The organism is Laspinema palackyanum D2c (genome assembly GCF_025370875.1).
GTDB lineage: Bacteria > Cyanobacteriota > Cyanobacteriia > Cyanobacteriales > Laspinemataceae > Laspinema > Laspinema palackyanum.
Genome location: NZ_JAMXFD010000002.1, coordinates 537,232 through 591,008 on the forward strand (window position 1 = coordinate 537,232; position 53,777 = coordinate 591,008).

The 53,777-nt window shown below is 48.2% G+C and carries 40 protein-coding genes; 23 read left to right on the top strand and 17 right to left on the bottom strand.

Going from position 1 to position 53,777, the window contains the following annotated elements; all coding sequences use genetic code 11:
- Positions 1–175: 175 nt before the first annotated feature.
- Together NG795_RS04960 and NG795_RS04965 are read right to left on the bottom strand one after the other, a co-directional pair.
- The gene (locus NG795_RS04960) at positions 176–1,318 is read right to left on the bottom strand and encodes a glycosyltransferase (RefSeq protein ID WP_367287602.1); all 1,143 of its coding nucleotides are present in this window, start codon (positions 1,316–1,318) and stop codon (positions 176–178) included.
- 84 nt (positions 1,319–1,402) lie between these two features.
- Positions 1,403–2,509 carry a TRAP transporter substrate-binding protein gene (locus NG795_RS04965; RefSeq protein ID WP_367287553.1) on the bottom strand — a complete coding sequence of 369 codons (1,107 nt, stop codon included), beginning with the start codon at positions 2,507–2,509 and terminating at the stop codon, positions 1,403–1,405.
- A gap of 126 nt (positions 2,510–2,635) precedes the next feature.
- Between NG795_RS04965 and NG795_RS04970 the strand changes: the two genes are divergently transcribed.
- From NG795_RS04970 to NG795_RS04985, 4 genes are all read left to right on the top strand, one after another.
- A complete protein-coding gene (locus NG795_RS04970) occupies positions 2,636–3,499 on the top strand; it encodes an EamA family transporter (RefSeq protein WP_367287554.1) in 864 nt (287 codons plus the stop codon).
- 244 nt (positions 3,500–3,743) lie between these two features.
- Complete coding sequence (locus NG795_RS04975; protein WP_261205088.1) at positions 3,744–4,142, top strand: response regulator; 399 nt, start codon at positions 3,744–3,746, stop codon at positions 4,140–4,142.
- A 495-nt stretch (positions 4,143–4,637) separates the two neighbouring features.
- Entirely contained in the window at positions 4,638–5,843 is a 1,206-nt protein-coding gene (locus NG795_RS04980; RefSeq protein ID WP_367287555.1) for an argininosuccinate synthase, read from the top strand.
- 585 nt (positions 5,844–6,428) lie between these two features.
- Positions 6,429–6,800: an STAS domain-containing protein gene (locus NG795_RS04985; protein ID WP_367287556.1), complete on the top strand. Its 372-nt coding sequence runs from the start codon at positions 6,429–6,431 to the stop codon at positions 6,798–6,800.
- Positions 6,801–6,866: 66 nt separating this feature from the next.
- Here the strand turns inward: NG795_RS04985 and NG795_RS04990 are convergent, their stop codons facing one another.
- Positions 6,867–7,643 carry a hypothetical protein gene (locus tag NG795_RS04990; RefSeq protein WP_367287557.1) on the bottom strand — a complete coding sequence of 259 codons (777 nt, stop codon included), beginning with the start codon at positions 7,641–7,643 and terminating at the stop codon, positions 6,867–6,869.
- Positions 7,567–8,127 (bottom strand): Npun_F5560 family protein, encoded by a 561-nt coding sequence (locus NG795_RS04995; RefSeq protein WP_367287558.1) that lies wholly within the window; start codon positions 8,125–8,127, stop codon positions 7,567–7,569. Before NG795_RS04995 ends, NG795_RS04990 begins: the two co-directional genes overlap by 77 nt.
- A gap of 704 nt (positions 8,128–8,831) precedes the next feature.
- On the opposite strand from NG795_RS04995, the gene NG795_RS05000 reads away from it, so the two are divergent.
- On the top strand, positions 8,832–9,605 hold the full coding sequence (locus NG795_RS05000; RefSeq protein ID WP_367287559.1) for an RNA polymerase sigma factor SigF: 774 nt from the start codon (positions 8,832–8,834) through the stop codon (positions 9,603–9,605).
- Between the two features lie 71 nt (positions 9,606–9,676).
- Here the strand turns inward: NG795_RS05000 and NG795_RS05005 are convergent, their stop codons facing one another.
- Positions 9,677–9,802, bottom strand: coding sequence for a hypothetical protein (locus NG795_RS05005; RefSeq protein WP_367287560.1), 126 nt, complete (start codon positions 9,800–9,802; stop codon positions 9,677–9,679).
- Between the two features lie 6 nt (positions 9,803–9,808).
- Positions 9,809–10,270, bottom strand: coding sequence for a pentapeptide repeat-containing protein (locus NG795_RS05010; protein WP_367287561.1), 462 nt, complete (start codon positions 10,268–10,270; stop codon positions 9,809–9,811).
- A gap of 283 nt (positions 10,271–10,553) precedes the next feature.
- On the opposite strand from NG795_RS05010, the gene NG795_RS05015 reads away from it, so the two are divergent.
- Together NG795_RS05015 and NG795_RS05020 are read left to right on the top strand one after the other, a co-directional pair.
- Positions 10,554–11,408: a hypothetical protein gene (locus tag NG795_RS05015; RefSeq protein ID WP_367287562.1), complete on the top strand. Its 855-nt coding sequence runs from the start codon at positions 10,554–10,556 to the stop codon at positions 11,406–11,408.
- A gap of 107 nt (positions 11,409–11,515) precedes the next feature.
- A complete protein-coding gene (locus tag NG795_RS05020; protein ID WP_367287563.1) occupies positions 11,516–12,040 on the top strand; it encodes a hypothetical protein in 525 nt (174 codons plus the stop codon).
- Positions 12,041–12,204: 164 nt separating this feature from the next.
- Here NG795_RS05020 and NG795_RS05025 read toward each other — a convergent pair whose 3' ends face one another.
- Positions 12,205–13,899, bottom strand: a complete 1,695-nt coding sequence (locus NG795_RS05025) for an ABC-F family ATP-binding cassette domain-containing protein (RefSeq protein ID WP_367287564.1) — start codon at positions 13,897–13,899, stop codon at positions 12,205–12,207.
- Positions 13,900–14,116: 217 nt separating this feature from the next.
- Here NG795_RS05025 and NG795_RS05030 point away from each other — a divergent pair, with 217 nt between their 5' ends.
- The 4 genes from NG795_RS05030 to NG795_RS05045 all read left to right on the top strand — a co-directional run bounded on the left by NG795_RS05030 (position 14,117) and on the right by NG795_RS05045 (position 19,338).
- Positions 14,117–15,379, top strand: coding sequence for a glycoside hydrolase family 10-like protein (locus NG795_RS05030; protein ID WP_367287565.1), 1,263 nt, complete (start codon positions 14,117–14,119; stop codon positions 15,377–15,379).
- 261 nt (positions 15,380–15,640) lie between these two features.
- Positions 15,641–16,894: a glycoside hydrolase family 10-like protein gene (locus NG795_RS05035; RefSeq protein WP_367287566.1), complete on the top strand. Its 1,254-nt coding sequence runs from the start codon at positions 15,641–15,643 to the stop codon at positions 16,892–16,894.
- Positions 16,895–16,913: 19 nt separating this feature from the next.
- Positions 16,914–17,546 carry a hypothetical protein gene (locus tag NG795_RS05040; protein WP_367287567.1) on the top strand — a complete coding sequence of 211 codons (633 nt, stop codon included), beginning with the start codon at positions 16,914–16,916 and terminating at the stop codon, positions 17,544–17,546.
- An 853-nt stretch (positions 17,547–18,399) separates the two neighbouring features.
- The gene (locus NG795_RS05045) at positions 18,400–19,338 is read left to right on the top strand and encodes a glycosyltransferase family 2 protein (protein WP_367287568.1); all 939 of its coding nucleotides are present in this window, start codon (positions 18,400–18,402) and stop codon (positions 19,336–19,338) included.
- A 38-nt stretch (positions 19,339–19,376) separates the two neighbouring features.
- Here NG795_RS05045 and NG795_RS05050 read toward each other — a convergent pair whose 3' ends face one another.
- The 3 genes from NG795_RS05050 to NG795_RS05060 form a co-directional block, all read right to left on the bottom strand.
- A complete protein-coding gene (locus NG795_RS05050; protein WP_367287569.1) occupies positions 19,377–19,979 on the bottom strand; it encodes a PEP-CTERM sorting domain-containing protein in 603 nt (200 codons plus the stop codon).
- Between the two features lie 108 nt (positions 19,980–20,087).
- On the bottom strand, positions 20,088–20,729 hold the full coding sequence (locus NG795_RS05055; protein WP_367287570.1) for a PEP-CTERM sorting domain-containing protein: 642 nt from the start codon (positions 20,727–20,729) through the stop codon (positions 20,088–20,090).
- A 107-nt stretch (positions 20,730–20,836) separates the two neighbouring features.
- Positions 20,837–21,451 (bottom strand): PEP-CTERM sorting domain-containing protein, encoded by a 615-nt coding sequence (locus NG795_RS05060; RefSeq protein ID WP_367287571.1) that lies wholly within the window; start codon positions 21,449–21,451, stop codon positions 20,837–20,839.
- An 832-nt stretch (positions 21,452–22,283) separates the two neighbouring features.
- Between NG795_RS05060 and rpsB the strand changes: the two genes are divergently transcribed.
- The 4 genes from rpsB (at position 22,284) to recG (ending at position 27,543) form a co-directional block, all read left to right on the top strand.
- Complete coding sequence (rpsB, locus tag NG795_RS05065) at positions 22,284–23,090, top strand: 30S ribosomal protein S2 (RefSeq protein WP_367287572.1); 807 nt, start codon at positions 22,284–22,286, stop codon at positions 23,088–23,090.
- Between the two features lie 226 nt (positions 23,091–23,316).
- The gene (gene tsf / locus NG795_RS05070) at positions 23,317–23,976 is read left to right on the top strand and encodes a translation elongation factor Ts (RefSeq protein WP_367287573.1); all 660 of its coding nucleotides are present in this window, start codon (positions 23,317–23,319) and stop codon (positions 23,974–23,976) included.
- Positions 23,977–24,147: 171 nt separating this feature from the next.
- Positions 24,148–25,014 (top strand): hypothetical protein, encoded by an 867-nt coding sequence (locus NG795_RS05075; protein ID WP_367287574.1) that lies wholly within the window; start codon positions 24,148–24,150, stop codon positions 25,012–25,014.
- A gap of 18 nt (positions 25,015–25,032) precedes the next feature.
- Complete coding sequence (recG, locus tag NG795_RS05080) at positions 25,033–27,543, top strand: ATP-dependent DNA helicase RecG (RefSeq protein WP_367287575.1); 2,511 nt, start codon at positions 25,033–25,035, stop codon at positions 27,541–27,543.
- Positions 27,544–27,648: 105 nt separating this feature from the next.
- Here recG and NG795_RS05085 read toward each other — a convergent pair whose 3' ends face one another.
- From NG795_RS05085 to NG795_RS05110, 6 genes are all read right to left on the bottom strand, one after another.
- Positions 27,649–28,251 (bottom strand): hypothetical protein, encoded by a 603-nt coding sequence (locus tag NG795_RS05085; RefSeq protein ID WP_367287576.1) that lies wholly within the window; start codon positions 28,249–28,251, stop codon positions 27,649–27,651.
- A gap of 82 nt (positions 28,252–28,333) precedes the next feature.
- Complete coding sequence (locus NG795_RS05090; protein WP_367287577.1) at positions 28,334–33,160, bottom strand: WD40 domain-containing protein; 4,827 nt, start codon at positions 33,158–33,160, stop codon at positions 28,334–28,336.
- Positions 33,161–33,177: 17 nt separating this feature from the next.
- Positions 33,178–34,563 (bottom strand): P-loop NTPase family protein, encoded by a 1,386-nt coding sequence (locus tag NG795_RS05095; RefSeq protein ID WP_367287578.1) that lies wholly within the window; start codon positions 34,561–34,563, stop codon positions 33,178–33,180.
- 469 nt (positions 34,564–35,032) lie between these two features.
- Positions 35,033–35,794, bottom strand: coding sequence for a phycobilisome rod-core linker polypeptide (locus tag NG795_RS05100; RefSeq protein ID WP_367287579.1), 762 nt, complete (start codon positions 35,792–35,794; stop codon positions 35,033–35,035).
- A gap of 266 nt (positions 35,795–36,060) precedes the next feature.
- The gene (locus tag NG795_RS05105) at positions 36,061–36,717 is read right to left on the bottom strand and encodes a hypothetical protein (RefSeq protein WP_367287580.1); all 657 of its coding nucleotides are present in this window, start codon (positions 36,715–36,717) and stop codon (positions 36,061–36,063) included.
- Positions 36,674–37,285: a phycobiliprotein lyase gene (locus tag NG795_RS05110; protein WP_367287581.1), complete on the bottom strand. Its 612-nt coding sequence runs from the start codon at positions 37,283–37,285 to the stop codon at positions 36,674–36,676. Before NG795_RS05110 ends, NG795_RS05105 begins: the two co-directional genes overlap by 44 nt.
- 229 nt (positions 37,286–37,514) lie before the next feature.
- Between NG795_RS05110 and NG795_RS05115 the strand changes: the two genes are divergently transcribed.
- From NG795_RS05115 to NG795_RS05135, 5 genes are all read left to right on the top strand, one after another.
- Positions 37,515–37,685: an NblA/ycf18 family protein gene (locus NG795_RS05115; RefSeq protein WP_015147507.1), complete on the top strand. Its 171-nt coding sequence runs from the start codon at positions 37,515–37,517 to the stop codon at positions 37,683–37,685.
- A 407-nt stretch (positions 37,686–38,092) separates the two neighbouring features.
- Positions 38,093–39,160 (top strand): biotin synthase BioB, encoded by a 1,068-nt coding sequence (gene bioB, locus NG795_RS05120; RefSeq protein WP_367287603.1) that lies wholly within the window; start codon positions 38,093–38,095, stop codon positions 39,158–39,160.
- Between the two features lie 284 nt (positions 39,161–39,444).
- Positions 39,445–40,014 carry a biotin transporter BioY gene (locus tag NG795_RS05125; protein WP_367287582.1) on the top strand — a complete coding sequence of 190 codons (570 nt, stop codon included), beginning with the start codon at positions 39,445–39,447 and terminating at the stop codon, positions 40,012–40,014.
- Between the two features lie 96 nt (positions 40,015–40,110).
- Complete coding sequence (lspA, locus tag NG795_RS05130) at positions 40,111–40,596, top strand: signal peptidase II (RefSeq protein ID WP_367287583.1); 486 nt, start codon at positions 40,111–40,113, stop codon at positions 40,594–40,596.
- Positions 40,597–40,929: 333 nt separating this feature from the next.
- On the top strand, positions 40,930–43,185 hold the full coding sequence (locus NG795_RS05135) for a transglycosylase domain-containing protein (RefSeq protein ID WP_367287584.1): 2,256 nt from the start codon (positions 40,930–40,932) through the stop codon (positions 43,183–43,185).
- A 301-nt stretch (positions 43,186–43,486) separates the two neighbouring features.
- Here NG795_RS05135 and NG795_RS05140 read toward each other — a convergent pair whose 3' ends face one another.
- Entirely contained in the window at positions 43,487–44,014 is a 528-nt protein-coding gene (locus NG795_RS05140) for a DUF937 domain-containing protein (protein ID WP_367287585.1), read from the bottom strand.
- Positions 44,015–44,300: 286 nt separating this feature from the next.
- Between NG795_RS05140 and NG795_RS05145 the strand changes: the two genes are divergently transcribed.
- The 3 genes from NG795_RS05145 (at position 44,301) to NG795_RS05155 (ending at position 53,283) form a co-directional block, all read left to right on the top strand.
- Positions 44,301–47,258 carry a two-partner secretion domain-containing protein gene (locus NG795_RS05145; protein WP_367287586.1) on the top strand — a complete coding sequence of 986 codons (2,958 nt, stop codon included), beginning with the start codon at positions 44,301–44,303 and terminating at the stop codon, positions 47,256–47,258.
- A 259-nt stretch (positions 47,259–47,517) separates the two neighbouring features.
- Positions 47,518–50,379, top strand: coding sequence for a two-partner secretion domain-containing protein (locus tag NG795_RS05150; RefSeq protein WP_367287587.1), 2,862 nt, complete (start codon positions 47,518–47,520; stop codon positions 50,377–50,379).
- A 255-nt stretch (positions 50,380–50,634) separates the two neighbouring features.
- Entirely contained in the window at positions 50,635–53,283 is a 2,649-nt protein-coding gene (locus NG795_RS05155; protein WP_367287588.1) for a CHAT domain-containing protein, read from the top strand.
- The last annotated feature ends 494 nt before the right edge of the window (positions 53,284–53,777 follow it).

Consider the following 53,777-nt stretch of genomic DNA (forward strand, 5'->3'; position numbering starts at 1 on the left):
TCAGCCGAGTTGATTACACCCTCATCGCCTCAATCCTTGCAACTAGCCGATGATTGTTACAGGGGATGGAAAGAAAGCAAAAGCAGATTTTTTGGCTGATTTGGTGGTGCGATCGCCCAACTTAAAGGGTCCCAGCAAGTCTTGTTTACCCATATATCATAAAATCGACTTTTTATCAAGCTTTTGTCAGAAATTTCTGATAACACTCATCGATAAAATGGCGGTAACGCGCCTGAAACACCTGGGGAGTGAACAGGGCCGCTTGCTCGGGCCCCGCCTGGGGATTAAACTGCGATCGCAACCCTTCAAAGCTCTCCACCACCTCCATTAATGACCCTTCGGTTTGCTGACTAAAAAATAATCCAGTCCCCTTAGAAGGATGGTTGCGGATATCCAAAACCGTCTCTAACGCCCCACCCGCCCCATAAGCAATCACCGGAGTCCCACAAGCTTGAGCCTCCACTAAGGCAATGCCAAAATCTTCACAGGCAGCATACACAAACGCCTTCGCTCGTGCCATATAGTCCTCCACCACCGCATCCGGTTGTTCCCCCAGGACCTCCACATTGGGTCCGGCGATCGCCCGAATTTCTGCCAACTCCGGACCCGTTCCAATCACCACCAACCGTTTTCCCAACTGATTAAACCCCCGCACAATCGTCCCCACCTTCTTATAAGGCACCAACCGCGCCACAGTTAAATAAAAATCCTCCTTCTGCGGTTCAAACCGAAACCGATCCACATTCACCGGGGGATAAATCACCTCCGCTTCCCGCCGATAACAGCGCCAAATCCGCCGCGCCGTATGCTGGGAATTGGCAATAAAATAATCCACCCGATTCGCCGCAATCACATCCCACTGTCGCAATCGATGGAGCAAATACCGCGTCAAAATACCCGGCAATCCTCGTCCCGCAGCACTGTTTTGGAGATAATCAAAGGTTAAATCCCAGGCATACCTCATCGGCGTATGGCAGTAACAGACGTGCATCTGATGCGGTGCCGCCAGCACCCCCTTCGCCACCGCATGAGATGAGGATAAAATCACCGGATACTCGCGCAAATCTAACTGTTCAATCGCCAGAGGTAACAACGGCAAATACTTTTGCACACCCTTTTTCGCCATCGGAAACTGTTGCAAAAAGGTTGAACCAATCTGCCGTTTAAATAAATAACTCTCGGAATTTGTAGATTCAAAATCAATCAACGCATACAGATCCGCATCCACTGCATTGAGAATTTCTTTAACTACCAGTTCTGAACCCCCGGTTGCATAAGGCGTCAGCCATTCATGCACCAGAGCATAATTTTTTACCATCAAATCCGCCGGATCTACAAAATCTCTTCTCATTCCCAGGCTCTGCCTGGGAATGCCAAATCAGAGGCTCTGCCTCCTACCTCCTTAAGGTTTGGGAATCACAAAATTGCTATAACTCAACTCCGTAATTGCCGTCCATTGATACATTTCCTCGCGAAATGTATTCCATTGTTCATAAATCCCGCGAAAGGTTGCATCTTGTCGCGCACTGTCTGCATACAAGTCAAAGGTGACTTTCTTCGCCGCGTCGATAATTTCTTGACTGTAGGGAAGTAACTGAGTCCCCCCAGCTTTTAAGGTCGCTAGAGCTTCGCGATTGAGCACTTCATACTGGGCTAACATATTCAAATTGGCCTCATACGCTGCCGTTTTGAAGATTTCTTGATAATCCTTGGGCAGTTGGTTCCACTGGGCCTGATTTACCAACACATCCAAGGTCGGTCCTGGTTCCCACCAGCCAGGATAATAGTAAAATTGTGCCGCTTTATTTAATCCCAACTTGAGGTCATCATAAGGACCAACCCATTCTGCTGCATCGATCGCCCCCCGTTCCAAGGCTAGAAAAATCTCCCCTCCAGGCAACACCTGGACATTGACCCCCAATTTTTCCATCACCTGTCCCCCCAGTCCCGGAATCCGCATTTTCAACCCATTCAGGTCCCGGACGCTGTTGATTTGACGCTTGAACCAGCCCCCCATCTGCACCCCGGTATTGCCTGCGGGAAAATTAATAATATTGAAATCGCTATACAGTCGCTGCATGGCCTCTAATCCCCCGCCATGATACAGCCACGCATTCTGCTGTTGAGCATTTAATCCGAAGGGAACGGAGGTGGCAAAGGCTAAAGCTGGATTTTTGCCAATGTAATAATAGCTGGCAGTATGTCCGCATTGGACGGTTCCACCTTGCACGGCATCAAGGACCTGTAATCCCGGGACCAGTTCTCCCGCAGGATAGGGGCGAATCTCGAAGCGGTTATCGGTCATCTCAGCGACCCGTCGGGCGATGGTTTGCGCGCCCCCATAGATGGTATCCAGGGAAGCGGGCCAACTGGTGGCCATATTCCAGCGAATTCTGGGCAAGCTATCCCGAGAGGCGTCAGGACCTCTGGCGGCAGGACTACAAGCAGTGGCGGCAGCCGCACTCAGGGCACCGATGGCCCCATGACCGATGAGTTTTCTACGTTTCATAGTGTCTTTTTACCTTGCAGGAGGGTTGAGGGTTTTGCGGTGGCAAACACCGGATGATCTGCGTCCGAAGGTTTGTCCGGGATACTGATTTTATCACCCATTTAAACTCTAAACTCTAAACTCCCCATGCTCTGGTTTTTTTTAGCAATTTCGACGGCCTTTTTTACGTCGCTCAAAGATGTTTTAGGTAAAAGAACCCTAAAAAATATCAATGCAACGATTGTGGCTTGGTCTTGGTCATTTTTTACGGCGTTGGTGTTACTGCCGGTGCAAGTTTTGGCGGGAATTCCTGATTTGGGCAGTCAATTTTGGGTCGCCCTGGCGGTGGGCAGTGTGCTGAATGCGATCGCCTTTTTGTTCTATATCCAGGCAATTAGTACCTCGGATTTATCCCTCTGTTTGCCCCTGATTGCCTTTTCGCCCCTGTTTATGGCAATTACTTCTCCGATTATTGTGGGGGAATGGCTCAGTTGGGCGGATGGGTTAGGAATTGGGTTGATTGTCGCTGGGTCTTATTTATTAAATCTCCAGGACCGCAGGCGGGGATATTTTGCGCCGTTTCGGGCTCTGGTGAGAGAACCAGGGCCGAAGTTAATGTTGGGGGTGGCGTTTCTGTGGAGTATTACGGCGAATGTGGATAAGGTGGGGGTCCAAAATTCTTCGCCGCTATTTTGGAGTTTTGCGGTGTTTTCGGCGATCGCCTTGTTGCAATTGCCCTTAATATTCTGCCAGTCTAAGAATCCGGGAGGTCAGATTGTCAAACATTGGCTGGGGTTGAGTCTGATGGGATTCTGTACGGCGATCGCTGTTTTGTTTCAAATGCAGGCATTGAAATTAACTCTGGTGGTTCAGGTGATTGCCATTAAACGCACCAGTGTTCTCTTCGGGGTGTTGTGGGGTAAGTTCCTGTTTCACGAGTCCGGGATTCGCGATCGCTTCTGGGGCGCAACAACGATGCTGTTGGGGGTTGTCTTGATGTCGGTGTTTTAACCCCTTTGATCTGCGTCCCTGGGCAATCTCAGAGGGGATCGGGTTTTTCAGTCCCTTCTCAACTGGGGGACATTCCCCGGTAAAATAAGAACAATAAGAAGATAGACCCGTAGTGCTATTCTGAGATGCCAAGGGGAGGGTGCTGCACTCAATCTGTGGTCTCTCGTTCGCGATCGGTTCCGCGAGACTTCCAAGGAATCCGAATAAAATGGGAAAGTAGAGATGGCTGGAGCAACTTTAATCTATGTCTAAACTTAGACTCATGGTAGTGGATGATGAGCGAGACAACCTGGATCTACTGTACAGGACGTTTCGCCGCGACTTTCAGGTACACAGAGCAGAAAGCCCTCTCGATGCGATCGCCCTGCTGGATACAGAAGGGGAAATGGCGGTGATTATTACGGATCAGAGTATGCCGGAAATGACGGGTTTGGAATTGTTGAGCAAGGCAAGAGTCCGTTTCCCCCATACCATCGGCATTCTGTTAACCGGGTACAGTGAGGATGCCCTAGAAGCCTCGGAAGATATGATGAATAAAGCGAATGTTTTTAAATGCATCAGTAAGCCCTTTGATACTCAGGACCTCAAGGCACTGGTTCAAACGGCGGCTGAAATCTACCAAACTAACAAGCAAAGCGCGTAATTTTAAGAAAGCAACTCTTTTCCCCCATTCAGCGTGAATGGGGATTCCCCGATGAGTGGGTTGTCCCTAAAACACCGATGAGCCAGATCTATAGGGATGGGTCGGATCACTCCCCAGGAGAAGCTGAGGCGATCGCCTTTCCCCCCCATCCCAGATAATTACCCTTTCCCTCAGACTAGGACTGACGGGGCAAACGGGCGGGTTGTTGCTACTTTTGTCCCGTTTCTCTACAAGGCGATCGCCGCGCTTCCTGCAATTCCCGGCTCAGTCTCCTCCAAACCCTCTCCCCTGGAAATTCAACCCCTTGAGACATCGGCTCTCCAAACCCTCTCAAGCGCTTTTATAAAACTTAAACCCTAAACCCTAAACTCTCCCTCTAAAACTCCAAATCCCTCCAACACAAATCTCGGCAATCCCTGACAAAAAAGCTATGAAATCCGGAGAACTTGGTTAATAATGAACAGTTGATCGGTATTGCAGTAGAGGCAAAAAGTAATGGGTCGCGCTACCAAAGTCGTCCTGGCATATTCTGGAGGAGTTGATACCTCCGTTTGCATTCCCTACTTAAAAGAAGAGTGGGGCGTTGAAGACGTGATTACCCTAGCGGCAGATTTGGGACAAGGTGAAGAACTTGGCCCCATTAAGGAAAAGGCTCTAACCTCCGGTGCCAGTATCTCCCTGGTGGAAGACGTGACGGAAATCTTTGTCAAAGATTATGCTTTTCCCGCCATTCAAGCCAATGCTTTGTATGAAAACCGTTATCCCCTGGGAACAGCCCTAGCTAGACCCCTAATCGCCAAAATCCTGGTGGAGGCGGCGGAAAAATATGGGGCCGATGCGGTGGCCCACGGCTGTACTGGCAAGGGCAATGACCAAGTGCGGTTCGATGTGTCGATCGCCGCTCTTAATCCCAATATCAAGGTCCTCGCACCGGCCCGGGAATGGGGTATGAGTCGGGAAGAAACCATTGCTTATGGTGAAAAGTTTGGCATCCCCACTCCCGTTAAAAAGTCCTCTCCCTACAGTATTGACCGCAATCTGTTGGGACGGAGTGTGGAAGCGGGACCCCTGGAAGACCCCTGGACTGAACCGGAAGAAGAAATCTATGTGATGACGAAGGCGATCGCCGATACTCCGAATGAACCGGAATATGTGGAAATCACTTTTGAGCAAGGTCTCCCCACCCATGTCAATGGCAAGGCCCTCTCTCCCGTCGCCCTGATTACAGAGTTGAATGAGGTGGTGGGTCGTCATGGGGTCGGACGCATCGATATGATCGAAAATCGTCTGGTGGGGATTAAATCTCGGGAAATCTACGAGTCCCCGGCCCTCCTCGTCCTGATTCAAGCTCACCGAGATATCGAAAGTCTCACCCTCACCAAAGATGTCACCCAATACAAGCGCGGCATCGAAGAAACCTACAGCCAAATGGTTTACAACGGTCAGTGGTACAGTCCCCTGAAGATGGCCCTTGATGCGTTCATTCAAAAGACCCAAGAGCGAGTCTCGGGCACGGTCCGCATTAAACTGTTCAAGGGAACGGCGAATATTGTCGGGCGCAAGTCGAATGAGTCTCTCTATGCGCCGGATCTGGCGACTTATGGGGCGGATGATACCTTCGACCATAAAGCAGCAGAAGGGTTTATCTATGTCTGGGGTCTGCCCACTCGGATTTGGTCTGAGAAGGTTAGAGGCAACTAATCTCACCCTTTAATCAATGGTAAGAAGGCAAAAGAATCGCGTTATCTTTTGCCTTTTGCCATCGGTTTTATCTATTTATTCTGTAATTGAATATTTGGTTATTCAATATATAGTGCGTTTACAGGGATTGGACAATTCCTTTAAGACTTACCCATTACCCCTAAATAATGTAGAGGCGATTCGCTTGCTCGCCTCTACATCAAGTCTATTGTTAGACTGCTACAGGACCGGCTATATAGGAGGGGATTCCCGCTATAAGCGCTCTCATGCCGATCGCCATCCCTACAGGTGATTCTGGTCAATGTGCGATGTTGTTAAGTTATCAAAACACAGGTTAATTATATTAAATTTTAAAAGAGTGTACTAGGCTACCTACTCTGACTGAGTAGAACGCTTACAATCGGACTGATATGAGCCAGTATCGGTCACTTTCCCGTTCGGGGTGATTGAATTCACAACTCAGCGGTGATGGGTGACAACCCTCAGGGGACAAATTGGATGGATGCTGGAACAAATAGCGTGCTGCTTTCTTCAGTGCGTGTTTATTATCAAGTCCTGATTAAGATATTTTTTGAGGTAAACATAATGACGTCCTCTCAAGCCATCCGTCAGCCGATCGTCTTTCAGCCCCAAGCCTGTTTAGATGAGGCAACCCTGGCGACTATCGAACAAGCTGTCGCTCAGTGCGATCGCCCGACGTTCTTCGCGATCGACATGAGTCAGGTGGAGATGATTGACAGTCCTGGATTATTTACCCTGGTTTCGGCCCTGAGAACCGCTAGAGAACATGGGTCCCGCCTCGCCATCTACCATCTCAAAAGTCCGGTTCGGGTGATTTTTGAAATTACTCAGCTCGATCGCATTTTTGAAATTTTTGACAGCCAGGAAGCAGTGATGGCGGCGATCGCCCCAGAGTTGTCCTCCGCTAGTCCCAATTCTGACCTCGCTGCCGCTTAACTCGTTCTGCTGCTAACCATCTGGGTGTTATCTAAATCAATCATTCCAATACTCACCTAAGTTGCCTCACTTCCGAACCGGAACGATAGTGAGGTCATAAATCGGCTGTCCGGTCAAACAGTACCAATGACAGGTGAACAAATCCGGGTCTTGAACGCCCAAACTGGCTAGGGCGGGAATGCCTGGAAAAGGCCAGAGGCGATCAAACCATAGACCCTGCTCATCCCATCCAAACTGAATTAAATAGGTTGCCGGGGGCGCTTCTAGCCACTGGAGCAGCCGTCGTCCCAAGGCATAAATCGGTTGTCGCCAAAGGTCGGGCAAATGCACTGGCTGGATGTACTGGACTATCTCTTCACAGCCCGGTTGTTGCTCGTCCGCCAGTCCGATCGCCTCCCCATAAATCGGACCTTTGTCCGTCAGTACGACCGGCAGCCACAGGTTACCTGTTCCCGTTGCCACCTGCCACTGTTCGGCTACCACGGTTCGCAATCCTTCTACATCCTGACAAGCCCGATAGAGGGGGGGTTGAAGTGATCCGATTACCGAGTTAGGGATATTCAGACTCAAGGGACAAAACAGTACCTCACTATCTGGCAGAGAAAGGGCTTTTAAGTGAGAAAAGGGGGTGACTTTTACCTCACAACCTGGATGGGTTTGAGCGATCGCCCTTTGGAGGGCTTCTACCATCCGGGCGATCGCCTGGGAGTCAGCACTGGGGAACCCCATTGCTGACGCCTCATCCTCAACAATAATCCAGACCTGACTAGGCATTACCCAAGGACGGTAGACTGATATCGCCACCATCGCCACCGGAAATGCTCGGTAACTCCAGATGTCCATTCTTGCGCTTGCTTCTAACCGCCAAGCGATAGCTGACACTTTGGAGTTCGGCATGGAGTTGACGGTTTTCCCGTTGTAGGCGTTCCACCTTGTCTTTGACCTCTTCCATGCGATCGGCGAACTTCTGCCGATAAATTTCTGGGAGTTCCTGGACCACCTGTTCCAGCATCCGGGCGCGATCGGTCAATTCCTGAACCGATTGGCGCAGATGATAAATTTCCCCATCTTTTTGAGTCATCTGCTCTTGGTAAAAGGTCACCTGTTCCTCAACCCCTTGCAGTTGTTCGCGCAAGGACCGCATTTGAGCCAGGTATTCCTCGGGGACATCTTGAGATGTCGGTAGCAAGGAGTTATTGCCCTTGACTAACCGAAAGAGTTCTTGGGAGAGTTGTTCAACAAGCTGGTCCCGCATCTGCAACTCTTCGCGCAGTTGAGACACTTCCGCCTGGAGGGAATGTAGGTTGGGGGCTTCTGATTGGCTCACGATCGTTCGCAGCTCCTTAATGAACTAAATATCGGTTTATGTAATTTTTAGCGGAAGCGGGGGCGATCGTCATCCTCCCCCAATCGGTGTTCTGTGTTAATTTACCATTTCGGTTCGAGATTGGCACTAATTTTAAACATTCTGTTAAGAAACTTCAGCATTTCATCAAAACTTGGGTGGCCCCAGGCTCCTAAAAAGCCGGAGGCCCTAGCCGCCCATCCCGAGTCCGAGGGAAGGAGCCTCAAGCACTCCCTCCATAAATCTTTACAGAATTTTTCCCCGAGCTTGACCGATTGATTAGGGATAGTTATGATTGTAGCTATTGCTCTGAAGCAAAAAAAAGTTAAAATAGCTTGTAGCCGGAAACAAAAACAGCAGCAGTCCAGTTGTCGAACACGGGTCCTCACGGACTCCCTGAGTAAAATTGCCCGATCGCCGGGTCTAAATGGATGTAGAAAATGCTGAATGTTGGATAACTACCTCTAAGGGGAATTATCAATCCATCCTCAGTTCTTCCTCCTACGGAAAACCCCCTGATTCCTTCCCGACCAACCCTACGGATTTTCCGAGGTGGCGGTATAACTAAGGGGGAGGCAAGACCAGGCAAGGTCATCCATTCGGTAAAAACTCTGTGTTAGAGATCACTGCGGCTACCACCAACCTGTAAGATACTAGGCTAGGGAGCAACCTACCGGGGTGTCAAAATGCTTACAACAGTCAACAAAGAACTCAAGAGTGAGAGTTTGGAACTCCTACGTGAATACCAAACCTCTCCCACGACCCATCTGCGGAATCGAATTGTCCAGCTGAATATTGGGCTAGTTCGTAAAGAGGTCCATCACTGGATGCAACAGTGTACGGAAACTTATGACGATCTCCTGCAAGTGGGCTGTTTGGGCTTGATTCGGGCGATCGAACGGTTTGATATGTCGAAGGGACACGCATTCAGTTCCTTTGCGGTTCCCTACATTCGTGGGGAAATTCAACATTATCTGCGGGATAAAAGTCCATCAGTGCGGATTCCGCGCCATTGGTTAACCCTGCAACGGCAGGCAAGCAAGGAAATCCTGAAACTGCAACAAACGCTCAATCGCCATCCCTCCGATGTGGAAGTGGCATCTGCCTTAAAGGTTTCTGTTACAGAATGGCAAGAAATCAAACTCGCCTGTCGCAACCGAGCTCCCCTGAGTTTGGATGCTCCAGTGCAGGATGATGACGAAGGCGCAGCATCCCTTGGGGAATTAGTGCCGGATGCCGGGTATCGCAGTTTCCAGTTAGCGCAGGAAGACCAAATTCGCCTACAATTGGCCCTAGGCAAACTAGAGGATGGGACTCGCAAGGTCCTAGAGTTTGTATTTCTCCATGATTTGACCCAGAAAGAAACAGCGGAACGGATGGGGATTAGTTCTGTAACCGTTTCTCGTCGGGTTAAGAAAGGTCTAACTTCCCTCAAGAAATTGATGGGAGGGGCTGAATAGCTCAAAAACTGCTTATTGTGTTGAGAAATATAGAATAATACATAAAAGTCGTGTAAAGCGCGATCGCCATCTCAGCGGCGATCGCGCAATGTCTGTTGAAATTCGGCATTCGGTGGAGAGGGGGGTGCGAAGAACTGCGGTAAGGGGAGCATTTGAAGCGACAAACCGCAGCTATTCTTGAGGTCTATTACCATCATTCCCATTTATTGAACTAATCCTAACATCTCTTTGGGCATGACCGTATCTTGGAGATTGGCCCCTATTAAATTAATATTGGCCAAATTGGCAGCACTTAAGTTGGCATCGGATAAATCGGCAAAGGAGAGATTGGCATCGGTGAGATTGACTCCTTCGAGATTGGTTCGGGTTAAGGTGGCGCTGTTGATATAGGCCCCTTTAAGATTGGCCCCTTGCAAATTTGCGCCGGTTAAGTCGGCACCTTCGAGGTTGACATCTTGGAGATTGGCACCCGAGAGGTCCGCATTTCGCAAGTCGGCACCAATCAGATGGGCCCCGCTTAAGTCTGCACCGGCAAGATCGCAGGCGGCACCTTCGAGGTTGGTTTCGATTAATTGGTTGATGTGGGTGGGATTTTGGGCAAAGGCAGGGGTGGCAGATAATAGGGTGATTGAGAGTGCAGCGATTTTTAAAAGGGTGGCTTTCATTGGAGTTTTCTCCTTTAATGCTATATTTATATTTTCGCTGGTTTGGGGACATAATGCAGCGATCGCTCACCCCAAATGGGAGTGAGATATTTGTAATATTTAGGCGATCGGCGTCCTTGCAAAAAATCCCCACTCTGGTATAATTAGCAAAGATATTTCGCGGGTTACGGGGAATTAAGGCGGGGGGATGAGGTGTTTCACCCCTCACTTAGGTTTAAAACTGGGTAAATTGGGGGAGATTTAGGTATAATTTACGGGGAAAACTGCGATTGAGGTCAAGAACATGAGTCCCATGACCCCGGATGAATCGGAGAAAATTGCCCAGTTAATCGCGAGTTTACCCAGCGATCGCCTGTTAGAACAGTGCCAAACCCTACAACAACAGGCAGAATGGCATAACTCTAGGACCAATCAGCAGATGATTGCCGACTGTTGGCGGGCGAAATTTATGGAAAACTTCAGCGACCCCATTGCCGATGCTTTAGAACAAGGCAAAATTTCCCAACATAAACATGACTTAATTAACTCCAGAGTCAATCTCTATAAAGAACAATGGCAACTGATTAAAATTGCTCATCCCTCTCTACAAACATGGCATCAGGCAATTTATCAACAGACTCAGAACCATCCCAAATTCTTCCAAGTTTTACCCTTCTGGCATAAATTGTTCTCCCCCGGGTTTAAAGCGCCCTATCCCTTCGTCACCCCCTGGGAATTGTTTTCAAAAACCCTGGAAGAAGAAGTTAATGCACCCATTGAATGGTCATTAGAACCTTATTATGTCGTTCCGGTGAAGAAATGGCGAACCGCAACTGGACTGCTAAAAAAGCAATTTGAGAATTTGAACGAAGATGGCAGTTATCCAGAACAGAAACCCTCGACAGGGGATAAACTCAAAAATCAGATTGGTTATGACAAAGTGACCTTTTCCTGGTTTGGGTTCACCCTATTTGTCTGCCAATTTGTCGCTGTCAAAAACCCCGCAATTCGGCAGCACTACACCGCCTTTATTCGCGCCCTTGTCGAATATTACAAAATGGGTATCCGTGCCAGTCGTTCCGTGGGCGGGTTTGCTTGGCACAAGGGAGAGCAAGTACAGAGTACCCAATATGGGGGAACATATCGTAAATCGGGCTAAAACACAAGTTTTTTTAATAAAAGTTCACATCAGGTCAAAAAAAATCCGCCTCCCCGAGAACTCCAATAGGGTGAACCTATCAACTTTGGTGTTCTCGGAGGATGATTGTGAGATTAAATTCATTAAAATCCCTTGGCGTTTTTTCCAGTTTGGGATTCCTGTTTGTTGCCGGTATCATGAGTGCAGATGCCCGAGATTTGGGGATGAAACCCTTGCTGCGACAGCAGTCAATCCAAATCAGCCAAAACAATCTAGGTCCTGTGAGTGGACAATGGAGACTTGCCATTGAGGTGACTGCACATACGGACTTAAGTGTGAGTACCCAACCCAATTATTCGATGGTGACATCTCTGCAACAAAGCGGGATAGAATTATCGGGGCGAATTCTTAATGTGAATCCAAATGCTTGTTCCGATGCGGAAATATTAGGGAAAGTTGAGGGAAATCGAGTCACCTGGACGATGTATTATACGGGGACTTGTTGTCAAGGTGGGATGATGAAATTTGAGGGGGAAATGGTTTCACCGGGACGGATTGAAGGGACTTTAGTTCCTGCGGGGAGTTCACCTCAAAATTGTACGTTATGGTCGGGGAATGTGGTGGCTACTCAAGGGCATTATTATAATAAATGAGGGGTGGGGATTTTAACCACTGATTTCAGGGATTTTCACTGAATAAGATTTCGCGCAGAATGAGATGGATTTTAGCCCGCGCAGGCGGGCTTTGTCCGTGTAGCCCCACCCTTTCCTTACGGAACGCTACGCGAACAGGGTGCGGGCGAGTGGGGCCACAAAAACTACTTGCCTTTTGCAGTAGCTTTGGACTGTTTGGCTGCTTTTTTAGCGGCTTTTTCAGCAGCTATTTTCGCTTGACGTTCCTGCTCTTTTTCTTCGGCTATTTTATCCAGGTAGTAATGATAGTCGCCGAGGTAGGGTCGGAATTCGCCGTCGCGGATTTCGACTATTTTATTGGCGACTTTGGAGATAAAATAACGGTCATGGGAGACAATAATAACCGTGCCATCGTAGTTTTGCAGGGCTTCTTCTAGCATCTCTTTGGCGGGGATGTCTAGATGGTTTGTAGGTTCGTCTAGGAGTAGCAAGTTGGCGGGACGTAGGAGCATTTTTGCTAGGGCTAAACGGGCTTTTTCTCCTCCACTGAGGGCTTCTACGGGTTTGAATACGGTGTCTCCACTGAAGAGAAATCGTCCGAGTAAGGTGCGAACTTCTTCGTTTTTCCACTCGGGTACTTCGTCATGAATGGTGTCCATGACGCTTTTTGTTAGTTCTAAGGCTTCGGCTTGATTTTGCTCGAAGTAGCCGGGAATGACGTTATGTTGTCCGAGTTGGATGCTGCCTTCGTTGGCTTTTTCCATTCCCATGATCATTCGCAGCAGGGTGGATTTGCCGCAACCGTTGGGTCCTAAGAAGGCGATGCGATCGCCTCGTTCGACGAACAAATCGGTGCCTAAAAAGAGGATTTTGTCGTCGTAGGTATGGACTAGGTTTTTGATGTCTACGACTTCTCGTCCACTGCGAGGGGCTGGGGGAAATTGGAAACGAAGGGTTTTTAAGGTGCCTTCAGGGGCTTCGATGCGTTCGATTTTGTCGAGTTGTTTTTCCCGGCTTTTGGCTTGGGTACTGCGGGTGGCACTCGCCCGGAAGCGCTCAACGAAGACTTGCTGTTTCTCGATTTCTTTCTGTTGGCGTTCGTAGGCGCTCAGTTGCGCTTCGCGGTTGAAGGCTTTTTGCTCTAAATACGAGGAATAGTTGCCGAGGTAGGTGGTGGAGACGCCTCTTTCGGTTTCGACGATTTGGGTGCAGAGGCGATCGAGGAATTCCCGGTCATGGGAAACGATAACCATTGGGGTGATTAATCCCTTGAGGTAGGTTTCCAACCATTCGATAGTTTCTAGGTCTAGGTGGTTTGTCGGTTCATCCAGCAGCAATAAGTCAGGACTCTGTAACAAAATTTTGCCTAAACTCATCCGCATCTGCCAACCGCCACTGAACGCGCTGACGAGGCGATCGCCATCTTCGGCGACGAATCCCATTTCCGGCAGGATTTTCTCGATTTGCGCTTCTAGGGTATAACCATCTAAGGCGTCAAATTTGCGATGGAGTTTGTCCAGTTTGTGGATGAGTTTGTCCAGTTCTGCCTCGGAAGCACTTTCCATCGCGTGTTGGACGTCCAACAAGTCATGCTGGACTTGGTTTGCTTCGGTAAACACTGTCCAAAATTCTTCCCGGACTGTACGGGTGGGGTCTACCTCGAATTCTTGGGTGAGGTAGGCGATATGGAGGTTGGACGGACGGATAATTTCTCCGGCAGTGGGTTCGATTTCCCCAGCAACGATTTTGAGTTGGGTAGATTTTCCGGCCCCGTTGACGCCGACTAAACCAATGCGATCGCCCGGTTTGACTTCCCAGTTAATATCTTTGAGAACTTCGCCAGTCGGGTAAATTTTACTAATATGTTCGAGTCGTAGCATCCAATATCTCCAAGGCAGAGGGAACAAAGGCAAGTTCAGCGACGGATCCGGAAAAAACAGACGCGATCGGGGCATCTGGGGGCCGCACTATCCGTCCGGTGTAGGCTGTGTTGGGTTAATCTTAACAAAAATTAACGACTAGAGATCGTAGTTAGATGGGTGTTTTCATAAAGTTTGGCTGGGTAGGTCCATATCAACGGTTAAGTGTGGCTACGAAATGAACCGCAACGTTCGCAGATTCTTAAATGTCGCCTTGGGTTTACTGATGGCAGTCGCCTGGTCGATAGGTTTTATCCCTGATATGGCTACATCTGAAACTCCAGCGCGGGAAGAAATTCGTGGGGTCTGGTTGACCAATGTGGGGAGTGATGTCTTGTTTGTGCCTGGGGCGGTTCATCATGCCTTGCAGGAACTCTCCGACCTTAATTTTAATACAGTTTATCCCGTGGTTTGGAATCGGGGACAGACTTTTTATCCGAGTGTAGCCTCTAAGCAGGTAACTGGGCGATCGCAGGATTGGTTGCTCTCCCTGATGCGGGGCAGTAACGATGTCCTCGGGGAAATTATCGCCGATGGTCAGTCTCTGGGGTTGCGGGTGGTGCCCTGGTTTGAGTATGGGTTCATGGCACCCGCCAATTCAGAATTAGTGAAACGCCACCCAGACTGGGTAACTCGACACCAGGATAACAGTGAGAATCTGCGAGAGGAAGAATTAGCCCCAATTTTTAACGAAAATCCCTTAACGATTCAGCAGGTTTGGTTAAATCCCCTCCATCCCGAGGTGCAAAATTTTCTCCTGCGGTTAATTGTGGAAGTGGTAGCCAATTATCCCATTGATGCGATTCAATTTGATGATAATTTTGGTTTGCCGGTTGAGTTAGGATATGACCCTTATACCATCGCCCTCTATCAAGCAGAACATTGGGGAGATACTCCCCCCAGTAATCCCTATAATGCTCAGTGGGTACGTTGGCGGGCGGACAAGATTAATGATTTTATGGAACGCATCTACCAAGCGGTGCAATTTGTCAATCCTCATTGTTCGATTTCCCTGGCAGCCAATTCTCAAAGTTTTGCCTATAGTTACTATTTGCAAGATTGGTTAACTTGGGTGGAATCGGGATGGATTGATGAGTTATTTTTACAGGTGTATCATTCAGAATTAAGTCGATTTGAGACCGAGTTAGATATTTCCACGGTATGGTATGCCCGGAATTTAACTCGGGTGGGAGTAGGGATTTTAACGGGAACAATGAAACGTCCGATTTCCTTTGCCGAGATAGAAGATCGGGTTAAAGTTGCGCGCGATCGCCAATTTGCAGGATTCGCCTTTTTCTATTGGGAAAGCCTGTGGGGAAAAGTAGCATCAGAATCTCCAGAAGATCGGCGCAATAGTTTTCAAGCCCTATTTTCAGAACCGGCTATTTCCCCCGTCCCGGTGCGATCGCAACCCAAGAAACAGGACAATCCTCAAACTTAACTCCCCCCTATCCTAAACCCCGAACCTCGTTCCCAGGCTCTGCCTGGGAATGCCAAATCGGAGGCTCTGCCTCCTACTAATCGCAACATCCTAATAGAAATAAAAATAACTTACCCCAATCCATCTAAAATTACCTCTACCCCAAGACTCATAAAATATTGTCCAAAACTCCCTCAACTTTACAGAGATTTCATAAAAACCAGGCTATTTCATGATATAGTTATCCCTTGGCTAATCTGAAATCGGGTATCCTTGAGATTGATGCGCGAACAAACTTGGATCCGATGGGCATACGGAGTAATTCTAGGCGTACTAATTTCCTGGTTCCTATTTCCTTCCTTGTCCTTAGAAGCAACCCAACCCGAAACACCCGCCTCTACAGAAATTAGAGGCGTGTGGTTAACCAATGTTGCCAGTGGGGTACTCTTTACCCCCTGGGGAGTGCATCTCGCCATGCACCAACTTGGAGAACAAAATTTTAATACCCTGTATCCAGTCGTCTGGAATCGAGGCAACACCTTTTATGAAAGTGCCGTTGCTAAACGAGAAACTGGAAGGTCTCAAGCACCCTTCTTGCGGCTGTTTCATTTAGGTGCAGATGTCCTGGATGAACTCATTCAATTAGGCGATCGCCATCACATCCGAATCATCCCTTGGTTTGAATATGGATTCATGACCCCCCGCAACTCCAACTTAGCTACATTGCACCCCCAATGGCTAAGTGCAACCCAACAAGGTCAGCAAACGCCAACTGAAATCCCCGATGAACTCAATCCCGCTGATATTCCCAACCCTCCCGCTTCAAGACAAACCTGGCAACAATTTCTCGTCCCTGAAAATGTTTGGCTAAACCCCTTGCATCCTGGTGTCCAAGACTTCATCCTAGAACTAATTGTCGAATTAGTCAGCCACTATAATATCGATGGCATCCAACTCGATGACCATTTCGGAATGCCTGTCGAATCGGGTTATGATAGTTTTACCGTGGAATTATATCGCCAAGAACATCAAGGTTCACCCCCACCGGATAACCCCTACGATGCCGAATGGATGCGCTGGCGTGCAAATAAAATTTCCACCTTTATGGAAACCCTCTATCAAGCCATTAAATCCGTCAATCCCGATTGCATTGTCTCCCTTTCTCCCAACTCCCAAGACTTTGCCTATCGTAAATATCTGCAAGATTGGGGAACCTGGGTAGAACGCGGTTGGGTGGATGAATTGCTGGTTCAGGTCTATCGCAATGATTTAGATGTCTTTAAATCTGAGTTAGCCCAACCGGCAATCCAGGCAGCCCAACAGAAAATTCCCGTCGGCATCGGCATCCTCACCGGCACGTTGGTCCGTTCAGTCCCCATGAAACAAATCCAGGAACAGGTTAAAATTGTGCGCGATCGCCGCTTAAATGGAGTATCCTTTTTCTATTGGGAAACCCTCTGGAGTTATCTCACCCCAGAGTCACCCCCAGAACGGCGCAAAGCATTCCGGGAGCTATTTTCTCAACCCACCCCCTAAGCGTTCCCCGTCTCAATTCATGACGCCCCTTCTCCCTATCTCTCAACCGCTTAACCTGTCTCGGACTCCTGAGATTCCTATCCTGTTTGGATGGAGTTTTTGGGTTCAATGGGTGTTAGCCACAGGGCTAGGTTTTCTGCTCAGTTTGCTGTTTGTAGAAATCGGCGTCAGACCCCATCTCGGGGCAATTTCCGGGGCAGTGGGCAGCAGTTTCATTGCGATCGCCCAATGGTTCGTTCTCCGGCAACGTCTCTCCCACATTTCCTGGTGGATCATTGCCACCATCACCGCTTGGGTCCTGATTGGCAGTAGCAGTCTCGGTGCCCTAGGCTGGATCGCACCCCGCACCGAACTGATCACCCTCCGCCTCCTCTATGGCTTCATCGATGGCGCGATCGTCGGCATCGTCCTCGGTTTAGGCCAATGGTTTGTCCTGAATCGCTACTTCCCCAACGCCGCCTGGTGGTTACCCATCTCCTCTGTTAGTTGGGCAGTCGCCTTAGCCTCCGGATGGGTAGTCGGCGGCATCCTCCGCTCTATCACCGGCCTATTTTTTGCCGAAGTCATCGGTTTAACCATCACCTGGCTGGCGATCGCCGCACTCTCCGGTTTCGGATTCCTCCGCCTCATCCATCACAATGGCATCCAATAGCAACAGCACCCCGTAACGACTTCAGTCGCTATCCCTCATAAGTTCGTAGTAACGACTTCAGTCGTTCTCCCCTCCAATGTTCGTAGTAACGACTTCAGTCGTTCTCCCCTCCAATGTTCGTAGTAACGAACCTCCCAAGTCTTAATGCTGTTGTTAACATACAATCGCAAATCTCAACATAGTAACTCAACAACCCCCCCACAATCTGCCGAAATCTTACCCCAATTGCCTAAATGCACCGGAGAAACTCCTAAGTTTTAATGCTGTTGTTAACATACAATCGCAAATCTCAACATGGCAATACTGAAATCTTACCCCAATTGCCTAAATACACCGGAGAAACTCCCAAGTTTTAATGCTGTTGTTAACATACAATCGCAAATCTAAAAATTGCAACTCAGTGACTGCCTCCCCATCGGGCGAAAGATTAGCCAAATCGCGTAAACTCCTGTAAAAATATTAAATCTTTAAATAAAAAACCCTGAATTTCCCTAAAAATTGCCAAAATTGAGCAACGCAGTGACAAGGGTTATAGGCTATAATCAGAGGTGGAAACCAAGGGATTATTGTGTCTAATTTCAGCAAGACACCTTTCGCAACAGCCAAAACCCTTGACAAATCGTTGTCCAATCCTCGGCAACCGCAAAAATTCCACTCCCTGCCATCACCCTGCTTGCACCAGTTTTTTGAACGGTGCAAATCCCCCTGTTGACAAATCCCCCGAACTATGATATGGGAAGACCCTCTAACCCGGGATAACCCTTTCCAGGGAGAAGACAGCACTCTAAAATAGAGGGGATTAGCGCATCGTAGCGATCGCGGCTAGTCGAGACTTGTTGTTTGAGGGGAACCCGTGTTTTTTAGCATCATTATTCCAACCTATAATCGCCGACCGATTTTAGAGAAATGCCTGCGAGCATTAGAACAGCAGAAACTCAGAACCCAGACTGAAATTAGCGGCTATGAAGTCATCGTCATCGATGATGGTTCCACCGATGGAACCTTAGAATGGTTAGCCGAAAATCGGGAAGACTTTCCTCATGTGGGGTGGTTGGAACAAGCGCATCAAGGACCGGCAACGGCGAGAAACCGAGGGATAGAAGTAGCCCAAGGGGAGATAATTATTTTTATTGATAGTGATTTAGTGGTGACTGAGAATTTCATCCAAGGTCATGCCGATGGGTTGAGGGAGGGAGAGGAGAGAATAGGAAGCGATCGCCTGTTTACTTATGGTCATGTGATTAATACCTGCAACTTTGAGAATCCTACGGCAGAACCGTATAAAATCACTGATTTTTCTGCTGCTTATTTTGCCACAGGTAACGTGGCGATCGCCCGAAAATGGTTGGAAAAAGCCGGAGGATTTGACCCATCTTTTTCCCTGTATGGGTGGGAAGACTTAGAACTGGGAGTTCGCCTAAAAAAATTAGATTTAAAACTGATAAAATGTCCTCAAGCTGCTGGATACCATTGGCATCCGCCCTTTACCTTGGATGATTTACCTCGGGCGATTAACCGAGAAATTGAACGAGGAAAAATGGGAGTAGTCTTTTACAAAAAACATCCGACTTTGGAAGTACGGATGATGATTCAGATGACGGTATTGCATCGAATTTTGTGGGGAATCTTATCCCTAGGCGGTAGATTAAATGAACGAACAATGGCAGGATTTTTACAATGGTTGATAGACCAAGGAAAATCTCAGATTGCCTTAGAAGTTGCCCGAATTTTCTTGAACTGGTACAATGTTAAAGCAGTTTATGCGGCGGCGAATGGAGAGGGGAAAGAGTAAGGGAGTGAAGAGGCGATCGCCTGTCTTCGTTTACCAAATTATTCCATTGCCTTTACCCGCTTTTTCCGCAAGAGTCCAGCGAGACCTACAACTGAGAATGCACCGAGGATGCTGGGTTCAGGAACGGATATGGGTTTTTCTTCGACTCGGGAAAAATCAACGGACCAAGAACTATAGAGATTGGTTTTTTTGTCTTCAAATTCAGTCCAAACCGCTTCTATTCTATAGCTTCCCCCGCTAAACCGAAAGTCCTCCGTGGCCCAATCTAAAATCTTACCAATTTCCTCATGATTTGCATAGTCCATCCGGAATGAAATCGGTGACAGGGCATCAGCTTGCGTGTAAACGCGATCTAGGAAAGAAAACTCTATAAAATCCACCTCATATTGTTGACGCTCATAGATCCATACGCCCCATTGTGGAACACCTTCCCCCTCATATTCATAAACGAACCTATTTTGTGTGGCCTCACCATAGCTCAACCGCCCTGTTAAGGGGGCATATCCGTCGGGACCGTAGATATTGACTGAGAAATCATAAGTAATCCGGGCGGCAGAAGCGGGATTAATGGCGATCGCGCCTAAACTGAAGACTGCCCCAGTGATAGCCAAAGTGGAACGGTTCAAAAGATTTAAAGTCATAATGTCCTCCAGGAATTAGTAAATATTGTTTTAAGAATGCAATCGGCAAAACGCTAATTTTAACCCCTGTCAAAAAAACAGCGATCGCATTCTCCTAAAAACTTATTTCTACTCAACTGATTGCGCTTTTCTGCGTTTTTTCCCCAAGAGTCCGGCGAGACCTAATACGGACAATCCACCCAGGAGGGTCGGTTCGGGAACTGAAATAGGTTCTTCTTTCACGCGGGAAAACTCGACAGGGAGACCTGTCCAATGGGGGCCTGCGGAGTAAAAGGAAGTCCACCTTTCCAAATTATACCTGTCACCCTTAAACAGGAAATCTTCCGTTGCCCAATATAAAAAACTTCCGATAGGATCATTCTCTCCCTTTAGATAGTCAATCGTCCAATAAATGGGATATATAGCATCGGATTGGGTATAGACTTTATCCAAAAAATAAAATTCTATAAAATCTACTTCATATTGTTTAACTTCAACTTCATATCGTTGAATTTCCCAGGTATGGGACCCCCAAGGTCCTATTCTTATTGGGTCTTCAAACACAGAAAAGGTATTCACTTCAGTGGCCTCATCATAGCTGAACCGCCCGGTTAAGGGGATGGGGCCATATCCACCAGGACCCTCGTAGGTGTACCCAGAGAAATCATAAGTAATGCGTGCGGCAGAAGCGGGATTAATGGCAACTGTGCCTACACTCAAGAGGGTCCCAGTCATTGCTAAAGTGGTTCGGGTGAACAGATTTAAACTCATATTATGCTCCAGGAAGTAGTAAATATTGGGTCAGGAAGGGAATCGGCAAAAAGCTAATTTAAACGGCAGTCAAAAAACAGCGATCGCCTTCCCATAAAAACTTATTTTTAATCAACCGATTGTGCTTTTCTGCGTTTTTTCCCCAAGAGTCCGGCGAGACCTAATATCGACAATCCGCCCAGGAGAGTTGGTTCGGGAACTGGAGTCGGTTGTTCTTCTACTTGGGAAAAACGAAACATCCCTTCGGAATCATAACGAGGACCATCATTTCCATGACTGTAGAATACCGTTGAACCTCGCTCTCGATCGTAGAGTCCCCGAAATGTAAAATCTTCAGTTACCCACGATAAAACTTGGATTGAGGGTCCCCAACCTTCTGGACCATCTAAAAAAGAAGCGGTGTGCCACTGAATCGGTGAGAGAGAATCGGCTTCAGTATAAACTCTATCTTGGAATACAAACTCGATAGAATCAACCTCATATTTTTGGTCAACTACCGGCCAGGGATAACCCATAACATCGGTCTGGACTACCTTAATTTCGGTTGCCTCATCATAGCTGAACCTTCCCGTTAAGGGGCCAGATAGATTAGGATCTGGGATGTCAAAGAAGAAATCATAAGTAATGCGGGCGGCAGCAGCGGGATTAATGGCGATCGCGCCTAAAGTAAAGACGGCCCCAGTGATAGCCAAAGTGGATCGCGTTAAAAGATTTATACTCATGATTTTCTCCCTAAATTTGGAAATCGGTGTTATGTCTTAAGAACCCGCAAACAAAATTATTTAAAGGCAACTCTGTCAAGGAGGGATGATTTCCGGGGTCACCCTTATCAATCAAAAGACAGCAACGGTCTGGATTGAATGACCCAGTTGCATCGTATGGGGAAATTTTAAAATTTACCGATTCATCTGCCCAGTGTTTTTACTGAACTTTACCAAAGCAACATCATTTAAAATTTCAGCTTTTTGACTCTGAATAGGCTGAAACAAAGACAGCTAGAGAAGTTTGTCTCAGTATAATTCCTGACTTGACTGTGAATTTTTGATAAAGATGGGGTTGCTAAATTGGGAGATAATCTCCTCGCTTCTTAACAGCCTTCAGTCCAAATTATTGGGGCAAAAGCTACAAATAATCTGTCTTTAGAATGATTAAAAATAAAACAAAATAAATCTTTAGATGGAGGCATTTAAAATTAACTTTTTATTCTCTCTATCTATAGATAGAGAAACAGAGAAAATCCAGGATGGGCAACAGTAACGAAGAGACCCTACGGTGACAAATAGAAGGAGACCAACCTAGGGAACTCCTGAGTGGGGGCCTCCAAACGGTGAAAACCGGGAGCAGTCAGGGCAGGAACCGGGAGACCAAGGGGGGAGAGGGCCCAGAGACAGACCCAGCAGAAGGGTAAAAATTAAAGCGTTAGAAGTAACGCAGTCGTGTTATTCTAGTAAAGTTGTCTAATCTCGCACATCCGGGGTTTCGGGTGTTTCCAGGGCGCGATCGCGACCTAGAAATCCGCTCGGATGGAGGATTAACCCGAATCAGGAGAAAAAAATGGCAGTAGTTTCGCTGGCTCAACTGTTAGAGTCAGGGGTTCACTTTGGGCATCAGACCCGACGCTGGAACCCCAAAATGTCGCCGTATATCTTTACTGAACGCAACGGCGTCCATATCATTGACTTGGTGCAGACTGCACAGTTAATGGAAGAAGCCTACGACTACATGAGATCCGCCTCAGAGCGTGGGGAAAAAGTTTTATTCGTCGGAACCAAGCGCCAAGCTGCTGGAATTATTGCTCAAGAAGCATCCCGCTGTGGGGCTTACTACGTCAACCAACGGTGGTTGGGCGGAATGTTGACCAACTGGACGACGATCAAGACCCGCGCCGATCGCCTCAAAGAACTAGAACGGATGGAAGACACCGGCGCAATGGACCGGCGTCCGAAAAAAGAAGCTTCCATGTTGCGGCGCGAACTGAGCAAGCTGCAAAAATATCTGGGCGGCATCAAAAACATGAGAAAGATCCCCGACATCGTAGTGATCGTGGATCAGCGCCGAGAATATAACGCAGTCCAGGAATGCCAAAAACTGGATATTCCCATCGTGTCCCTGTTGGATACCAACTGCGACCCCGATTTCACCGATATTCCGATTCCCGGTAACGATGATGCCATTCGGTCGATTAAATTAATCGTCGGAAAATTGGCTGATGCCATCTACGAAGGCCGTCATGGAGAAGTTGATTCCAGTGGTCAAGACGAAGAATACGACTACGACGGCGTAGAGGGCGAGTATGAGTATGACGAAGAAGGGGAAGAAGCCTATCAACCCGATGGCGACGAAGAAAGCGACGAAGCATAAAGGCGATCGCCCGGAACAACTCCACTAAGTAAGCAGCAACTTCATCGATAGACTCAAGAGTAAACAAAGGAACATTAACCCGCAATACTCTCCTATCGATGAAGTTGCACAAAAAACTGAAAAGAAAGTGTTTCGGCGACACTTCAATCGTCTATTCTTAGGCTAAAGGCAGATGGCGAAACCCCAGAATTCTGGGACAGTGTAAATCGAGAAAAACGAAGAGAAAATGGCGGACATATCTGCAAAAGTGGTCAAAGAACTGCGCGAAAAAACCGGCGCAGGCATGATGGACTGCAAAAAAGCGCTCAAAGAAAACGATGGGGACATGAACAAAGCCGTAGAATGGCTACGGCAAAAAGGGATCACCTCTGCGGAGAAAAAAGCAGGACGCTTGGCAGCCGAGGGACTCGTGGATAGCTACATTCACACCGGAGGTCGAATCGGCGTCCTGGTAGAAGTCAACTGCGAAACCGACTTCGTAGCCCGTCGTGAAGAATTCCACGCTCTGGTTCGCAATATTGCCATGCAAATTGCCGCCTGTCCCAACGTCGAATACGTCAGCGTAGAAGACATCCCCCAAAGCTTAGTCGAAAGCGAAACCGCGATCGAAATGGGACGGGACGATTTAGGCAACAAGCCGGATAATATCAAAGAAAAAATCGTTCAAGGACGGATTGACAAGCGTCTGAAAGAACTGACCCTGCTGGATCAGCCCTACATTCGCGATCAGAACATCACCGTCGCCGAGTTAATCAAGCAAGTGATCGCCCAATTGGGTGAAAACATTCGGGTTCGTCGCTTTACCCGCTTTGTGTTGGGTGAAGGGATTGAAAAAGAAGAAACCAACTTTGCCGACGAAGTAGCGGCGCAAACCGGGGCAAAATAGACCCGGTTTAGAGTGGGGGTGGTATGCCCTCATTCGGGGTTTCTCCCGAGAGTTGGAAAAGACTGCTAGAACCAGAGGCAGGTCAAACCATAGCATGACCTGCCTTCTGTTTTTCTAGCCGCTATTGTTAGAAAAGACCTTAATATTGCTATCGGATCCAAATTAGAGGCTATGGCAAGACCCCTCGAACTGATTGACCAGGACATTGCAGAGTTAGAACAGGCAGCACAAGACCTCGCCGGACAATTTCAAAAGAGCTACAGCCATTATTTGACGGCCTTGGGACAAGCGGTGCGACAGCAACTCATTTTAGCTGGATATCATATTTGCACCCAAGGATATCCCGAACATTTTTTAGACTTATCCTTATCTCAGAAACAACAACTGCAATCCCAACTGAGGTCCATCGTCACGAAAGCTGAAGCCGAGGCGATCGCCCTCGTGGAAGACCCTAACCCCGAAGACAGCCCAGTTGTCCTGATCGTGGAAGGTCTTTCCGAAGCAGGAACCCCTCCCGAAGACATTAGCCTAGTCGAAGAGGAACAGGAACTCACTCCCCTCGAAGAAATTGCTGACCCCGAAAATTTATCCAATTGGCAAGATCGGATAGAATCGGGAATTGTCAAACTCTTGCAACAAGTCTCCCATGACACGAATCAGGTCCTGCACGCTGCGGGAATTGGGTCCAAAAACCTGCCCGCCATGTTGCTAGAAGCTGCGGAAAAACTGCCCAATAACGAGGCGATCGGAGGGCCACCGAATCTAGTTACCCTGACCCTAGAAGCGCAAGGGACTGAGGATTTACCCCAAATGCCCGGTTTAGCCTCCCTACTCAAAGGGCCAGTTCACATCATGGCGGTTCATTTAAGATTAACCGATTTGGAATTTGCCGACTCCCGTCTGAGTGCATCCCGAGGACAAATTCGCAACCTCTCGGGACGGCTAAATTCACTCAAACGAGACTATCATCAAAAACAACGAGAACGAGCGATCGCCCAAGCAGAATCTGCATGGCGTGCAAGCTGGTTTGAAGACTAATCAGGTAGGGGGGAAACCGTGAACGCAGAATCACTAGATTGGGGTCGATTGCAAAAAGCTTTGTCTGTCGAAGCACAACGCGGATTTACCGATGTTGTCGGCAGTCAATATCGCTTTAGCGAATTTCTTCAAATTAGTTTAAAAGACTCCCCTGCCAATCTCGTATCGGCAGATCTGCGCCGTTGGCAAAGCATAGCCGCAGAATTTGGACGATATCCAGAACTGAACTTAGAAAAGCGACAAGCCTTAGTGTCAGATACCCGCCGGTTTCTTCTGGATATGGAACGAATTTGTACCAAAACTCCACCCCCCCAAAACGGCACTGCTAACCCATCCCGACTAGCCGAACCAACCTCCAGATCGGCGATGCGATCGCCCAGTATCTCCCCAAGAGAAACCCTTCCCACTGCCACCCGTTCCACTACCCCAGTCACCCTCAACCAAGCCTTAAGTCAAGTTAGTGGGATTGGAACACGCAACGCCGACAAGTTAGCCAAATTAGGGCTTTATACTATCTACGACCTCCTCTACAACTTCCCTCGGGACCATGTTGATTATGCCCGCCAGGTGAATATCAAAGAACTCGAAGCGGGAGAAACGGTCACCATTATTGGCACCGTCAAACGCTGTGATTGCTTTAGCAGTCCGCGCAATCCGAAATTAACCATTTTAAATCTGGTTATTAAAGATAGTACCGGGCAAATCAAACTCAGTCGATTTTTTGCTGGACGCCAAAGCAATCGCGGGTGGCAAGAAATTCAAAAGCGAATGTATCCCACAGGTGCAGTGGTTGCCGCATCCGGGTTAGTCAAAAGCAGTAAATATGGCGTATCCTTAGATAATCCCCAAATTGAAGTGCTCGATGAAAGCGGCACCATTGAATCCCTGAACGTTGGACGAGTTGTGCCGATTTATCCCTTAACCGAAGGGGTCACCGCCGATATTGTGAGGAAAGGGGTACAGAGTGTGATAGCCCATGTGGGTTTACTGAATGACCCTCTGCCGGATAGCCTGCGATCGCGCTATCAACTCATGGGATTGCAGGATGCGGTTTCTCAAATCCACTTTCCGCGCGATCGGGACATCCTCGAAGAAGCCCGTCGCCGCCTCGTCTTCGATGAATTCTTCTACCTCCAACTCGGACTCCTCCATCGTCGCCAAGGACTGCGAGAAACCCAAACCGGCGCAGTCTTATCCGGCAAAGGCAAACTCATCAATCAATTTTATAAACTCCTCCCCTTTAAACTCACCAATGCTCAACAGCGAGTCATTGCCGAAATCCTCGAAGACTTGCAAAAACCCAAACCCATGAATCGCCTCGTTCAAGGGGATGTAGGTGCCGGTAAAACCGTCGTTGCTGTCGTTGCCATCTTAGCTGCCATTCAAGCCGGATATCAAGCCGCATTCATGGCACCTACGGAAGTATTAGCCGAACAACATTATAAAAAATTAGTCAGTTGGTTTAACCTCCTGCATCTCCCCGTCGAACTGCTCACCGGGTCCACAAAAGCCGCCAAACGCAAACAAATCCTCCCCCAATTAGAAACCGGAGAACTCCCCGTTTTAGTCGGAACCCATGCCTTAATTCAAGACCCCGTAAACTTCCACAAACTCGGCTTAATTGTCATTGATGAACAGCATCGATTTGGCGTCGGACAACGGGCAAAACTGCAACAAAAAGGCGAAGACCCCCATGTTTTAACCATGACGGCAACCCCCATTCCCCGCACTCTAGCCCTCACCTTACATGGGGATTTAGATGTCAGTCAAATCGATGAATTGCCACCGGGAAGACAAGCGATTCAAACCACAATTTTCTCGGGGAAAGAACGCACCCATGCTTATGATTTAATGAAACGGGAAGTGGTTCAAGGACGGCAAGTTTATGTAGTGTTGCCATTAGTCGAAGAATCGGAGAAATTAGATTTAAAATCGGCAATAGAAGAGTATCAAAGACTGCAAGAAGTCATTTTCCCGGAATTTCAGGTGGGATTGCTACATGGGAGAATGTCCTCAGCAGAAAAAGAAGAGGCGATCGGGCTGTTTCGCGATGGACATACCCAAATTTTAGTCTCCACCACCGTAGTTGAGGTGGGGGTTGATGTTCCCAATGCCAGCGTCATGTTAATTGAAAATGCCGAACGATTTGGATTATCTCAATTGCATCAATTGAGAGGAAGAGTCGGACGGGGTGCAGAGAAATCCTATTGTATCTTAATGACCCATCCCAAAGCCACTACAGATGCGCGTGAACGCCTCAATGTCATGGAACAATCACAAGATGGGTTTTTCATTGCCGAAATGGACATGAGATTGCGCGGACCTGGGGAAGTCATGGGAACGAAACAATCGGGACTCCCTGATTTTGTCTTAGCGAGTTTAGTTGAGGATAAAGAGATATTAATTTTAGCTAGGGATGCAGCAGAAAAAGTTATTAAGAAAGACCCGACTTTGGAGAGATGGCCGGTGTTAAAGAGTGAGTTAGATAAGCGGTATGAGAAGTTGTTGGGTGGGGCGATTTTGACTTAATCGAAAGAGGGGAAGAGTGCGATTAAGTTCTCCTCCTCCCTTAATTATCGGAACCCTCGAACCCAATATTATTTCTCAGTTTCAACGGTCTTGAATTGCAACTTTTTAGGGTTTTGGGGTAGGGAAAGGTGGTGTATCTAGCGGATCCGGCGAGGGGGGACCATCAATCACGTCCATCAGCAGAAAGCCTTCCCGTTGTGAATCCTTAATTACATCTTGTGAAGGAGGACCATCAATCGGATCGCCCATCAACATAACCTCCTCTGAGTTCCGCATCATAATAGTATCGATTTCCGGACCAGATCCGGAGTGCGGAATAATAATTTGGGGCTGTAATAAAACAGGGCAATCGATTGGATCTGGGCATTGTTTCGACGGATAAATATGTAATTGAAATGTCGATTCCCCTTCCACTAGATCTAATGATTCGTGTGGTACTTCACCTAATTTATATAGGAATCCTTGGGGTCCTATAATTTTTACGGTGTTCATGCCTGAAATTACAGTTAGGGAGAAATCTTGCAGACCATCAATACTGTCAGAAGAGTCTTCCAGATTGCGACTGAATTTCTCCAAAATTCTGTTTTTTACCTCTTCATCGATGATCTCATCTTCTAATAAGTCTTTAAGTAGGGCAATGGCTGCCATCTGGCTGATATAATTTGGGGGTTGAATAGTTTCAACTGACGGATTAGATGAATCAGGCATGATTTTAGTCCTTATTTTTATGAGAGTGTGAACGGAACTGACAATCGAAATGGAAATTATCTTCTGTTACTTCTATTCGGTTCTACTTCATGATTTTCCGGATACTAGAACAGAGATTTTGGTCTTCTGTCATAACCGAGGGGTTATACTGTAAATAGTCGTGTAGTTCTGCACAGCCGGACTCAATTAACGTAGAGAGAGTTGCGGACTCCACTCTCTGCCAATTCCACAGAATTACCGTCCTGTCTTGACTGGCTGATGCCAGGGTCTGACCGTCACCACTGAAACTTAAGCTATAAACACTTTCTTCATGCTTGGCAAGAATTTGGTACGGATCCTCTTCCCACTTCTCTGAGTCCAATTCGCGGCGCCATAATGTGATCGTACCATCCTGGTGAGCTGAGACTAGAGTGTGATCGCCAGGACTAAAGATAGCATCATGTACCGCCCCATTCGTAGTATTTAAAGTTTGAATCAATGTACCATCTCGCCGCCAAAGTTTAATGCTTGTGTCTGCACTAGCTGTCGCAATCCACTGACCATCATGGCTAAAACTGATGTTATTAATTTTTTGACTATGCTCATCAAGTATTGCCAGTCGCTTGCCATCCAGTTGCCAAAGGCTAACCTCATTTCCACTACCGACGGCTAGGATCTTACTATCGGGACTGAAATTCACGACGGAAACAACCTCACTAAAATCCTTTAAGGTGAAGATCTCGGTACCGTCCCTTTGCCAAATTTTTACAGTTTTATCATGACCAGCAGAGGCGATTCGTTGACCGTCAGGACTGAAACTAACACTCTGGATTACTCCTTTATGGCCTTTTAATGTTTTAATTAGCGTCCCATCTTGCTTCCATAATTTTATCATTTCATCATAACTGGCAGACGCAATCATTTCGTTGTCAGGACTGAAACTGACGCTAGAAATTTCTTTATTATGAGCAGGAATTTTTAGCTGAGAATTGGCATTGAGGTCCCAAATCTGGAGGGTTTTGTCATAACTACCAGAAGCAAGTAACGTACTATCAGGACTAAAACTAACACTGGTCACTCCATTAGTATGTCCGCTCAGTATTTGTAACCAAGGACTGTCCAGTCGCCAAAGTTTGATAGTGCGATCGTTACTAGCAGAAGCAAGGGTTTTTCCATCTGGACTGAAACGGACATCCCACACAAACCCCTCATGTGCTTTTAAACTTGAGCGGACGGCACTAAATTTTATATTCCATAGATTAACAGTTCGGTCATTACTGGCAGAGGCAAGGGTTTTTCCATCTGGACTAAAGCTGATACTACTGACTCTATCTTGATGGCCTGCCAGCGTCGTGATCGGTGTCCCATCAGACTTCCAAATCTTAATTGTTCGATCCATACTGGCGGAAGCTATTTGCTGACCATCTGGACTAAATAGTATCCGATAAATGCGATCATTATGCCCTTGGAAAGTTTTAAGTAAAGTTCCATCTACTCGCCAAAGTTTAATTACCCCGTTATAATCCGCAGACACTAAAGTTTGTCTATCAGGGCTGAAACTACTATCCGTGACCCAATTTTCATGTCCATTGAGGGTGCGAATTAAAGTACCATCATCCGTTCTCCAGAGTTTAATTTGATTAGTAAATGAGGTCGTTGCTGCAACTATCTGGCTGTTGGGACTAAAACTCACACTGTTAAATACCTCCTTTTCTCCGGTTATCGAATTTAATAACGTTCCATCGGGTTCCCAGAGTTTGATTGTTCCATCAAAGCTGGCAGAGGCAATTTGTTTACCATTAGGACTAAAACTAACATCAGTGACTACATTGGTGTGTCCTCTGAGGGTACTAACTATAGTCCCATCCAGTCTCCACAGGTTGATAGTTTTATCAATACTTGCCGAAGCCAAAATCTGGCCGTCAGGACTGAAACTGATCCGTCTAACTCCATCCTTATGTTTTACTAAAGTATTTCCTAATTGAATGTCAGTCAAAACTATTTTTTGAAGTTGCTGAAAGATTTCTTTTTTAAAACTATCTGGCAAGGCTTTTGTTTGTAAAACTATTTGACTTGCATTGATGCTTGCTATTAATGCTTTCACCCGATTATTTGATAGCAACAGTGCTTTTGACTCAGAATTAAGAGCCTGAATTGAGGCCTCTTTGGCTTGTTTCATGACTTCCCATAACACAGTTCCGGCCCCTAGGGATATAAGTGCAAATCCAACTAGCCCTAATCGAACAATTCGTCTTGCCTTACTTTGGGCTTCTGCTAATATTTTATTTGCCTCTTGCAAAATTAGCAAACGTTCTTCGCTTTGCTTTCTTTTTGTCCGCTCCTCTTCTAGTTCTTTCTTAGCTTGCTGGCCTTGTTTTTCCCGGATAAAAGCTACAACATAATCATGCACAAGTTGATAGCGATTATTCGGCATTTCGGGCAATAGTAATACCAACCCAGAATTCACCAAAACATAAAGAACTAAATCAACTCGCTCAGGTTGATGAACTAAATCAGTGACTAAAACTTTTAAGTCTGATTCTAAATCACTGCGAGTTTTCAGAGGCCGGGTATTATTCTCATCGGTGAGTAAATACAAAATAAATTCGGCGAGATCTTTATTTTGAGGGCCACAATCAGCGACAACTTCTTCTATATAAGCATGAACCAATTGTTCTTTCGGGTTCGGTCCGAGTTGCTGATACTCAGCAAGAGTGGTTATATCATCGGTTTGCAGTTGTGCGCCGACAATTTGCAACTCAATGGGACGGACTGCGTTTAAATTCTCGGCTAAATCTTTGACTACTGCCTCAATTAATCCCGGTTCTAAGGGAAAATGCGCCCGATCGCTCAAACTCCGAATGATATCCGCTGCATCTGCGGGTAAAAAATTTCCCACTGCATACAGTGTATTTTTACTCAGAATATCAGAGTCGATCGCCCTGAATTCCGGCAGAGAATTATAGGCTAACAAATAATGGATATAATCCTCTCGCAGAGACAGGACGACCTTTACACAAGGAAGTTGAAAACATTTCCCTAAAAATTCAAAGAATTTCAGGCGTTTTTCCGGTTCTTTACAAACGAAGAAAAACTCTTCAAATTGGTCAAAAATTAGCACGGTCACTAAATGATGCGCTTCATTTTGACGCAATTGTTGCAGAAGCATTTCTACAGAATTGAGACTGAGATTAACAGGAATTCCCTGTTCTCCTAATGCCTCATTCAGTAATTGACCTAACGTTTTGGCCCAATCTGTATAGAGGCGTTGAGAAACGGGTAATATATCCCGATCGCCTATCAGGGTTTTTTTGAGCGCCGGAAGTAATCCGGCTTGCACCAAGGAACTTTTCCCTACCCCTGACTGACCGTGAATTACGGTGAGTTTATATTTGGTACTCCGAATCCGTTCAATTAACCGTTCTACATCTTTTTGTCGTCCTGAAGCCAAAATTTCCCGGGCTACACTGCCCTGAGATTCTGTTGATATCGGCTGCGATCGCGCTTGTCGTTGGGATTCCAACCGTCCCGCGCCAATAAACGCCCGCAATCCAAATTGCTGCTCAATCGATAGTCGTTCTTGTTTGCGGTCAAACGCTTTCACATACTGCGATTGCTCATAGTATAGCGATCGCAGCTCCTCCAAAATCTCAATATATAACTGCGGATTATCCTCCGGTTCCCCTTTCGCTGCCTCTTCCAGGCGATCTCCTGCTTCCTCTTGTTTCCCGAGTTGTCGCAAACTCCGAGCCAACAGTAGCAAATATAATCCCTGATGTTGTTTCTGCTCAGGATGCGTGGCCAAAATTTCTAGTGCCTGTTCTGCCAATTCCTTGGCGTGGTCCCATTCTTGTTGGTATAGGGCCACTTCTGCTAAAAATCCATAATCTCGGGCCAACTGCACCGTATTCCCGGATTGTTCATGTAATTTAATCGCCACATGAGCCAGGTCCTGCAAGCTGGAATAGTCGTTCAATTGCAGGAAGACTTCCCCAAGCTGACCGATAAATTGGGCCACCAAGTCGGGTCTTTCCGCTGCTTCAAAGGAATCCAGGCAACGCTGAAACTCAGATTGGGCTTGTTTCCAGTGCGCCTCACTCTGACTTTGATCCAGTTGCGCCCTGCGAGCGTGACATAATCCAATATGATAAATCACTGCTGCCGTACATTCCCCAACCCCTTCGGCATCCTGTTCTTGCCACAATTTTAAACTGTGGTGATAGTAATCTAATGCCTCCTCAATGCGATCGCCCGTATAAGCCTCTCGCCCCCATACAAAAGGCAAAGCGGCTTCTAACTCAGGAGTTAAAGGCTGACCCGCCTTTTCCAAATCCTGTAAGGCTAATATCATTTCAAACGGATAGCGCTTGCCAAAAATCTCTTGATTGGTGATAAAGCGCTGATTTCCCGTGGCGAAAATCTCCGCAAACAGGTGGTCCTGCTCCTCTTTTAGGGCCGAAAGTAAGTCGGTTGGGGCGATCGCAAAATGAGTCAAACTCGCCCAACTCTCAAAGTCGGGTGCTAACCGCGTCAACTTTACTGACACCTCATCATTGATCCAAAATATGACCGGAAAGGGGCAGCTTTTTCTAAATTCCTCTCGCACTTGGTTCAGGGAAGTTAGCACCGCATCCAAAGCAATCACAGACTCTAACCCAAACACCATCAACGCATCTGGAGTTTCGTCACCTAGGCGATCGCCCAGGGTAGAATACACCTGTTTGACGGTGGGTTCTAGGACGATTTCCCGAATGTTTAAGGAACATTCTTGTTGGAGTTGTTGCACCAGGTTATCGCGCAATGTAAGATAATTGCACCGCACTAACATCAGCTTAAATTGTCCCTGGGACATTTCAATCGCCCAGATCAGTTCTGCCAAGGCCCGCTGATTCTGATTGATGGCATCCGCATCAGATATATTCTCACTCATGAGTTCCACTCCTGTGCTTATGCCAACAAAATCGGGTTAATATCGAACCAAGAGCCTGCCGCATCGCGATATTCGTACACGAACATACTGCGAATCAGGATGTGATCGTCTTGTTTTTTCGGCAGTTGTTTTCTTTCGGTAACTCGCCGTAGTAATTCCCACTCTTCATCACTTATGGCTAAAGTGCGTTCGTTGCGATAGGCGCGAATCACATCTTCTAGGGTTTGACGAGCGATCGGGAGTCCGGTTTGTCTTTTAATCCCATCATTCAGGATTCGGATCACATAGCGAATATGACCCCCACTGATCTGACACAATCGATCAAGGGTCTGAGCATCTTCAAAGAGAGTAGTAATTTTTTCCAGGCGCTTTTCTGGCTCCAACTGAGGAAAAGCTCGGGCGAGTACCATTTGACGGAGGAGGTCCATACCTTCAGTGTTCTCACTCCCATCTCGGCAGAGGACCGGGACCATCGGCAACACCTGGGGTTCGCTGATAAAGCGCTCGATCAGGGTGCTGAAGTCGTTGGAGAATCGCAATGCCAGAGGCATGGTATAAACGACGTGACAGTGCAGCGATCGCAACTGTTCACCGCGATCGACAAAGAGGTACTCTTGTTGAGGACGTCCCCAAGGTTTCGGTGAACTATCTACTCTGTCCAGATTATCGACGATCGCCACGAGTCCTTTTTTGCCATGCTGCTTCAGCTTGGCGATCGCTGGTTCGAGGATTTCTTTATTAATCGCATCGATAATTCCATTAGTTTGGGGTTCGAGATATCCTCTTAATTTGCTGCGCAGATCGGGACTGTGTTTCACCTTGGCAGTAATTTTAGCAATTCCCATTGCTACAACCGTAATCCCTTCTTTACCTGCACTGAATTGATTGCCCAAGGCATCAACCGTTATCCCTTCTTTGCTGGCGGTGACTTTATTGCCCAAGGCTTCTATTTCAAAGTTGTCAAACTCAAGTTCGGTTTGTAAAAGTTTGGCTGCGCCTTGGAGAATACTTTTTAGTCGCTTGGGTTCTTCTAGGGTGAGGCGATCGAGACTTTCACTCACTCGTTTGGCGATCGCCAGCAAAATATCTCCCACATCCACATCGCCCATTTCCAAGTCTTTGGACGACTCGAAATAGACCACATGAAAGCCTTCCCGTTCTAACTCTGCTTTGAGACGCAGTAATTCCGTAGACTTCCCGCAGCCAATATGTCCTGTCAACAGTTGACAAGTGGGCTGTTCTGGGGACCAAAGGGTAATGTTATTCTTTAAATCCTCAATAATTTTGCCCCCGCGCACGGAGGAAAAATCAATATAATATTTCCGGTCTAGTTCAGAATCTCCGACAGATAGTGTCTTACTCGGATCTGTAGCCTTAAAGAATTCCTTAAAATCAACCATCATAATGCTTACCCTGTTACTGAGGTATGAAACGCGCCTGATTGGGGTTAGGGGCGAGATGCCGACCTGATGGTTATTTTCAGACTGATATCTAAGTCTTCGGGACAGTTTAAAAGTTATTAATTTAAACTGTTTTCTGTTTCTTTCTTACTCGATTTACACTTAAATTGTCAAGAGATAAATTAATAAGTTTTAATAAAGATAACCGGATTAAATGCTGTTATAAAAAGCAACTTTTAGACTAGAGTTATAAAAAATCCAGACAGGGTAAAGGTTTTGAGACGAGGTACCCGAACAACTGCATGAATTGAAATGTGAAGAATGGGTAAAGCCGTGAAAAGGGTCTCCTCAGCCCTAAAACAGTTAGGGGCCAAAGACTAAGAATTATGGTTTAGATTGCCACAACTTCCCAGACTCTAGCCCCTAACTTGAGGGTTGAGGGAATTACATTGCTCCACAGAGCAAAATGCAATTACTTCTTACGGGGAACCAACGCTTCGTAATTCATACTGAACGTAGAAACGCGGGTGGGGGGGTTACCTTTCCCGTTGTTGAGGTTACGCGCCATATCCATATAGAGGGAGGGGTCGCCTGCACGAGCCACCTTGTCTTGGGGAACGTAGCGGCGCACTTGGGTTTGCCAGATGATTTGTGGGAAGCCCAACTGAGCGCGATGGTATTCGCCATAACGCGGGGTTTTCAGGTTAAAGGGAGTTTCACCTTTAGCCTGTTGGGGTAGAATCCGCCGACGCTGATAGGGAACCGTATTGTAGCCAAAGCTGTTCAGGTACTCTTCGCTATCGAGGACAGCATCGATAAACCCTTGGACACCCTTGGTGGCGATGACGATAGACCATGCAATTTTTTCGCGTTCGTTGTAAACGTCGCGGCCTAAAATGCGCTGGACGCAAATTTCGGCGAAACGGTAGTTGCTGTTGGTCTCGTAGTTGAGCCGAACGAAGGCATCCGAAGTGGCCAAAGCGCGAATGAAATCACGAACGGTGATTTGACCATATCTCAGTTGAGATTCCGCGAAGGTTTGGCGGTTGCTCTTGAGGGTTTGGTGTTCGCTGAAGATTTGGCGGTAGCTGGCCCAAATCACCTCATCCATCTCCGAAGGAGAGGGAAGGTTTTCGGTGGTATAGATTTTGGGTTGCTCGTCGCTTCCCACTTCATATCCAGCAACCCGCTGGTTTTGGCTCTTAGGAGCGTACTGTAACAAAGGTAATGCCACGTCAGAATCTCCGTAAGTTCAAATTTTAACTTCTGCTTTCAGTGGCAGATGCAGCGAATTGGCCCTTAAGGTATGGGAACCTCCTAGTCCAGACAAATTGGGTCTGTTCTAGGGATGGCTTGAACCCGTAGCGCTCAACGGTCACTGCTACCGACTGACTGCCGATTTCAATAAATAGACATCCTTCAGATTACGGGATGACGGTCAGATCAGTTTCATTTTTCTCACCGAACGCAACAATCTGTAATATTTCGCCACAAAAAGTATTATCCGTTACCCTGCCAGAAGGCCAAGGGTTCAGGGGTGGCGTTACAGTGTGGCCAATTTCTTAACATCTGATCCATTGCCCTCTCATCCATGCCTGTGGCGTTGGGGGGTTCGAGTCCCAGTCCCAAACACAGATGGGTGAGGACCTCTAGCAGTCGGGCGTCATGTCCTGGGGACCTCAAATAGGCATGAGCATATTCATGAACAACAATGCTTAACCAGTCCTGGGGTGCAGTCCGACCCACATCGATGACGATCGCCACCGGATCTACCAGGATATTGCAAAGGGCATCAATCCCATAGTCCGGGGCGATCGGGGCGGCAAAAATGACTATGTTTCGCCGTTCAGACGCGGGAAAACACTGATGGCAGGCTTCCAGATACTCCCGCAATTCCTGGTTGATGGTTTCGATATGCTCTCCAATCCAAGTACAGATGCGGATCCGCTCGATAATGTCTTCCCCTGACCAAATGGTACTGGGGTCGATCGCAATCTGACGCACTGCATTGAGATAATCGGACCCCCGGACTAGGGGGTCCGACATGATGGGGGGGATGGGGGAGATAGGGGGGATGGGGGAGTTTTCGGGACTCCCCTGGTCTTCCTTTTGATTACCAGCCGAAGGCGGAATGGAATTGGGGGGTGGTTCTGGCATTCTCTTCCGAGTCAGAGGGGGAATCACTGCTACCTGAGTTAGATTCGACCTGGATCCGGCTTTCGCTACAGAATGAAGCCGTACTAAATCCCCCAAACCGGGTGACGGTACTCGTGCGCAGTCGCAGATCCGGGCTGGCAAACCAGAATCGTTCTACGACACTCATCGTTTCATATTCCGTCACTAGAATCAGACCCTCTTCCTCATCCATTTCATACAAACCCGCCACGGGGACAATTTCGGCATAACCCCGTTCTCTGAGGAGTTTTCCGGCTTTGGGGTTATCTTCTTCTGGGACCAAGGCAAAGACAGTGGAACCCGAGTGATTTTCATCATTCTGGTCCCACTCCATTGAACCCGCCCAGGAGACAAAGGCTCCCCCGACTGCACGCTGGGGATCGATTTGATGTAACTCGCAGATACCTACGACTTGGGGATGATCTTTGTCTAACGTTTCCACCTGGATTTGTGAATCTCCTAGTTCCGCTCGTCGGAAAGCAAGGTGATGGGTCGTGCGCTGCGATCGCCACTTCCCTGCACTCCGGCGAAAAAACTCCATTGCGTCCATTAGGCTTATCTCCGTTGGCTGATGTTTCGGCGCTTTTTCCCTTTTATAATAAGGCTTACAGGGCTTTGATAAACTTTTGTAGCCAAAATAAATCTAAAAATGTACGTTTTGGACATTTTGTCAAGCAAACTTAATGATACTTTACAATTAACGGAACCAAACTAAACGGATCACCCGTCTATTCCTGTAGTAAATAAAAATAACCAACGAAACCACGAGGAGCAAAGCAATGGATATGCCAACGAATTTAAGCTTGGAACAAGAATTTAAACTCCAACTCTTGAAAGAACAAGTTAGGGGCCTAACTCAAGAGCAAGCCCAGGAATATTTACTCGAAGTCCTGCGGCAAAATATGGTCAAGGACAATATGTTCAAATACCTGCTCAAAAAGTCAGCATAGTGCAGAGCATCAGTGGGGAAAGTCCCCTTATCACCGATGTTCTGACTATTTCAGGGTCTAATTCATCGTTCATTTTGCCGACAACACCCGGGTGATCGCCAATTTCAACATTTTTAACCATTAAACATTGAGAATTTCCCTAGGGAGGTGAGGTTGCACTTCATGATTTTTTCTTCCACACCGCTTGTCCCCAGGCCGTAATTTATCTTGATTTGTCATGGGTTATGGTTACCACCTTAATCGTTAATTGCTCACCCCTAAAAATAGTGCCTTAACCCATCATTACCAAAATCCACTCGAAAACGGTAAAGCCCCGATGGTAAAATGCCAGAACTTCAGGAACTGTCATAGAAGGGCTGAAAGTGGTTCAAGCACCCGTATCCAAAATTTCCCATCAATCCGCACAAGTGGCTGAGAATGACGCCGCCAGAGGGACAACCGAAACCCTGGGCGAGTCCCTCAAGCAACTGGCCGATCGCATTATTGCTGGGCATCGCCTCACCCGAGAAGAAGCGATCGCCCTGACCCAAATTGAAGGTCAAGACTCCATCCTGCTGCTGTGCGAAGCAGCCGATGCCGTCCGTCAAGCCTGCTGCGGCAATACCGTTGATTTATGTAGCATTATCAACGTCAAATCTGGCAATTGCTCTGAAAACTGTGGCTTTTGCTCCCAATCCGTGCATCATCCTGGCACGGATTCGCCTATTTATGGACTCAAACCCCGGGACGAAATTCTCGCCCAAGCCAAAGCTGCTGAATCCGCTGGTGCCAGCCGCTTTTGCTTAGTGTCCCAAGGCAGAGGACCGAAATACAGCAGTCCCAAATCCAAGGAATTTGAAGAGATTCTGGCAACAGTGCGCCAGATTATTGAAGAGACCAATGTTAAACCCTGCTGTGCCTTGGGTGAAGTCACTCCAGAACAAGCTCAAGCCTTAGCCGAAGCCGGGGTGACGCGCTACAACCATAACTTAGAGTCATCGGAAAACTTTTACCCCGAAATTGTTACGACCCATACTTGGGGCGATCGCGTCGCTACCATCAAAAATCTCAAAGCCGCAGGCATCCAAGCCTGTAGCGGAGGGATTATTGGCCTGGGAGAAAGCTGGGAGGACCGGATTGATTTAGCCTTGGCTGCGCGGGAATTGGAAGTGGAATCCGTCCCCCTCAACCTGCTCAATCCCCGGTCCGATACCCCTTTGGGGAATCGCCCGAAACTGGATCCCTACGAAGCCTTAAAAGCGATCGCCATCTTCCGTCTAATCCTCCCCCAGCAAATTATTCGCTATGCTGGAGGACGAGAATCCGTCATGGGCGAACTCCAACATTTAGGACTCAAAGCTGGCATCAACGCCATGTTAATCGGTCACTACCTGACCACCCTGGGTCAACCCCCGGACCAAGACCGTGCCATGCTCGAACAACTGGGACTACAAGGCAATGAAGCCCCTGTCCCCAAGGGAAAGGCTAACGGTTAGGGAGGATGTTCGTAGTAACGACTTCAGTCGTTTCCGCCAGAAGAAAGCGATCGCTTTCTTTTCGCCCCTTATGAGGCTTAAAATCCAGTCCCCAAAGAGGCGGTTAATCCTCTCATAGTAAGTGTCATGGCTTCAGCCATGACACTAGAGCAACGACTGAAGTCGTTACTACGAACAACGACTGAAGTCGTTACTACGAACAACGACTGAAGTCGTTACTACGAACATTGCCCCCAACAAATGACCAATGACAAACGACCAATGACCAATGACCAATGACCACCGTGTCTGCTCCACTTGAACTGATATGGGCTTTGATTGGCCTATTGCTGACCATTGGTGGCACTTTTTTAGAAGCCTCAATTGCTAGTCCTTCTTGGAATGGAATTCAGGCGGGAATTCCGATCCATTCCCTAGGTGTCACCTATCAAATTGGAGCCGTGCTCCTGGTGGGATGTCTCGGGGGTAAAAATGCTGGTGCCTTGTCTCAAATTGCTTATGTGGCCCTGGGATTGATGTGGCTGCCGGTGTTTACCGAAGGCGGTGGACTGGACTACATCAAGCAGCCGACTTTTGGCTATTTACTGGGATTTATTCCCGGGGCTTGGATTTGTGGTTGGCTGGCCTTTAAAATGACCCTGCGGCTGGAAAGTTTGGCCTTTAGCTGTGTCTGTGGTTTACTCAGCGTTCATGCGATCGGGCTGATTTACCTGGCGATTAACTTACACTCAGATGCTAAAACCCTGATCGATGGAGTGTTCAAATATTCCGTCTATCCCTTACCTGGACAATTAGCGGTGGTTTGTGCCGTCACTGTCTTGGGGTTCATCCTGCGAAGACTCATGTTTTATTGAATGGTCAGTTGTTAGCTGTCCCTGACTTTTAGCAGAAAGCACAGAAGATGGGTAACGCTTGTGTAACGACCTCCTCTTGACTCTCCATTGTTGGTAATGAAATTCAAAAACAACTCGCTATTCTGGATTGCTAGTGCTATTAGTGTCATTTTCGACCAACTGACTAAATATTGGGTGGTACAAAATTTTGAGTTTAGAGAATCTTGGCCCTTATGGGAAGGAGTCTTTCATTTTACTTATGTGACGAATACGGGAGCAGCTTTTAGCTTGTTTAGCAATAATGGAGCTTGGTTGCGCTGGCTGTCCCTAGCCGTCAGTCTGGGTTTAATCGCATTAGCCTGGTTTGGCCCCAGGATGAACCGATGGGAAGAGGTTGGGTTTGGCTTGATTTTAGGCGGTGCCGTCGGAAATGGGATTGACCGATTTCTGTTAGGTGAAGTGACGGATTTTCTGGATTTTCGCTTAATTAATTTCCCCGTTTTTAATATAGCGGATGTCTCCATTAATATTGGGATTATTTGTCTGTTCATTGTGATGTTGCGACCCTCTCCCCCTCGGAATGAGGGGCCTACCAGCCCTTGAGTGAGGGATTCGGGGGAAGGGGCGGTTGATGGACCTCCGATCGGGCACAGAAAACTTAGAATAGAAAGAAGATGATTTTTCCCAGACAGGGGTCTAACTGGGTAGTCGGACCCTTGGGGCCGATCGCCCCCAAGGTTCGGGAAAAGCCAGTCCCTGAGTTGTAGTTGCCTTCACATTCCCTCCGCCGTGGGTACAGTAACAGGAAGAAAAACCGGCTTTCTTTACTCAATCTCTGTTCGCTTTGCAACAAATTAACCACAGAAACCCGGTAACAGTTCTATTTTTTATTCAATATTGTCCTTGGTTATCGAGTAAGCGCGCCAGCATAGCATAATGAGTCCACCGCAGCCCCCCCAACAGCCTAAAACTCTCCTGGGTACGATTACCCAAGTCACCCAGACGGTTTTAGCAAAGGTTCATTTTTCCCGACTGGCCCTCAAACCCAATGCCCGAGTGCCAGAACTTTGGGTTCAAGATGCGGGTAGCCCAAAACCGGAGGTTTATCCCCTGTTGGGCGATCGCTATATCATTGGGCGATCGTCCAAAACTAGCGATATTGTGGTCCGCAATCCCGTGGTGAGTCAGACTCATGCCTCCCTCTCCCGGGATACCAATCGTCGCAATACTCCCTTCTATCTCAAAGACGAAAACTCCACCAACGGCATCTTTCGCGGCAAGCGTCGCATTACCTCCACCCCCATCCGTCACCGTCAAACCTTTACCCTGGGACCCCCGGAACTCGCCGATTGCGTTCAGGTCCAGTACATTGACCCGCCCCCCTGGTATGTCCGCGCTGCAAGATGGAGCTTTTATACCAGCAGTGGGGTGGCGGGATTAGTTGCAGTCTTTCTTGGGGTGGAATGGCAGAAATTTCAAGTGCGCCCCTTCCCCATTTCTATGCAGGGTCCCGTGGTCGTCTATGCCCGGGATGGAGCCACCCCCCTACGTCCGCCCTTTAATAACGCTCACCGGGAACTGAATCAGTTATCCGAATTTTCCCCTTATTTGTCTAATGCCCTCGTTGCTTCAGAAGATAGTCGTTATTATTGGCATTTTGGGGTTGACCCAATTGGGACCCTGCGGGCTCTGAGTGTGAATTTACGCGGAGGCAGTCTCCAAGGGGGCAGCACCCTCACCCAACAACTCGCCCGCAGTTTGTTTCGGGATTATGTCGGAACGGAAGACTCGGCGGGTCGCAAGATTCGCGAGGCGATCGTCTCTTTAAAATTAGAAACGTTTTATAACAAAGATGAGCTGCTGTTAACTTACTTAAACCGGGTCTATTTAGGCATTGACCTCTATGGATTTGAAGATGCGGCCCAATTTTATTTTGCTAAGTCTGCTGCGGATTTGACCTTATCGGAAGCGGCAACTTTGGTGGGGATTTTGCCTGCACCCAATGCCTTTAATCCGGTGCAAAATTATCAACTCGCGGTCAAATACCGCGATGGGGTGATCTATCGGATGCGGCGGTTGGGGATGGTGTCTCAGGAAGAGGCCGATCGCGCAAGGCGATCTCGCATTGAGGTTAACCCCCGCGCCGTCGAAATTCTCGGCAGTACGATCGCCCCCTATTTCTACAGTCATGTTTTTGCTGAACTCGAAGAATTATTAGGGGAACAACTGGCGCGAGAAGGGAATTTTATTGTCGAAACCTCCCTAGACCCGGCGATTCAAACCGAGTCCGAAAAGGCGTTACAAAATACGGTGCAGACGAACGGTTCTCAATTTGGATTCTCCCAAGGCGCAGTCGTTACCCTGGATTCCCGAACTGGAGAAATTTTAGCCCTGACTGGGGGGGTCGATTATCGCCAAAGTCAGTTTAATCGCGCTACTCAAGCGTTACGTCAACCGGGTTCGACCTTTAAAGTGTTTGCTTATGGTGCGGCCCTCGATCGCGGCATCTCCCCGGGTCAGACTTTTTCCTGTGAACCGTTCAGTTGGTCGGGTCAATCTTATAGTGGATGCGAACGCAGTAGCGGTTCGATTGATATGTATCAAGGCATGGCGCAATCGGAAAATTCCGTTGCTTTGCGAATTGCCCGAGATGCGGGGTTAGATCAGGTGGTACAAATGGCCCGTCGTCTGGGGATTCAGTCCGAACTTAAGGCGGTTCCCGGGTTGGTACTCGGTCAGAGTGAGGTGACGGTCCTGGAGTTGACCGGCGCTTTTGGGGCGATCGCCAATCGCGGAGTTCGCAATCGTCCTCATGCGATTCAGCGGATTTTTGATACCAGTGATTGCAGCGATCGCGATGACTTGAGTACCTGTCGGGTCATTTACGATTATCAAAGCGATCGCAGCGCTAATCAGGATGTTCTCTCTGGAGAAGTCTCCGATACCCTCACCGTTTTATTGCAAGGAGTGATTCGCGGCGGGACCGGCAACAGTGCCTCCCTCGGTTTGGATGAAGCGGGGAAAACCGGGACGACTAACGATAATGTAGACCTGTGGTTTGTCGGGTATGTCCCCTCAGCAGAATTAGTGACGGGAGTTTGGTTGGGAAATGATGATAATACTCCCACTTCCGCAAGTAGCGCTCAAGCGGCCCAGCTTTGGCGGGATTATATGCGTCAAATCGTTCCTTAGTTGAGGTTTTCGGGGGGGTTCACTCACCCACCTGAAATGGTCAAATCAGGCCGCCGCCAAAATTTTTTCTTTTTTTCGATAAAAATCACTTAATTCATGTTATTATATGAGATAATGGAACTATATTTGCTAGTTTTAAAATTGCAAATATTCCCATTATAAAATAATTTTAACAAAAGTCAAGAGAAAGCGCAAGACCTTTGAAAAAAAAAGTTGCCAAAATTTCAAATTGCAATTTAGAAATTTTGGCCGGACTGTTAACCAAGGAGGTTCCCCGCAGGGAACCTCATCAAACAGAAGACTAAGGATTCGTTAAAAAACGACTGGCTAATTGGATAGCATCACCGAGATTCACATCCCCATCATTATTGGCATCTAAAAATTGATTGAGAACCGGGTTAGAACCCGTTTGGGGATTGTCAGAACTAGCCCCGGTTTGTAATAATTGGAGAACCACGGGGATTAATAAGGGTAGCATCGATTGAATTTGTTGAGGATCTAAGCCTGTGCGGGACGCGATCGCGGAAATCATTGCATTGAGTTGAGGGATAGAAAACAAGGCAGCGATCGCCGCAGAATTAGCAGTCGTCCCACTAAACTGATTTACCAAAGACTGAACCGAATTATTCCCGCCAGTTGCCCGTTTCTCCTGTAAAGAAGACCGAACAAAATGGCTGACAATTGATAGCATCGATTGAGTCGTTCCGGGGTCGGTATGGTAAGTCTGACTCAGTTGTTGTACCGCATTGATCACACTGCCAATTTGATTGGTACTGGCTTGTTGGGTAGGATTACTGATCGCACTAACGATTTGGTTAAATAGTTCCATGAATGATGACTCCAAAAGAATTGTCAAAAAAATCGAGAACCCAATGGCAGCAATCCGCCAGGTAGGTCACTCTACTATTACGATAGTCGAAATCAGGCAGATTGGCTGGCAGAGGAAAAAGGGCCTTTGAGAAGATGGGGGCGTCCCCAGTGAAGGAACGTAGACAAAACTAGGATGGGGAGTCAAAGGTGCGATCGCCACCAAGGGGAAAAAATGAGAGAAAATTCCCTTGTTCCAATTCCAATTCCAAGTGCTACATTGGAGAGAATCACTATTCGTAAGAGACATGAATTATTTCTTAAAGCAAGTAAATCCTCCAAAACTTTCTGATGTTTTGATGAGTAAATTCTGCCTAAATCGGCGAAATGGGTTGAGAATTTGGGTGGCGATCGCCTTGGGAAGTTTTTTCTATCCTCTTAGCAATCCAGCCCAGGCACAAATCTTTCCTGATGGAACACTTCCCAGTCCAAGCGTGGTAACAAATGAAGGGACTATTCAGAGGATTACGGGAGGGACAGAAATGGGAGGAAGCCTCTTCCATAGCTTCCAAGAATTTTCTGTGATGACCGGGAATACCGCCGTTTTTGAAAATTCATTAACCGTAGAAAATATCCTGACTCGAATTACGGGAGTAAACAGTTCCCTGATTGATGGAATCATCCGCGCTAATGGCAGCGCCAATCTCTATTTAATCAATCCCAACGGGATTGTTTTCGGTCCCAATGCTCAACTGAGTATTGGGGGTTCATTTTTTGCCAGTACCGCCGAGAGTATAGTCCTAGGGGATGGGAGTTTATTTAGTGCGATCGACCCAGAAGCCCCCCCGTTGCTGACCGTCAACGTGCCGGTGGGGTTACAATTTGGGGCAAATCCGGGCAACATTGGGGTCCAGTCCCAAGGGAGAGACAGTAGCGGAGAACCCGTGGGATTGCAAGTGTTGCCCGGGCAAACCGTCGGACTCTTTGGAGGGAATGTGCTACTAGAGGGGGGACAAGTGCGATCGCCCGGAGGACGGATTGAAATCGGCAGCGTGGGAGGCAATAGCCGAATCAGCCTGACCCCCACAGAACGGGGGATGAGGGCGGGATATGAAGGGGTCGAGAGCTTCCAGGATATTCAACTGACTCAACGCAGTGGGATCAACACCAGTGGGGATGGGGGAGGAACCATTCACCTGCAAGGACGGCGAATCGCCGTCGGGGAAGGGTCTCAAGTCCTAGGGGTCAATGTCGGAGTGCTGCCGGGGGGATCGCTGAATATCAAAGCCTCCGAATTAGTAGCAATTACCGGCGCTGACCCAGATAATTTTACCGCAGTCGTCAGCGATACGCGGGGAGTGGGGACCGGGGGAGACTTGAATATTGAAACCGGACAATTTTTACTCCAGGGGACCGGATTAGTCTCTGCCAGCACCTTTGGACTCGGTGCCGGAGGAAATCTTACCATAAAGGCCGCCGATTCCATTACCGTAATTGGGGTGGGATTTGAGCCATTAGAGTTATTAATTGGGGGAGCATTAACCGGACAACTGCAACCGGAAGATCGCATCGGGGGTTTGGTGGCGGGAACCGTGGGAGAAGCACCCACGGGAAATATGACCTTAGAAGCTGGGAACGCGATCGGGTTGTATAATGGGGGGGTAATTCATAGTCCGGCCTTTGGAGATGCGGCAGGGGGTAACCTTCAGATGAGGGCGGGAAACAAGATAGAAGCGATCGCCGCTGGGGTGTTATCCAATACTGCATTTGGGAGTAACGCTTCTGCCGGGGATATTACCATTGAAACTCGCAACCTGATTATCACCGATGGCACCGTGATTTCCAGTGCAACCCTGGGTAATGGTCCAGGGGGGAATATTATGGTTAATGCGTCAGAATTGGTGGAAATCAGTGGAACCGTCCCCGGAAATGTGCTCCCGACGGGAATTTTAAATAACACCCTCTTTGGAACCGGGACCGGGGGTGACGTGACGATTAAAACCACGCGGTTAATTAATCGCGGGGGTGCATTGATTTCGACCAATAGTGGGGGGGGAAATCAATCCACTGGATTGGTGACATCTGGGGGAGTCGGAGGGAATATTACCATTGAAGCGAGTGAGTCAGTGGAGATTTCCGGCGTGTCCCCGGATGGGCAAGTCACCAGTGGTCCGGGAACGACGACATTTAGTGAGAATCCGGCGGGGAATTTAACCATTTCCACGGGGAAGTTAACCATTAGTGAGGGGGCGATCGTGTCCTCAGCGACGTTTAATAGTGGGGATGGGGGAACCCTAACGGTGAATGCCTCAGAAGGGATTGATATTTCCGGGCGATCGCCGATTACCGGATTACCGAGTACCTTAGTTTCCTCTTCCGGACGGGCGGATATACCGGATTTGGAAGTCACCGGGTCCGGAGGGAACTTGCGGGTGAGTACCGGAGAATTGGTGGTTCGGGATGGAGCCACTTTAGATGTGAGAAGTTTTGGGGCAGGGAATGCCGGGATTTTAGAAATTGTCGCCGATTCCGTGCGGGTAGATACGGGGGGGAGTTTGAATGCCGCAACAGTTTCGGGTGCCGGGGGTAACATTCAACTGCGATCGCCCACCCTGCTGTTACGTCGCGGGGGCAATATCACCACCAATGCCGGGAATACCGATGGAGGGAACATTGCGATCGATACCCAAATTTTAACTGCACTCGATAACAGTGATATTACCGCCAATGCCTTAGCGGGACGAGGGGGACGAGTCAGCATCAATGCCGAGGGGATTTTTGGTACCGAATTTCGTGAAGCAGAAACCCCGCGCAGTGATATTACCGCCACCTCGGACCTGGGACCCGAGTTTAGCGGAACCGTGGAACTGAACACCCCGGATGCAGATTCCAGCTTAGGAGTTGTGCAACTCCAAGATAATTTTGTGAATGCGGATCAACTAATTGCTCAGAACTTCTGTGCCACCGGAGACGTGAGTAGCTTTACGGTGACGGGACGAGGAGGATTGCCCGACTCTCCCACGGAACTGCTGAATTCTACGGTGATTTTAGATGATTTGCGCTTGGTGCAGACTGAGGGAACAGCACTCCAGGGTCAATCCAATCCAATGGGGGAGATCACAGGAGAGAAAATGGCTCAACCGGGTCCCCTCGTAGAAGCGCAAGGCTGGAGTGTCACCCCTTCCGGGACCGTGGTTCTGGTGGCCCAAGCCCCCCAGGTTACGCCCCTGAGTTCTTGGGTGAAGCAACAGAATTGTGGAGAGTGAACGGGAAATCAATTTGGAGAGGGGGTAAGGGGATAGTTTGGATAGCCCGTTGAAACTTGATAGGGGCGATCGCTCATTTTGTGCTACAACCCTGGTGGAGTTCGCGAACAAACCATTAGCGGAAAAATCGTCCACTCTTTTCCTTTTTAAAAGGCTAAAATGAATGATTGGTTTCAGGCGAGTCAATTATCACCCATTTATCCGATTGTTTCCTAAGTCATTCGGCCTAAAGCGCCGCAATGTCATAACGCTTTCAGGAGTGCTCATCCTGTGGAGTGGGTCATCGGGATGTGGTGTCAAAGCAGAGGCGCAAATCATTCCCGATTCCAGCCTGCATAACCCTACCCTGGTTACCCCCGATGGGACGACTTACCGAATCACTGGCGGGACAGAAATTGGCGGAAATCTCTTCCATAGCTTTCAGGAATTTGCTCTGATGACGGGGAATACCGCCCGGTTTGAGAATTCATTGAGGGTAGAAAATATCCTCACCCGAATTACCGGAGAAAATCCTTCTACCATTGATGGCATTATCCGCGTCAATGGCAGTGCAAATCTCTATTTAATTAATCCTAACGGGATTGTTTTTGGTCCCAATGCTGAATTAAAGATTGGAGGTTCATTTGTGGCGAGTACCGCCGAGAGTGTCCTCATGAGTGATGGGAGTCTGTTTAGTGCTATCAACCCAGAATCACCCCCCTTGCTGACGGTAAACGTGCCAGTGGGGTTACAATTTGGGCCCAACCCGGGGACTATTGTGGTGCAATCTCAAGGGATAGATAGAGAAACCGGAGGATTGCAAGGGTCACCGGGGCAAAGTTTGGGGCTATTTGGGGGGAATGTGTTCCTAGAGGGGGGACAAGTGCGATCGCCTGGGGGAAGGATTGAAATCGGCAGTGTGGCAGGCAATAGCCGGATCAGTTTGATGCCCACCCCAAGGGGAATTCAAGGGGGATATGAAGGCGTAGAAAGCTTTCAAGACATTCAACTGACCCAACAGAGTCGCATCAATACCAGTGGAGAGGGGGGTGGCACGATTCATCTGCAAGGACGGCAAATTGGTATTTCCGACGGGTCTCAGGTTTTGGCCCTGAATACAGGTTCCCGACCCGGGGGACCTGTAAAAATCACAGCCACGGAATTAGTCGCACTGACGGGGGCTGATCCCGATAATTTTAGTACAATTATCAGCGACAGTCAGGGAGTCGGGACCGGGGGAGACTTGAATATTGAAACCGGACAATTTTTACTCCAAGGAACGGCTTTTTTATCCGCGAGTAGCTTTGGACAAGGTGCCGGAGGAAATCTGCGGATTGATGCAGTAGATTCCATCACCCTGATTGGAGTAGGATTTGGACCCTTAGAAGGGGTGCTGGGGGCCGCATTAACGGGACAACTGCAACCGGGCGATCGCATTGGCGGGTTGTTTGCCGGAACCGTCGGCATGGCTCCAGCGGGGAATATCACTTTAGAGGCGGGGAATGGGATTGGATTGTATAATGGGGCGATCGTCTTCAGTCCCACCTTTGGGACAGAATCCAGCGGGGAAATTCAGATGCGCGCCAACAATCACATCGAGGCGATCGCCAGTGGCATTTTTTCCAATACCGCCCTCGGCAGTGCCGGATCAGCGGGAAATATTGAAATTGCAACGGGTCATCTGAGGATACAAGACGGGAGCATCATTTCCAGTTCCACCTTGGGCAGTGGACCCGGTGCCGAAATTATGATTAATACCTCACAAGGGGTGGAAATCACCGGCACCCGACCGGAAAACCTCCTACCCACGGGCATCTTGAATAACACCATCTTTGGGTCCGGGACTGGGGGAGATATTAAAATTACCACGGGACAGTTGAGGATTCGGGAGGGGGCATTAATTGTCACCAGTACCGGAACAGGTCCCAACGTCGGTTCCCTAGCTGCCGGGGGACCCGGGGGGAATATTCAGATAGAGGCAAGGGAGTCGATAGAAATTGTGGGAGTCTCCCCCGATGGGATGGTTACCAGTAGTATTGCCACCAGTACCTTTGGAGTTCCCCCCTCTGGGAATCTCACGATTTCCACGCGGCAGTTAACCCTAACAGACGGGGGAATCGTCTCCACCGGGACCTTTGGTTCTGGGAGTGGCGGAACCCTGACGGTGAATGCCACCGAAGGGATGGACATTTCCGGAAAGTCGCCCATTACCGGACTACCGACGGGATTGGATTCCTCTTCAGGACGTGGAGATTTCGACAATCAAGAGATTAGCGGATCGGCCGGGGACCTGCGCATCAACACCGGACAGTTACGGGTCCGGGATGGGGCGAATATTGATGTGAGGAGTTTGGGCCCGGGGAATGCGGGTACTCTGGAAATTGTGGCGGAGTCGGTCCGTCTGGATACGGGAGGGAGTCTCAATGCCACCACGGTTTCCGGTGCAGGGGGTGATATTCAACTGCGATCGCCGGATATATTACTCTCTCGCGGCAGTCATATCACAACCAACGCCGGGAATACCAATGGCGGAAATATTACCATCGACGCCCAAATCTTGACCGCCTTGGGAAATAGTGACATTACCGCCAATGCCCTGACTGGACGGGGTGGACGAGTTAGTATTAATGCCGAAGGCATCTTCGGCACTCAATTTCGCCAGACCCCCACCGCCAGCAGTGACATTACCGCCACCTCTGAACTGGGACCAGAGTTTAGCGGTTCTGTGGAACTGAATACTCCAGATACAGATTCGAGTTTAGGAATTGTATCCTTGCAAGAGAATTTTGTAGATGCTACCCAATTGATTGCCCAAAACTTCTGTGCCAAGGGTCAAGGGAGTCGCTTTACCCTTACGGGACGAGGAGGTTTGCCCGCTTCTCCCACGGAAACCCTGAATCCGTCAGTCATTTTAGATGATTTGCGCCTCGTTCCTATGGCAGGAATGCCGGTTCAGGGTCAATTCAGGTCAGAAGAGGCCCTCACTGGGGGAAAACGACCCCAGAACCCCCCTGTGGTGGAGGCCCAAGGTTGGCGGGTGAATCCAGGGGGGACCGTGGTTTTGGTCACTGACACCCCCCGAGTCAGCCCTCACAGTTCCTGGGTGAGCTCCGGGGTGGATTGTAGGGAATCAGGGGATTAAATCTGTTAGGGAATTGTAATTTTGGGGTGCAATAGTTGTTGTCTGGGTTGTAAGGAGGGGAGACCTAACCCCCCAGCCCCCTTCCCTCCGAGGGAAGGGGGAGCCGGAAGGCTCCTCTTAGCTCCCTCTCATCTTACGAGAGGCTGGGGAGAGGTCTCTGAGTTGGTGGGTATCTTGAAAGATTATACAGAAGGTTTATTTTATTTTTCCGGGTTCAAGAAATAATCACGATTCATTCCCAAAGGAAATCAAAAAATGCAGAAATTTCGATTTATTATTGTTGCCTTATTGGGTTTTAGTTTAAGCCTGAGTGTTCGGGTCGCTTGGGGGTTGAGTCCCGAGGGGTCATCTTCCGTGAGTTTGAATGCCCAAGGGGTTACTGAATTATTAACTCAAGGAAAAAGTCACTATGAAGCGGGACAGTTTTCGGATGCGGTGCAGTTTTGGGAACAGGCGGCGATCGCCTTGGGAGAACAAGGGAATGTATTGGGTCAAGCCCAGGCATTGAGCTTTTTATCGTTAGCGTATCAGAGTTTAGGAGATTATCCGAAAGCGACGGAGGCGATCGCCTCAGCACAAGGGGCCATTGCCCGAGTTTCTAAAGGCGATCGGGGCGATCGCGAAACGATCCGCGCCCAAATTTTAAATGCAGAAGGTCGTCTCCAATTCTTCCTGGGAAATGCTGAAGCCGCCTTAACCACCTGGCAAGAAGCCACCGCTGCTTATCGCCAAGCACAAGACCCGACGGGGGAAATTCTCAGCCAAATTAATCAAGCCCGGGCGATGCAAGGACTAGGACTCTATCGCCGTGCTACCAACCTGTTAAAACAGGTGGAACAACAATTAGAAAACCAGTCCGATCGCTCGATTCAATCGGTAGGATTATTGAACCTGGGAGAGGTCCTGCGAGCCAGTGGCGCATTTCAGCAGTCGGAAAGCCTGTTACGCGACGCCCTAGCCTTACAAAACACTCGGGAAGCAACTGAACAAACCGGGGCTATTTTATTAAGCTTAGGCAATACATTACGGGCATTAAATAATTCCGAAGAAGCCATTCGCTACTATCAAAAGGCGGCGGAAAGTGCCAGTCAATTTCCTCAAGTTAAACTGCAAGCGCAATTAAATCAATTCAGTTTATTAATTGAAACCGGGAATTGGGAAAAAGCCCGCCAACTGATTGCAGAAATTTCCGAACCCCTTTCCCTGTTATCTCCCTCTCGACCGGGGATTTATGCCCAAGTGAATTTGGCACAAAATTTGATTTGCCTGGAACAACAAAAAGCGAACTGCCTCGGACAGGAAGAAGAAAATCCGATTCCTGGGCAATTTCAAATGGGTGGAACGATTCCTTTACTAGAAAAGGCCGTCATCGCTGCTCGTCAGATTAGGGATCAACGGGCTGAGTCTTATGCCTTGGGAAATTTAGGGAGAATTTATGAAGAAATGGGAGAGGTTAAGACAGCGCGAGAGTATAGCGAAACGGCCTTAAATATTGCTCAAACGATTCAAGCCTCGGATATAGCTTATCAGTGGCAATGGCAGTTAGGAAGACTGCGGATTCAGAGTGGAGATCAACCCGGGGCGATCGCGGCCTATAGTGAAGCCGTGAATAGCTTGCAATCCCTCCGCAGCGATTTGGTGGCGATTGATCGTCAGGTGCAGTTTTCCTTCCGCGATCGCGTCGAACCCCTCTATCGACAATTGGTGAGTTTATTGCTCGATCGCGCCAAACAAGTCGAACCCCAACCCGCCCAGAAATATCTCAAACAAGCTCGGGACACCATTGAATCCCTACAACTGGCAGAACTAGATAACTATTTTAAAGATGCCTGTTTGGATGTGCAACCGGAACAAATTGATGAAGTAGACCCGCAAGCGGCTACGCTTTATCCGATGATTTTGCCCGATCGATTGGCGGTGATTCTCTCCATTTCCGGACAACCGCTCATCCAGTATGAAACCCTCCAACCTGCCGCCGAAATTGAGAATACCCTAGAGCAATTCCAGCAATTTCTTAACCCAGCCTTTTCTAACCGGCAGCGGTTACAATTGTCCCAAGAACTCTATAATTGGTTAATTCGTCCGGCGGAATCAGCCTTAGCAGAAAATGGAGTGGAAACTTTAGTCTTTGTCCTGGATGGGTTCTTAAGAAATCTCCCCATGTCGGCCCTCCATGATGGCGATCGCTATATCATTGAACGCTATAATGTGGCCCTGACTCCGGGCTTACAACTCCTCGCCCCGCGACCCTTAACCGGGGAAAAAATTCAAGTTTTGAGTGCCGGAATTACGGATGCAAGGCAGGGATTCAGTGCATTACCTGGAGTACAAGTTGAATTAGAACAGATTGGAGATTGGGTCCCGAATTCTACCATCTTGCTCGATGGCGAATTTACGGAATTCAACCTAGCCACTGCCATAGCTGCTGTGGATTTCCCCGTGATTCATTTAGCCACCCACGGTCAATTTAGCTCAGATTCGGAGCAGACCTTTATTCTGACTTGGGATGATAAAATTCGCGTCACGGAGTTTGAAGAACTGCTCAGAACTCGGGAATCGGGTTTAGCAACTCCCATTGAATTACTGGTGCTGAGTGCTTGCCAAACGGCGGCTGGAGATAAGCAAGCTGGGTTAGGATTGGCGGGGGTCGCCGTGCGGTCCGGTGCGCGCTCTACCTTAGCTACTCTCTGGTCCGTGAATGATCAATCTACCGCCATGTTGGTGACAGAATTTTACCGCAATTTGGTGGGGGTGGCCACGGAAGATGGAATCACCCAATCGGGACAACTGCCGATGAGTAAAGCTCAGGCCCTGCGGCAGAGTCAGTTAGCCTTATTACAAGACCCGAAATATGAGCATCCCTTTTATTGGGCACCCTTTGTACTGGTGGGAAATTGGCTTTAAAGGGTAACAATCCGGTGACCCCTGTCATGAAAGAGAAGGGGAGGGTAAAAAGAGTAAAAATGGCGGAAATCTCGGGAAAAAACTAGCCGGATGACAGGGGGAAATGATTAGGGTTGAGTCATCTCATCAACCCCCCACTCATCGGATTAATTGAAGCAGGACTTATGCCACCCTCTCATTTATAGTGAGTCTCAATGAATTGGAGGGTCAGACTATTGCAAGACTTGCTATAGAATGAAATCAGAGCAATTCATAAATTGCCCTGACCGGGGCGGTAAAATCCGAAATTTTGCTTAAGTTTTGTAATGCTCTGGCCCAGAGAGTTCAATCCAGCGGATTGTAAAATTTTGATGAGCTCGCAGGGGGAATAAGGAAGAAGACTGCCTCAATCATCCAGTGTCTGTTGGCGGCGTAAGCCTGGTTGACTGACAAAAGTTAAGAATGAGGGCTGAAAGCTTTACATTCAGGGATTTTTAGCCTGGGGCTTGAAAAGA

What these genes read in the sequence shown, in the direction of transcription:
- NG795_RS04960 (WP_367287602.1), bottom strand. Translation starts at nt 1,318, where the DNA reads ATGGTAAAAAATTATGCTCTGGTGCATGAATGGCTGACGCCTTATGCA.
- NG795_RS04970 (WP_367287554.1), top strand. Translation starts at nt 2,636, where the DNA reads ATGCTCTGGTTTTTTTTAGCAATTTCGACGGCCTTTTTTACGTCGCTC.
- NG795_RS04980 (WP_367287555.1), top strand. Translation starts at nt 4,638, where the DNA reads ATGGGTCGCGCTACCAAAGTCGTCCTGGCATATTCTGGAGGAGTTGAT.
- NG795_RS05115 (WP_015147507.1), top strand. Translation starts at nt 37,515, where the DNA reads ATGGATATGCCAACGAATTTAAGCTTGGAACAAGAATTTAAACTCCAA.
- NG795_RS05000 (WP_367287559.1), top strand. Translation starts at nt 8,832, where the DNA reads ATGCTTACAACAGTCAACAAAGAACTCAAGAGTGAGAGTTTGGAACTC.
- NG795_RS05030 (WP_367287565.1), top strand. Translation starts at nt 14,117, where the DNA reads ATGAACCGCAACGTTCGCAGATTCTTAAATGTCGCCTTGGGTTTACTG.
- tsf (WP_367287573.1), top strand. Translation starts at nt 23,317, where the DNA reads ATGGCGGACATATCTGCAAAAGTGGTCAAAGAACTGCGCGAAAAAACC.
- NG795_RS05140 (WP_367287585.1), bottom strand. Translation starts at nt 44,014, where the DNA reads ATGGAACTATTTAACCAAATCGTTAGTGCGATCAGTAATCCTACCCAA.
- NG795_RS05110 (WP_367287581.1), bottom strand. Translation starts at nt 37,285, where the DNA reads ATGGACGCAATGGAGTTTTTTCGCCGGAGTGCAGGGAAGTGGCGATCG.
- NG795_RS05105 (WP_367287580.1), bottom strand. Translation starts at nt 36,717, where the DNA reads ATGCCAGAACCACCCCCCAATTCCATTCCGCCTTCGGCTGGTAATCAA.
- NG795_RS05005 (WP_367287560.1), bottom strand. Translation starts at nt 9,802, where the DNA reads ATGATGGTAATAGACCTCAAGAATAGCTGCGGTTTGTCGCTTCAAATG.
- NG795_RS05095 (WP_367287578.1), bottom strand. Translation starts at nt 34,563, where the DNA reads ATGATGGTTGATTTTAAGGAATTCTTTAAGGCTACAGATCCGAGTAAG.
- NG795_RS05135 (WP_367287584.1), top strand. Translation starts at nt 40,930, where the DNA reads ATGAGTCCACCGCAGCCCCCCCAACAGCCTAAAACTCTCCTGGGTACG.
- NG795_RS05015 (WP_367287562.1), top strand. Translation starts at nt 10,554, where the DNA reads ATGAGTCCCATGACCCCGGATGAATCGGAGAAAATTGCCCAGTTAATC.
- NG795_RS05090 (WP_367287577.1), bottom strand. Translation starts at nt 33,160, where the DNA reads ATGAGTGAGAATATATCTGATGCGGATGCCATCAATCAGAATCAGCGG.
- NG795_RS05035 (WP_367287566.1), top strand. Translation starts at nt 15,641, where the DNA reads ATGCGCGAACAAACTTGGATCCGATGGGCATACGGAGTAATTCTAGGC.
- NG795_RS05085 (WP_367287576.1), bottom strand. Translation starts at nt 28,251, where the DNA reads ATGCCTGATTCATCTAATCCGTCAGTTGAAACTATTCAACCCCCAAAT.
- NG795_RS05145 (WP_367287586.1), top strand. Translation starts at nt 44,301, where the DNA reads ATGAATTATTTCTTAAAGCAAGTAAATCCTCCAAAACTTTCTGATGTT.
- NG795_RS05060 (WP_367287571.1), bottom strand. Translation starts at nt 21,451, where the DNA reads ATGAGTATAAATCTTTTAACGCGATCCACTTTGGCTATCACTGGGGCC.
- NG795_RS05155 (WP_367287588.1), top strand. Translation starts at nt 50,635, where the DNA reads ATGCAGAAATTTCGATTTATTATTGTTGCCTTATTGGGTTTTAGTTTA.
- NG795_RS04975 (WP_261205088.1), top strand. Translation starts at nt 3,744, where the DNA reads ATGTCTAAACTTAGACTCATGGTAGTGGATGATGAGCGAGACAACCTG.
- NG795_RS04990 (WP_367287557.1), bottom strand. Translation starts at nt 7,643, where the DNA reads ATGGACATCTGGAGTTACCGAGCATTTCCGGTGGCGATGGTGGCGATA.
- NG795_RS05050 (WP_367287569.1), bottom strand. Translation starts at nt 19,979, where the DNA reads ATGACTTTAAATCTTTTGAACCGTTCCACTTTGGCTATCACTGGGGCA.
- NG795_RS05040 (WP_367287567.1), top strand. Translation starts at nt 16,914, where the DNA reads ATGACGCCCCTTCTCCCTATCTCTCAACCGCTTAACCTGTCTCGGACT.
- NG795_RS04965 (WP_367287553.1), bottom strand. Translation starts at nt 2,509, where the DNA reads ATGAAACGTAGAAAACTCATCGGTCATGGGGCCATCGGTGCCCTGAGT.
- lspA (WP_367287583.1), top strand. Translation starts at nt 40,111, where the DNA reads ATGAAATTCAAAAACAACTCGCTATTCTGGATTGCTAGTGCTATTAGT.
- NG795_RS05025 (WP_367287564.1), bottom strand. Translation starts at nt 13,899, where the DNA reads ATGCTACGACTCGAACATATTAGTAAAATTTACCCGACTGGCGAAGTT.
- NG795_RS04985 (WP_367287556.1), top strand. Translation starts at nt 6,429, where the DNA reads ATGACGTCCTCTCAAGCCATCCGTCAGCCGATCGTCTTTCAGCCCCAA.
- rpsB (WP_367287572.1), top strand. Translation starts at nt 22,284, where the DNA reads ATGGCAGTAGTTTCGCTGGCTCAACTGTTAGAGTCAGGGGTTCACTTT.
- NG795_RS05075 (WP_367287574.1), top strand. Translation starts at nt 24,148, where the DNA reads ATGGCAAGACCCCTCGAACTGATTGACCAGGACATTGCAGAGTTAGAA.
- NG795_RS05010 (WP_367287561.1), bottom strand. Translation starts at nt 10,270, where the DNA reads ATGAAAGCCACCCTTTTAAAAATCGCTGCACTCTCAATCACCCTATTA.
- NG795_RS05055 (WP_367287570.1), bottom strand. Translation starts at nt 20,729, where the DNA reads ATGAGTTTAAATCTGTTCACCCGAACCACTTTAGCAATGACTGGGACC.